Genomic DNA, 57,671 nt, shown 5'->3' on the forward strand with positions numbered 1-57,671 from the left:
CTCTAAATAATTCAAGGTGCAACTAGGCGACCAGTGAGCGAGACGCTAGGAGCATACATTAGTATGTGACTGGCGCGAGTGAACGCAGTCACTTATACCTCAACGAACAGTGTTGTAACTTGAAGTCCGCCCAACACATACTCTAAATAATTCAAGGTGCAACTAGGCGACCAGTGAGCGAGACGCTAGGAGCATACATTAGTATGTGACTGGCGCGAGTGAACGCAGTCACTTATACCTCAACGAACAGTGTTGTAACTTGAAGTCTCTCCCCTACACATACTCTAAATAATTCGAGGTGCAACTAGGCGACCAGCGAGCGAGACGCTAGGAGCATACATCAGTATGTGACTGGCGCGAGTGAACGCAGTCAACAACGTTGCAACTTGAAGTATGACGAGTATGTCAGTCAAATGTAGCTATAAGCCAAGCAGATCCCCTATACTCGCCGGCAACCGCGTTGCTGCCATGAAGATGACTGCGGATTTTTATTGTTCTTACATTTTGAATTTGCACTTTGAAATCTTTACCTGATTGCCCTGTCACATCATCAAGTAGCTCTAATTCACTGTAGATTTTGTTATTACTATCAAGGCTATTGGTCATGGGCAAGCGCTGTTTTGGATCATCATCAGTGGTGTAATCTAAACGTAGTCTCACTGATGTTGATTCCGCAAATTTACAGTTATAAGTGACATTTTCCGTGACTGTGCTGTCATAGTTAATGGTATTTAATGCCCCATGCCGCAGATTAAGTGTACTCGGTAACCCTGTACTGGTTGTGGTTGTACAGAGCTCAGCGATATTCAATTGCGAAGCTGAGATTCTGATGGGTACCGTCGACTCACCAATTGACCAAGTCGTATCAAGTGGAGCACTGTTTTCGCCCGTAAAAGCACGTACATAACTCGCTAAATCCATTGCTGGAATGATAATTTGCCCATCAATAATCCTATTTCGAACATAAAAGGTGATGGTAATTTGTCGTGGGGTATAAAACGATGACGCATTTACCGTATCCCCAGGTTTCGCATTTGAGCAAGCCTGAGAATCTGATAACAATCGCCAAATATCAATAAAACTACTTTCAATAGTCATATACACATTGGTATTAATATCATAGAGTTTTTTACCATTAATATTTGCGCCAGTTTCAGGTGCATAAACAAATAAACGGTGATATGCATTTGTACCAAGTTGCGTATTAGTCTTATCTCCCCATTCGCGCCCAATGCAGTTAACTCTCCCTCTTACACTGACAATAGAGTTATCATTAACCACTGATATTGGATTACCAACTTGGTAGTATTCTCTGCCATCACTGCCATAAATTGGAGTTTGCGCTACAGTACTGCTGTTAGTTAACCTTAAATAATAGCCATCACTTGGATTTATTATCTTTGCCGCATAGTCTGCTTGAGCATAAAAACTATAAGATATCAGGCCACTACAAATATAGAACAATGATAACCTTTGACGGCTCATCATTATTGCTCGCCAAATTAAACTAAAAAAATTAAACATGGTGGGAAATCCTATTAATAATAAGTCACAGAAAAGGTTACTGCGGAGGTAAATTTCCCCACTTCCAATTTCTCTAGAGGTACTGCGCTCACTAACTTAGCTTGCAGATCAATACGATATTTTGTGTCTTCAACACGCGCTGGATAAATTTGTTGGGTCTTACCAATCTCTAATACACTATTACTATCACCCGTTGTTTCAGCGAATTCGATACCTAATCCATCGATACTGGTTGCTAAAATATTTTTTCCTTCATAGGGCAACGAATTGGTTCCTTTTGGATTCAAAGAAATCGCCAGTGTGCGATTAAAATTACACCCAGAGATATATAAGGAAAAATCTTGTGTCGCATCCACCGTATTAAGGGCTTCCGTTTTGAGTACACCAAAGTTTATTTTTAATGGGGAGCTATTGTCTTGGCTACGCAAATCACAAATCGGATCGACCATAGTTGCCGTTACATTAACTTCAATATCGGCTTGGCTAATTAAAGGAATAAGCACCAATAAACTGTAACAATAGTGGCGTATTTGATTATTAAGTTTCATTACTCATACTCCACAGCAAAAGTCACCGTACCAACAAAATCGCCTACCTTCGCATCCGCTGTTGCTGGTTTACGCACAAAAACACCGAAATCAAATTGCTGCATATTATTAACAACAGAAACCACCCCAAGTGATATTGGTTTGTTTAATTCAATGATTTTATCGTCCTTATCAACAAGGCCTAATAAAATGCCACTATCTCCCTTAGTTGCTATATAGTTCTCATCTCCAATATTAACTAACTGATTACTTTGCCAAGTTAATTTAATGCTCTTCTGTAAATCTGTTTCACTACATTTATTAATCGCAATGGAAAAAGGAGTTATTGCACTTTTTTCATTTTCATTTATAAATTGCCAGCGCAAGTTATAAAGGGTAATTTTTTGCTTTAATGAATCAGGTGCAACTTGGCATGCAGTGCTTACTAGTTCCCCATTAAACTCAACATCTAAGCTATTTGATGCCAATGTTATTGGGCTTATTACTAGCAACGGCAGCAATAATATGAAATTAGAAACAACTTTATTATTCATATCCTACCTCAAGCCTAAGTAATCGATATTTATTTGCTGCCCATGGAATACGGATCTTATTATTACCATCAATGAGTTGCAGAAAATGAAGAGGAAAAAAATGACCTCGTTGTATGTCATAAAATTGCACAGTAGCTGGTGTGGTACTTACACCTACAAACTCAGCCCCAGCACCACACTTGGTCAACAAAATATGTTCGACGCCTTGCCAAGACCAATTACAGGGAGAATTAAAGACAATTGCATTCACCTGTATCTGCCCTGAATGTATCGATTCATAATCCATTTGATTAACGGGGGTATTAGCAACTGGTGTCGCTGCAATGGTATATTGACTAGCCAATATGCATAACAACCACCATATCGATTTCTTTTTCATTTCACTGCCCTCTCATGACTTGGATATAAACTATTTTTCACCAGTCACAGAACAAGTATCCCCTTGGCAATTAAATACCAATGTTGGTTTTCCACCATAATCATTGATATAAGTGAGATAAGGTGTCGCCAATGCCGCAGAAGAAAGCTCATGAGTCGATTTAGGGGGCAACATTACCACATCAAATGCACTCTTCTCTGACTGTGATTTACTACCACCAAAACCAATAACCGTTAAATTAAACGGGGTCGTATTATTCAATCGATAGCCTTTAGCTGTTTTAGTTAGAGTGACTTTATGAGCCCATTTAGTTTCTGATTCAGGCAAAATACTGCTTGGGCGATAGAACAATTTCACCCGCGATTGCAAAGCAATTTGTAATGTATTTCCTTCATTAGATTTAGGTGGGACTTCACGTAAATTGAAATAAAACACCGATTCTCTATCTTGAGGTAATTTACTGACTTCTGGGGTCACACTTAAACGCACAAGGCTATTACTATTAGGCTCAATACGTTGTAAAGGAGGCGTTGCTAATATCGCTCCCTTAGTTAATTTATTACCTTGTAGATCTTCAATCCAGCTTTGTGCTAAATAAGCTTCTTCAGGATTATCATTAGAAATAGTCACATTAATAGAAGGTTTAGAACCTGGAAAAATAATTCGTGTTCTATCGAGTGTCACGGCACTATATGCATTCGAACTCATAAATAACATGGTATAAATAACAGCAGTTATTAGACCATTACGTAAACTTAAAATATTTAATTTCATAAAATCTAATCTCATCAATATTAATTAACGCTTAATATACTTTTAAATGACATGGACTCAGCTAAGGCTGAATAGTCGCTATTACATCATCATTAATTGTTGAACATGGCAGCAATAACATGCTACTTGAGGTATCTAAATTTGCGGGAAGATGTAATCCACATTGCGGTTTACCTCCCCAATAAACAGAAAGTGTTTCCTGCGGTGAAATGCCGACTAACCAAGTCACGCCATCTTCACCAACAATGCCTAATTCGCGGTTATCAGCATTGCGTACACTCGCACCAAAAGGCGGATTTTTACCGTTACTCAACGCTAAAATGGCAAATAATTTTTCACCTTTCATAACAGATAAGCTACGGTATCCAATTGCCCCTTTCGTTAAAGTGACATCGGTCGTTGAATCTAAAGTGTCTAAATTATCGGGTAATTGACTCGTATTAATCGACGCAACAGACTTGCGGTAGCTATTGATATTAGGAAGTACCGCCAAACCAAATCGATTGGTTTTAATAACACCATTATCAAGTGGTACATCACCAATCCCAGAAGTATCAATCATCAGACGTGTGTCACCATTTGCACTTCGGTGCATCGCAACACCGTGTGCTGTCGCAGTGAATCCACTATTAATCGAACCACCAATACTGCGATACTGCTGCGGAACGTAGCTGGCATTAACAGAAACATTGGCCTGAGAAAGATCGCGTGAATAGTAGCCACTAACACTCGATTCACTGTCTCGGTTTTGTCCGTGATTGTAACCAACATTGACGCTATAACTGTCATTGTCGCCGTAGCCGCTATAACCAATATTGTGGTTATATTGACTACTCCCTCCTGAACGTGAATACGACTCAGAGAATGTCACGCTATGACCACTATAAAATGGCACGGTTAAATAGAGGTTGATGGAATCATCTTTATAACCCTTATCGCGCTCCGTACGAGTTGCCGACAACGATAATGTGGCATTTTGTTGTGACAAACCTGGGATACTAATATTAGTACTTGCATATAAGCCATATTGTGTTTGTGGTTTGTCCTGCCAATAAGTACTGTATTGATAATTCAATGAAAGATTAAAATCATCAAAATACTTATTAAGATAAATTTGATAGTTTTCTTTTGCTGTCCGTGGCTGATATCCCGTTCGCTCCTGCTCCATAAATTGGCTTAACGTACGATAGTTTCGATCTGCAAAGCGATATCCAGCAAAAGTAATATCAGTACGGATCTCATCAAATGATTTAGCATAATTCAGTCTATATGAACGACCTTGTAATGTTTCATGTGTTAAATGAGCAATAGATTGAGTGATATCTACAGAAAGTGCACCAAAAGCAAATAGATCACGACCAATACCCAATGCAGCAGTTTGGTAATCACCATTTAATTGTGAGCCACCATATAATGACCATTCGTTAGATATGCCATAAGAAATCTCGCCACCAACAACGGGGTCACCTGTAAGATCATGACTGTTATAACGTGTTTTACCCGCCACTAATTTATAAGTAAATCGGCCTGGGCGTGTTAAGTAAGGCAGTGACGCTGTATTGATGCTAAATTTTTTCTCTTCGCCATTTTCTTCACGGACGGTGACATCTAATACTCCACGTACTCCACTATCCAATGTCTGAATACGAAAAGGGCCAGCAGGAACTGTCGTTTCTAAAAGCACACGATCTTTACTGCGAACTGTCACGGTCGCATTAGTATTGGCAATACCAACAATTTCAGGTGCATAGCCCACTAATTTAGGCGGGAGCATACGATCATCACTTTCTAATGAGATCCCACTGTATTGCCATGATTCAAATACATCTGAATAAAAATAATTTTCACCAATCGTTAAAATCGAAGCAAGATTCTTGAGGGAAGTGAACGCATATAGCCGACTAAAATCAAACTGATGTGTTTCTTGTGTGTTGTTGCCACCATTCTGTTTTTGATAAGAAGTGTTAAAGTCGCCACGCAAACGCCAAGCACCAAAATTTAGCCCTGTTGTACCATTAGCAGATAAATAAACACGCTTATCACCGCTATTTTCTTCGGTCGCAGAGGCATTGGCATTGTAATCAAAAAATGCACCATTAATCCCTTCTTCCCACAATGCGGGAGGCACCCAATAAGGATCACGGTATTCCATCCACGCTTGAGGAATAACGACTTTAAGAGATAGTGTCGATAGTTCAATAGTCAGCTGAGTGCCTGTCAATGCAGTAAAATCCAGACATTGATTATCATGAAAAAATGTCACTTTTTCTTTCGCTTCAGACGTCAAGCCAAACAAATCAAGCATATCCGTTGGTATACAAACAGCTTGTAGTAAATTTTGTTCATGATGGTTTTGTTCAAGAACTTCGATCTCTCGTGCCATACCTAAACGTTGGCCATTAACAAAAACGGTTAAAAAATAGTGACCAGGGGGTACATACCCAGCAATGGCAAATTGACTCATATCAACGTTCTCAATATCTTCCGCATCTAATACATCCGTATTAAATTCAGTCGCATACGCTGTACATGTCGTAATACTAAATGCCCATAAAATGGCTTGCCTGAGTTTGCTAAGTTTGAACATCATGCCTGTACCATCCCAAACGCTACAAAAATGCCCTTTCAATGCTGAGCGCATTGCGGCTACTTTTATTTGTTTTTATTGATAATCGATAAAAAAACGAACCAGTCCTTGATAGCTTCCTGCTTGGATGGGTTCACCAGTCAGTTCTAACTGCAAGAAGTAACGTAAAAAAAGTGTTTGCTCTAATTTATCTTGCCGTAACACACTGTCATACAAAGGATAATTTTGACCTGGAGTTAGTACTTGCTTACTATCGTCCAACACCGAAACGCCTAACCCTTGTGATGGACCATGTAAAACAAACGCATTGACATTTGTTGCGCTCTGCCCATCAAACTTTATTGACCATGCCTTACTGTCAATGAGGGAATAAAGACTCCCACAATCACGTAACTCAATGTCAAATGGCTGAGAGTGTTGCTCTCGAAAATTTTTCGACGATAATGCGGTTAATGTTAATGACGAAAAATCCACTGTTTGATAGCGATCTTTCATTACAATTGAACACGGTGTTGAAATAACACTTCCGACAAGTTGAGCGTTCCCTTCATGACGCATACCATTTTCATTTGCGCCATAAGTAATAGAAGCTCCACCATGAAAGACGAAAAAACCGCTAATTAACTGAAGAATAAAGCACTGACAACTGCTCATTATTTTCTCTTTTATGCGATTAAAGAACCGCCAGAAAATACTGGCGGCAATGCAATGTACTGATACTTACTCGTAAGTAATACGGAAGTTTGAAATAGCGCTGAATTTACCTTCAACAATATCTTTAGACGCATCAACAGCTTTAGCTAATGCTTTAAAAGTCAATGTAATGTCACCTTGTGTATTGCCATTTGGTAATACATTTTTAGCCTTACCAAATTCAAAACCATCGATAGCAATACCTAAGTTATTTGTATTACCAACAGAAGTTGTAAGTAGTGTATTTTTATCATCTGCATAATTTTGACCAGTGAATACCAATTGCATTGATTTCACAGCAACAGGTTTATTTTCATCATCTTTATCAAAATTATTAAAATCGCAGCCAACAAACTTAATATCGAAATCGGCTTCAGCGACATTACCGCCTTCTAACGCTTTACGAGAAAGCTGTCCAAAATCGACAGTTTGTTTTAGCGATGATTGCTCAATATTACATGGGGTATTCACTACTGAACCAACAAACTCAACAGAGCCTGTATTATCGGCCATTGAATTAAATGACACTACAGATGCAAAAAATGCAGAAGCAATCGCTAATTTAGAACATTTCATATTATTTCCTTAGGATAAAAGTAATTTGAAATAATACATAACGTATATCTACGCCATGCTAATTTCAGATTTATTGACTAAATAATTCTCAATTAAATCATCCTTAATTTATTAAATTCCATTTAATAGTTAACACATAACCGATGGCTATGGATATAAAACCCAACCATATTATAAAATAGTAAAACTCACTCAAACATCTTTAACTTATAAACTTCATCCGCATGATTTGCTATTACTGAAAAGAAGAAATCCACCCAGTTTTTATCTAAAGTCTTAAGCATAAGATCTAATAACTCAATACTTATACTCGTTTCACCACGTTCATAACGTGATATTTGCTGCTGACTAACATTTAATAACTTCCCTAATTCCAAACCAGTTAATGACTTATTTATCCGAGATTTCCTTAGGAATAAACCAATATCTATCCTTAATGAATTCTTACTCTTCATAATATTAAAACCAATGATTGACAGTTTGAAACCCACATAACTAATCATATTATATTAATAAGGCATGAAGTCCCCTTATCAAATAAAAATAACAAGTGTCTGAATCAAATTTGATTTGAAATATAGGGTGATAAAATCATACTGTAAATACATTTAAAACAATCAAATCACTAGTTATTAATAAGTTAAACCTATCAAAAACGCCTTTTTACTCACCAGAGGAGCAAGAACAACCTATATAATGATAAAACTATCAATAAATTATAAAAATCAACTCAAATAAGCAATATTGAAAATACTATTTAGGCCAGTTAAATATTTACTGGTTTAGATAGTAGCACCGCTATCCATTACTAATTTGTTACAATTCAAATCATTTTGAAAAAATAATTCTAAAAAAAAACTATGAGAAATACTTTTAAAATTAGTAAAAATATAATTTATATACCCGATATAAACTCATATCTTTATATATAGCCAAAAGTAACATTATAACTTTTTTTGACTAGTTGAGTTTTAAAAGTATAAAGAGTAGAAGTTCAAGTCATCAAAAATGATTATCAAGAAGGAAAGAACCGTAAATAGTAAAATTTTTATTTTAGACATTCCTTTTTCAAGGAAAAATACTTTTCATAACAACCATCAGAAATAAACATTTAGAAACACTAACAATTAACTTTGTAACAAAAAAAGTATTGAAGATAAACAAATAACATGAATTTAAATTTCAAAATAGTTAATCACGGTAGTTATAAATTTATAAAAAGCTTCATTTACCTTTAATTACGGAAAAAACATCATATATTATAAAGACAATTTACGCACAATAAGAGTTAAAATAGATTTAAAATCTATATTTTTTGCATATGTAGAATATTTTTCTATAATTACAACTTTTGTAATTATATACTTTCGTTTTAAAAAAATCCCTCTTAAAATTACTCCACTGAGTTGTATTTTGAATATTGTTTGCGCATTTCTTACCTTAATATTAACTAAAGCTATAGAGCAAAGTTTAGATATAGCTATAAGTATAAAAAAACTGCTTAGCCCACAAGGAGTGTCAGAAAAAGAAGTGATTATGCAATAATTAAGTTCCCCTCGTTATTAGGAAAGATAAAACTTGAAGATATAAACATTATAGCGCTAAAAATGATTATTGTTTATTGATTTTTATACACTACGAACCAATCTATTTATTGGCAGTAAATAGTGTCAATTAGCTATAGACATTCTGTCATAGAATGGAAGCACTGACATCAATTTTATAGCCTGTAATTCTATTTTTATGCATATAAGTTTATAAATTATGCAATAGATTGAGTTTGTTAATCACACCCAAAAAGAGTAAAATAGTACTATGAAGAATGGGTATTTAAAGGCAAAAAATGATTTACACAATTAATAGCCAATTAAAATATAATTCTGAGGATGGTAGCATCTATGGTTTAGATAATCTTTCTGAGCCTATTGCAACATTAACACCTGTGCTAAATAGAATTTTAAAAGTTCTAATAGAGAATAAGTCACAAGTTATGCCTAGAGATAGGATACTAGAATTGGTATGGGATAAACATGGGTTAGTGAGTTCATCAAACACCCTAAACCAATACATAAGTATGTTAAGAAAACTGTTCTCTCAGTACCTTAATGTTGATAATGCAATTTTAACGATCCCTAAAAAAGGAATGATGCTGTCATCTGAGCTTTTAATAGAGAAAGAAGAATCAAAAACCTCAGATAAGATATTAGAAGAAAGCACAAAGCATACCGCTAAACCTAGCCACACCATAGATCGTAAAAAAATCAGTGTGTATGCCTTATGTTGTATTTTAATTTTTATTTGTATTTCCATGGGGTTATACATAGTCATACAAAAAAATTCATTTCAATCTATTGGTTTTTATCAGCTCAGTAAAATAAATACATGCCCAGTTTATGCATTCAAGGAGTACAGTGATAAGGCACAAGTAATCAGTACGATTAAAAGGCAAGTCGCTAGATTTAATATTACTTGTAAAAATGGTGATTACTTTTATTACTATGACAACAATGAAAGTACCGATTATATTAAACATGACTTCCTTGCAAAATGTAATGATAACACTTGTGTTACAACGAGGTTTAATTTTTGAGGTTAATATGAAAGCAAAATTATTTTTACTAGTACTATTGCTTGTATGTTTACCAATATTATCCTACTACTTTTTATTTTATCCAAAAACTATTTATTGTAATGCCAAAATAGACTCTGAGTTTGTTAATTCCGCTGACTCATATCAATTAGACTATAGAATAGTCTATAAAAAAAATAAAACAGGCTATTTCCGTATTACAGGCTATGTACATGATGAGAAAAAGAGCGCCATATACAGGGTGATGAATTTCAAAGTATTAGAAAAAAATAATGACTTGCTAACATTAAAGATAACATCCATCAGAAAATCACCACAAGATAACATCTCTGATGAATTATTTAACAAATATTTTAAAGTTGTATCTGATGATACCATCATGTATTTAAATATCAGCTCACTAAAAGATGGGGACTATCTCATTTCAGGTACATTAGGACCATACTTTATCTGTAAGTCAGAGTAGTGACTTAACATATTTGAGCGAATGAAAAGCTCTACTATATTACAATTTTATCTCATAAATTTAGATATTTGCTAGAATAGGAGTAATTATGGACATCACTAAAGCATTAAACGAAAATCCACAAAAAACATCACTAGCAGTTGGAAAAATACTAAAAAACGCAAGAAAATCAAAAAAATATACAGGAATAGAACTCGGTAAAAAAATTAACATCTCACAACAACAAATTTCCAGTTATGAACGAGGTGTTAATAATATTAGCTTAAAGTTGCTATTCACTATACTGATAGAATTAGATTTAAATCTTAATGATTTTATTTTCATGTTGAATAAAGAGCTTAATAGAGATAATGGATACTATCATTATTAAATTAGGCCATAAAACTTAACAAAAATAGTAATGAAAATCATTACTAAACACCTATACTTTCAAAAAATAACGCAATATCAATCGTTATTTATGCTTTACTATTAAATTTTTATATCGATAAGCAATGGCAGCCATAGTCAAAATAGCATATAAAATAGGCTCTGGCGTCATTGTTTTCATCGATAAAATATAGTGAAATATAATCATTAATAATGTTGGATAAAGCAAATAATGGATCCTTTTCCACCACATACCTAATCGTGTTCGAATAAAGTCAAATGAGCTTATCGCCATTAAAAATAAGCTCAGCCAACATACAGCACCTATTACTAAATATAAATGTGAAAAAACTTCAGAGAAAAATAATGACAGATTATTCCAGCCAATCTCTAGTAATAAATAACTGCATAAATGCAATAGAGCCCAAACAAAACACCATAATCCAAGTAATTTACGCGTCTGAAAAAGCGTATTAAATCGCAAAAAATGAGCCAATATTGGGATCAGTGCAACCGTAATCAATAAGCGCAATGCAATGAGCCCTGTAAAATGTTGAATATCTTTCGTAGGTTCAGCTCCTAAAGCCTGACTATTTATTGCATAAACCAACCATAGTAAAGGCAATAACGCCGCAGTATGAGCAATAACTTTAGTGATCAAAACAGCTGCACGATTTTCTGTCAGCATTAAAAATATCTCCGTAGATCCATCCCTTTATAGAGATCAGCGACCTGCTCACCATACCCATTGAACAATAATGTTGGCTGCCGATTTACTTGTCCAAAGCCACCTGAACCAATAAAACGTTCAGTTGCTTGAGACCAACGTGGGTGGTTTACCTGTGGATTTACATTTGCATAAAATCCATATTCACTTGGTGCAGAAAGATTCCATGTTGTTGGCGGAATATCGCTAGTTAAACGAATTTTTACAATTGATTTAATACCTTTGAATCCATATTTCCATGGCACAACCAGACGAATAGGAGCACCATTTTGATTTGGTAATGATTTTCCATACACTCCAGTTGCTAATAATGTCAGTGGATTCATCGCCTCATCAATGCGTAAGCCTTCAACATAAGGGTAATCTAATCCACCGCCAATAAAACGACTTTTTTGACCGGGCATTTCTTCAGGTGCATAACGTGTTTCAAACGCAACATACTTCGCATGACTTGTTGGCTCAGCAAGTGCTAATAACTTCGCTAATGGAAAACCAACCCAAGGGATCACCATCGACCAAGCCTCAACACAACGCATACGGTAAATACGTTCTTCTAAAGTGAATTTATTTTGAATATCATCTAGATTTAACGTCATTGGTCGGTTCACTTCTCCTTCAACAGTCACCGTCCATTCATCTGTTTTCATCGTATGTGCATATTCAGCAGGATCTGATTTATTCAATCCAAACTCATAGAAATTATTATAACCAGTCACTTTATCTTCTGGTGTCAATATCAAGGATGATTGATATTCTTCAGGTTGAATAAATGTTAAGACCTTTCTATCTACCTGCGGAACCGTAGATTTATCATCACTAAACCATGAAAATAAATCCGCTTTAACTGCGGATGATAATGCAATTCCCGACACTCCAACCCCTAACAATTGAAGTAGTTTTCTACGTTTCATAAAAAATACAGATTCAGGGGTAATTTGTGACGAAGAAATTTTATCTCGTTTTTTCATGGTGCTCTCCATTACTCAAAAACATGGGCCGTGGTTTAAAAAGAAAACATGTTCTTTCTATATCATGCCTGTTATACCTGAAGAAAAAGAGAAAACACTGACATTAAGATGACAAATTTGTCATCTTAATCATTATCATAAGGAAAATTCAAAATGAGCGTACTTTGCCCTGCCTGATGCCTAAAAGCGACGCAACCACCATGCAACTCAATAATCGCTTTAACAATTGATAGCCCTAACCCGCTACCTTCAGAAGTTCGTGAATTATCTCCTCGCCAAAAACGTGTAAAAATTTCTTCGCTATCTGGCAGCACTTCGCCATGATTCACAATACTAATAGATAGCGTATTGTGCTTTGCTGAGATATTAGTGATTACCTGAGTATGAGGCTGAGCATATTTAACTGCATTCGAAATGACATTTATTAATACTCGAACCAACAACACGCGATCTGCATTAAGACTTAGTTTTGATGGATGACATAACAAAACAATATTTTTTTCTTCAGCGTAAACAGAAAATAGCTCATAAACTTCATTAACCAGATCAAACAGCGGCAGTACTTCTCGTTTTAGTGCAATATTTCTATTTTCCGCACGAGCGATAAACAAAATACTTTGAATTATCTGTGCTAATTTATCTAACTCTTCAATATTACTGGCAATCACCGATTCATATTCACTAACACTGCGTGAGCGCTGAAGAACAATTTCATTTTGCACCCGAATAGCATTAATGGGTGTTCTAAGCTCATGAGCGAGATCATCAGCAAGCTGAGTTAACTTAACAAAATCTCCCTTCAATCTTGACCGCATAATGTTAAGTGATTCCCCGAGCTCTTTTAACTCCTTCGGAAGCTGTGCGATTTCGATTGAATGATTTAATGACTGAAGATCGGTATTGGCCGTTGTTTGACTAAGGAACTGTATATCACGTAGCCCTTTTTTAATTAACCAAAGACTTAATAGCCCCATTAAAATAATTGAGATCAATGAGATCACTAAACTTTGTGTCAAATACTTAGCTAACACACTATCACGATCCACTGATGCCTTAGCTAATACGATATTCAAACGACCTATCGGTGAATCAATATTAAAATTTACGGCGGAAATAGGGATCCCTGAAGATGTTCGCCAATGAGAAATATTATTTGAATCAAGAGTCTCTAACTGTACTAATTTTAGATGTCCTGAAGCCAACATATCAGCATTTGTCGCAACAATAATCTGATTTTCAGCATTTTTTATTTGGATAATGTCTTGTCTCATATCCATCATGCGCTGGAAATACATAGGTAGTGTTTTGATATCTATACCGCTTGCGATCAACTTTGCCAATTGATCTGTACGATTGATAAGTAAGTTATCATCTCGCTCGATCAATTCATTTTTCAAGGAATGATAAAGTACCCAAGTCACCAATCCTGCATTGACAATCATCAGTAAAATAAAAGAAAGAATGAGCTGAAAGCGGAGTGATTTTTTCTTCATACACTTGGCCTATTACATCGATATCCCATACCACGGATGGTTTCTATTAATTTAACGTCATAATCATCATCAATTTTTTTTCTTAATCGCCTGATAGCAACATCAATGATATTTGTATCGCTTTCAAAATCGATTCCCCATACCTCACTCGCAATCAGCGTTCTTGGTAATATTTCATCAGCATGCAAGACAAAGAAAAGTAGTAATGAATACTCTTGGCGAGTCAAAATAATCTTATTTCCTCCACGCTCAACATCATGGCGAGTAAGATCTATTTTTAAATCAGCTAATTCGATATGAGTCGAAGAATGTTGGTTAACTTTAAGTTGATTTTTAACCCTTGCTAATAATTCAGAAAAAGAAAAAGGTTTAACCAAATAATCATTAGCACCTAATTCAAGCCCTTTAACCCTGTCATCAACCGCATCCCTTGCCGTTAAACAAATTACAGGCACCGATTTAGAAGTACGTAATATTTTTAAAATATCCCAGCCATTCATCCCCGGTAGCATAATATCTAATATTACCAACTGATAATCGTTTTCGAGCGCAAAATAGAGGCCATCTCTGCCGTCTGATGCAATATCAACAACAAAACCCGCTTCTTCTAATCCTTTTTTAACCCAACTTTGGGTTTTAATATGATCTTCAATCAATAGTATCTTCATGCCACCCCCAAGTTACTGTGAACACTAATTTACCTGAAGAGCAAAAACGATACTAACAACTTATCCTAAATTAATTAGATTCCCATTGCGAAACATAAGATATCGCCACTATTTGTAAATAGCAGCAAATAGCTCAGATGACATGTAAACTACCGAATAAATAACTCAATAAGACAAAAGTCATGTGCTGTTTGAGAACCAATAACGTATTGCAATGACTTTCCATCATTTTCAACCAATGCAGTTTCAAATAGCGTTAATTGGCGCTGCTCACCATTAACATAAAGATCAAGTTGATCCGTAGTATTAAAAATAATTACCCGATCGGCATCACTTATCCATGAGGACATAGCTTGGGCATTGATCCACTGTAACCGAGCACAATATCTATCAGGATTATAAATTAGGTTAAAGTCACGAATTGGCTCATCAAGTAACTCCGCATAAACATCACTTTCACCATCAAAAGAAAAAAACTGTTTTTGATGCAGAGTAACAGGTGCTTTTTGATCAACATTTAATATTAGCCCAGCACCACCATCAAGAACACCTATGATCCGTTTTCTATTTGGAAAATACGAAAACGCGCCTGCTGATTTCACATCTGCAATAGAGATACGCCAATCGAAGTCAGAAAGCCCTGTACCATGACTACGAACAATTTCTAAAGTAAAACCTTGGCCATTTTTCCATGGCATTTTTTTATAATTTTCAACAGCTAATACTTGGATCATAGATACATCAACCTTGGTTTAATGGTGGTTATAACTATCTATCTATTTTTTGTTAAATAAGAAAATGAACGATATTCAACACTCTAACATAACTTATTAAAACAAAACGTAGCCTCTTATGGTAGATCAACGTGAGCGAAGCATGTTGAGTGTTTCCTTCTACAGGCTCTAACACAATCTAAATTCTTGCATACTCGTTATACTGCAAGTTGCGAGGGTATTGCTAGCCAAGTCACATAGTTTATCTATGCTCCCCCTATCTTCGCTTGTCGCCCACCTGCACCTCGAACTATTTTGAGTATATCTCAACCTATTATTGTGATCGAATTCATAACAAATTGTACATTTGCACAATTATATTCATTATTAGCGCATGAAAACTAGTCATCCTAACAATGCCTTACCAATAGCTGAATTATATAATTCTATTAAATAAAAAAGGCTCACCAGCATTCATTTTTATTAATTAATTGGGTGGTAATAAGAATGACAGTTAATATCGTATTTCTCGATCATGATACCTTCCCTGAAGGCATTAATATTAAGAAAACAAACAAAGAATATAACTTAAGTTTATATGGGAAAACACAAGATAGTGACGTTATTGAACGGGTAAAAGATGCAGATGTGATTATTACTAATAAAGTAAAAATCACCAAAGAAATTATTGAATCTGCAAAGCGATTAAAGTTTATTTCAGTAGCGGCAACGGGAACCGATATAATTGATATTGATGCCTGCAATGAGCATAACATTTTAGTTTCCAATATCAGAAATTATGCCGTCAATACCGTACCTGAACATACCTTTGCCCTAATCTTAGCCTTGCGTCGTAGCTTACTCGCCTACACGCAATCCGTCCAAAATGGCCGTTGGCAAGAGTCGGGACAATTTTGTTATTTTGACTATAAAATTAATAACTTAGCAGACTCAACTCTAGGTATCATTGGTGATGGCGTTTTAGGGAAAGCAGTGGCTGATATTGCAAAAGCCTTTGGTATGAAAGTGCTATTTTCTAGCTACAAAGGTACTAATAATATGGGGCCTTTATATACGCCATTTGAAGAGGTTATTGCAAACAGTGATATTATTTCGATTCATTGCCCATTATTAAAATCAACAAAAGATTTAATTAGCTTCCCCGAATTCGAAAAAATGAAACCCTCTTGTATTTTAATTAATACGGCTAGAGGTGGGATTGTTAATGAATCTGCATTATATAACGCACTTATCAACAATAAGATATTAGGGGCAGGATTTGATGTTTGTATTTCAGAACCACCGGAAAAAGATAGCGATATAATGAAAATGACTCAATTACCAAATTTCATTCTTACTCCACATATTTCATGGGCAAGTTTTGAAGCTATACAAACATTATCAGATATGATGATGGATAACATCGAAGCCTTTTTATCCGGTCATCCCAAGAATCTAGTTAATTAATTTACTCATTGATTTAAAAGAGGTCATCAATATGTTTTTAGGAAAAGAAATTCGTTTAAAAAGATTATTAAATAAAAAATCGGGTCGCCTTCTTGCTATTACTATGGATCATCCAATTACGCGCGGTGTATTACCTGGAATTGGCGATATTAAATCAGTGATGAAACAAGTTGTGGCAGGAGAGCCTGATGCCATTACCATGCATAAAGGCATTATTGAAAAAGTCTATCCTCCGTATGTTGCTTCTGATGTTTCTATCATCATGAAAGCGACTAGCTACTCAATTCCTTATCATGAAGCCTATGACACGCCAGTTGCGGATGTGGAAGAAGCCATTCGTTTAGGTGCAGATGCGATTTCAGTTGGTTGTATTATGGGTGGTCCAGAACAAGCACAACAACTCACATTCTTAGGCCAAGTATCTAAAGCCGCGGCTTCTGCGGGTCTACCTTTAGTTGCGCATATTTATCCAAAAGGCCCAATGATTGAAGACAGTTTTGATGCTAAAAACTTAGCCTATTGTGTCCGTGCAGGCGCAGAGCTAGGCGTTGATATTATCAAAACGCTATGGTCAGGCTCTCCTGAAACATTTAAATCTGTAGTTGATAGCTGCCCTGCAATGGTCGCTTTAGCAGGGGGTGATATGGGTAATGACCTCATAAGCTTTTTAACCAATACCCGTAAAGCACTCGATATTGGTGTGGGTGGTGTGACATACGGTCGCTTCGTATGGCAACACGAAAACCCAACAGCTGTGATTAAGGCTTTGAATGCACTTATTAATGATGATTGTTCAGTTGAGCAAGCTATCGCTGAATATAAGCAAGCAGGCGGAAAATAATCCACATTCATCACGACAGTGCATAGGGAGGAAAAAATGAAAGCAGCGGTATTGTATGCACCCAATGAACTCAAAGTGGCTGAAATTAAGTATCCACAAGTTGGTAAGGGTGATGTCGTCATTAAAGTTAAAGCAGCCGCGATTTGTGGAACCGATGGACGAATTATTTCAGGTAAGAAAACCAAAGGTGTACGTTATCCCTCTGTGATAGGCCATGAATTTTCAGGAGAAATCGTTGAGATCGGCGAAAATGTAACTGACCTTAAAGTAGGAGATGCAATTGCGGTTGACCCTGTTGTACCGTGCCGTTCTTGTATTTACTGCCGCATAGGTAAAGAAAATGTCTGTTTAAATCGCCAAGCTATCGGCTATGAATTTGATGGTGCTTTTGCAGAATATGTACGAATACCTGAAGCCGCTTTGTCATCCGGCAATGTCTTTAAAATCCCTCAAGGGATGTCTTTTGAAGCCGCAGCATTAGCAGAACCATTAGCTTGCTGCATCAATGGGCAGAAAAATGTGGGTATTGAGCTTGGAGATACGGTGGTAATTATTGGTGCAGGACCAATCGGATTAATGCATGTACTACTCGCTCGTTTCTCTGGTGCAACAAATATTATTGTCAGTGAACTCAATGAGCAACGCCAACAAGCTGCATTAAATTGTGGTGCCACACGCGTCGTTAATAGCCAGCAAGAAAACTTGCTAGAGGTTGTGAAAGGCTTAACAGAAGGCGTTGGTGCAGATGTTGTCATTATTGCGATAGGGATCCCTGCATTAGTCAATCCAGCCTTAGAGCTCGCTAGAAAAGGTGGGCGCGTTAACCTGTTTGCCGGTTTCTCAAAAGATGATATGGCACAAGTGGATGTCAATATTATCCACTATAACGAGCTCATTTTGACTGGTGCTAGTGCTTTAAGTCGCGAGGGATATCAGCAAGCATTAACACTGATTTCTTCTGGATTAATTGATATTGAGAAATTGGTGACACATCGATTCGCACTAGATGACATTAATGAAGCAATGGTAACCGCCCAAAAAGGTGACGCGATTAAAATTATTATACATAACAATTAAAAACAGGCGTTGGAGGCAACATGATGGACAGTGTCTATTTGGGAATTGATGCGGGCAGCAGTAGTGTAAAAGTATGCGCTTTTAATTTTCATGGCGAATTACTGGCAAAGGCTTCTCGCGACACCAATATTATTTCCAAATCTCCCAAAAACCATGAAATTGACTTAAATGACTTTTGGAAAAAGACCGCAGATGCAGTCAAAGAAATCACGACTCAAGTGAAGAATATTGTTTCTGTGAGCTTCTCTGTTGCTTGTCCAACGCTGGTTTTATTAGATAAAAATCATAAACCTGTCGCAAATGGTATTACGTATCTTGATGGGCGTTCTGAAAGTTTTATACAGCAAACACTCGGGGAAAATTTAACGCATGTTCGGGCACTTTCTTGTAATAGTCCAAGTCCATCTGCATGCTGGGTAGGTACATTGGGTTGGCTGCAACAACAACACCCCGAACTCATGCAGAAAGTGCATAAAGTTGTCCTACTCAATAGTTTTTTATCCTTAAAGTTAGGCAGTAAGAAAGCGGCCATTGACCCGACTCAAGCTGCCTATTCAGGGGCTGTAGTACTGGCCAAGGCACCTAAGTGGTCAAAGGAATTATTAAAATATTGGAAGTTTAACCACGATATTTTACCACCTATTTATCAGTGTACTTCTGTTGTAGGGAAAGTGAGCTATGAAGCTGCTCAAGAAACGGGACTACAAGAAAATACACCGATTATTTTAGGCTCAGCAGATACAGCAGCAGCTGCATTTGCAGTTGGGTTACTTGATCCTGAAACCGCATTTGAATCAACAGGAACATCTGGGGTGATCACGTTTTGCCTAGAAGAGCCAAACTTTGATCCCCGCTTTATGAATCGCTACCACATTGTGCCAAATCAGTGGTTAGCGCATGGGGCAATGTCGACAACAGGAGGAACTTTTAACTGGTTAAATCAAGCTATTTGGCCTGAGGTAAATGACCATGAGCAATTAGAAATATTTTCGAAATCATCAGTGCCTGGCGCAAATGGATTAATTTATTTGCCTTATTTAGCTGGAGAACGTAGCCCTATTTGGGATGTGAATGCATCAGGTGCTTGGATTGGCCTACGTTTGAATCATACTCGTGATGATATGGTTAGAGCCGCTTTTGAAGGTACTGCGTATGGTTTAAAACAAATTTTGAATATTGCTAATGAAAAATGGGGAGTCGTATTGGATGAGCTACTGAGTGTCGGAGGAGGATCACGCAATACGTTATGGACTCAAATTAAAGCGGATATTCTTCAAGTTGAATACAATATTGCTCAAACAGCAGATGCAGCAGCTTTTGGTGCTGCAATGGTTGGTGCAACTGGCGCCGGTTTTTTCTGTGGTATTAATGATCCAGACTTACCGATTATAAAAACTGAAGATATTACCTTCGCACCAAATCAAGATAAGAAAATACAAGATACTTATCACAAACAATTTACGATTTATAATGAACTGTATCCGTTATTAAAAGAAACAATGCATAGATTGTCGAATAAATAGATTCATTACATAGATTTTAAACTAAAAAAATTCTTAATGTTAATTTATTAATTAACAGGAATTGTCTCATTCTAAAAAAAGCAGGTAATAAAACGTGTATTAAATAATAAGCTGCTCTGGAGCGAAAATAATGATAAATTCAAATCCGATTAAACCAAAGACGAATTATCGTTGGGTTGTATTAGCCCTGATTTTTATCGTCTATGCTGTAAATTATGCAGATAGAAGTAATATTGGTGCTGTTTTACCTTTTATTACAGATGAGTTTAAATTAACTAACCTCGAAGCCGGCTCTCTAGCCAGTATGTTTTTTCTCGGTTATGCGTTATGCCAAATACCCGCAGGTTTTTGGATGGCGAAACGCGGGATAAGGGGTATGGTATCGTTATCTATACTCGGTTTCTCAGCCATGACTTGGTTTATTGGTCTAGCACAATCAGCCTTTGCTATTAAATGGTTACGCCTAGGTTTAGGTATGACAGAAGCACCAACGCCCGTCGGGCTAACATCGACGATTAACAACTGGTTTCCAGCAAAAGAAAAGGCGACAGCAACAGGGGTTTATATCGCCTCAACAATGTTTGCACCAATTATTGTTCCCCCTTTAGTCGTTTGGATTGCATTAACTTATGGTTGGCGTTGGGTCTTTATTCTATTTGCTATTCCAGGTATTTTCCTTGCAATTATTTGGTATTTATTTGTTAGAACAAAACCAGAAGAAAGTCGTTTTGTTTCACAGAGTGAATTAGATTATATTCGTGCAGATAATTCAGAAATTGCAGAAAAGAAAGTAGAAGGCAATATCGTTCTTAACCCTAAATTTAATACGTTGGATAAATTCATTCGTGTTAAATCAGTTACACCATTAAATTCCGCATCTCAAGTATTTAAATCGAAAAATATTTGGTGTAATACTATTTCTTATTTCATGATGGTCAGTATTCTCTATGGAATTTTAACGTGGATCCCTTCTTATCTGGTAAATGAAAAAGGGTTTTCATTTATGAAAATGGGATTTGTTGCTTCCATGCCATTTATCGGCGGGTTTATTGGCTCCATATTTGGCGGTTGGATATCCGATAAAGTTTTTGGTCGTCGCCGTAAACCAACCATGCTATTCACCGCCGTTGCTACCATCGCCATGATGTTAGTCATGCTGAATGTTCCTGAAAGTACCACCGCCGTTGCAGTCGCTCTGTTCTCTGTTGGTCTATTCCTCAATATTGGTTGGCCTGCATTTACCGCCTATCCAATGGGAGTGGCTGATAATAACAACTACCCAATTGCGATATCTGTAGTCAATAGCGGTGGGAACTTGGGCGGTTTTGTTTCCCCTATGATGGCTGGGCTGTTATTAGACATGACAGGTAAATTTGACGCAGTCTTCTCCTACTTTGGTATTTGTGCGGTGATTGGCTTAATTATGATCCTATTACTTGATGAACCTAAATAATCAAAAGCCGTATCAGGTGAGTAGTTAACACTCACCTGAATTTTAAAATTATTGAACATAAAATTTCAAAAGGATTATTTGTATGAAAATAGTCATTGCACCTGACTCATTTAAAGAGAGTTTATCTGCATTGAAAGTCGCAACGATTATTGAAGACGGGTTCAAAGAGGTATTTCCTCAAGCTACTTATATTAAATGCCCTATCGCTGATGGTGGAGAAGGAACGGTAGTAACGATGATTGAGGCAACGGATGGGGAAATACGATTTATTGATGTGATAGGCCCATTAGGGACTAGTGTTCAAGCGTTTTATGGATTATCCCAAAATAAACAACAGGCGTTTATTGAAATGGCTGCGGCAAGTGGTCTAGAACTGGTACCTGTTGAATTAAGAAATCCTTTATTAACGACCTCTTATGGCACTGGTGAGTTAATAAAAGCTTGCCTAGATACAGGGGTAAAGCAAATTATCATTGGTATAGGTGGAAGTGCAACTAATGATGGTGGCGCTGGGATGTTGCAGGCCCTAGGAGCCAAATTGTTGGATTCACATGGGCAACAAATTAAACTTGGGGGTTTAGCACTAGCTGATTTAGCTCACATAGATGTGAGTATGATGGATCCTAGGATAAAAGAGTGCCAATTCAGTATTGCTTGTGATGTTTCTAACCCATTAATTGGTAAAAATGGAGCATCCGTTATATTCGGCCCTCAAAAAGGTGCGACAGATGAGCATATCCAAATATTGGACAAAAATTTAGAACATTTTGCCGACATCATTAAGCGCGATTTACATGTTGAAGTTCACTACATTGCAGGTGCAGGCGCAGCAGGTGGAATGGGCGCTGCATTGCTGGCTTTCTTTCAAGCAGAATTAAAGCCAGGATTTGATATTATCGCAAAAACACTAGACCTTGAGTCGAAAATCAAAGGGGCGAATTTAGTTATCACTGGGGAAGGAAGATTAGATAGCCAAAGTTTAAATGGTAAGGTCCCTTTTGGTGTCGCTCAATTAGCGAAAAAACATCACATCCCCGTGATTGCTATTGTCGGAAGCCTTGGCGATGATCTCAGTCATTTACAACAATATGGTATTGATGCCGCATTTAGCATTTTACATAAAGTCAGTACGCTACCAGAAGCGCTAAATAGCGCTGAAAGTAATTTATTTAATTGCACTAAAAATATTGCGAACACATTGAATATTAAAATAAGCGATATAACCTGAAGTGACACACTTAAAATTTAACTTTATCTACTATATTTTAAACTGAGTTTATTTCTCTTGATTTTTTTAATAGTTATTGAATACTGGAGTTATTAAATTAAAAAATAAATATTATTAAAACTTATGATTTAAAAATTGATTTCTATTTTACAGCACCAGTAAAGAGGTTGAAATATGTATGATTATTGTCTTACCTCCCAATTAGCTCAAGAAATCGTTGATAGAACAATGAATATTATTGATTGCAATATTAATGTTATGGATGAGAACGGATGTATAATAGGAAGTGGAGATAGTAATAGATTAGGTGAATTTCATGAAGGAGCTTTGCTCGCAATCAAACAAAAACGAACAGTTGTTATTGATGAAGCGATGGCAAATCATTTACATGGTGTTAGGCCAGGTGTTAATTTGCCGCTTTATTTGAACAGTAAAATTGTTGGTGTGATTGGTTTAACCGGAGAACCTACACAGATTAAACAATTTGGTGAGCTTGTTTCTATGACCGCGGTTATGATGCTAGAACAGGCAGAGATTTATAATCATTTAAATTTAAATGACCGTTTTAAAGAAGAGATTATTCTCGCTTATATCGACAATGGCACTATACCCGATAACATAACTGAATGGTCTAAAAAACTTAATATTAATTTTTCTATCCCAAGAGTTGCTTTCATTATTGAGGTTGATAGTGGTCAATTAGGGGTAAATAGTGCATTTAGTGAATTACAGGAAATTAAAAAATTAATTGAATATAATAATTCAGATAATTTAGTCGCCATTCAATCACTGACTGAGATTATCTGCTTAAGCCCAGCATTAAATAAATTTAATCGTTGGGATATTGAAGAGAAAAAAAAGAAAATTTTCAGTCTAGAATCTGATATCCAAAGGTTGTTTAAATTACAAGTAAAAATCGCATTGGGTAATTTTTTCTTTGAATCACCAGAAGAAGCAATAAAAAAATCTTATGAAACAGCCAAAATAACCCTTCAGGTAGGGAAAGCTAAAAAACCAAAATTAAGGGTTTATTGCTACCAAGATATCATGTTACCTGTCTTATTATATGGCCTAAATTTCAAATGGTCATCAGAAGAACTATTAAAACCGCTAAATATATTACTACATGAAGATGCAAATGGTGTCTTAATTAAAACATTAACAATATGGTTTAAAAACAATTTAATCATGAGTGAGACTGCTAAAGAATTATTCATTCATCGCAATACATTAGATTACCGACTAAAAAGAATATCAGATATCACAAAGTTAGATTTATTGACCATTGAAAGTAAAGTTTTATTGTATGTTGCGCTACAGCTGAAAAATTAATTCAATAATGGCTTAGGACGAAAATATCGTTTTCACCTAAGCTATAATGCCATCACCAAACGGATATCCTTCATAAATTTTCAACAATAATGGCGTTTTTTTCGGATAGAATGGGTAGTGTGTATATTCACCCGAATGGGATAAATTTTTTCAAAAAACGTATTTAACAAATTATAGTGAAATGCCGAACGGAGATATTACTCAAATCTCAGCAAAAGATATACCTGATCATGATATTTTATTAGGAGGCTTCCCTTGTCAAACATTCTCACAAGCTGTGATTAAAGCAAGGTTTTAATGATACTCGAGGAACAATGTTTTTTTAGATACAGCGGATACTTGCAGAAAAAAAGCCTAAAGCATTCCTCTTAGAAAATGTAAAACAACTTCAAGGGCACGACAAAGGCCGAACACTACAAACCATCATTAACATATTACAAGGGAAGCATAATCAAGGTATACCTAACGATATTCCAATGAGTGAAGAAGCGCGCCATGCTCTTTCAGTAAAACTTAATTATTGGGTTGATTTTAAAATACTTCGCGCCGAAGATATTGGTATTCCTCAAAACAGAGAACGTATTTTTATCGTTAGGTATTGTCCACTTCCCCTAAAATAAGACAGCTATAATTAGATTTTCTGCCCTAACCATTGCAGAGGTCATGATGAAAAAAGCCCGTTTTACTGAAACTCAAATCGTTAATATTTTAAAACTCGCTGACTCTGGTATGAAAGTCGAAGATATTTGCCGTCAAAATGGGATCAGCAACGCGACTTACTATAACTGGAAATCAAAGTACGGTGGTATGGAAGCTAATGATGTTAAACGATTAAAAGAGCTTGAAGACGAAAATACCAAGCTAAAAAAAATGTTTGCAGAAGTTAGCCTTGAAAATCATGCAATGAAGGAGCTTTTCGCAAAAAAGGTTGGTAATGGCTGAGAAAAAGTCCTGTGCTCAATCATTAAAAGAGGCAGGTTTATCAGTCAGTAAAGCTTGTAAATTAACATCATTACTCCGAGCCTCGTTTTATCGTCAGCCGTTAGATTGGCATAAAAAAGATAGTGTGGTGATCGATGCCATACAAACTGTTATAGCAAAATCACCTCAGTCAGGTTTCTGGAAATGCTATTTTCGGCTAAGATTTCAAGGTTATCCCTTTAATCATAAAAGAGTTTATCGCGTTTATTGCCGCTTGGGGCTAAACCTGAAACGGCGAGTAAAAAAAATACTTCCGAAACGAGAAAAAAGACCATTAGTGATTGAAAAAATCCCGAATGTTCAATGGGCGCTGGATTTTGTACATGATAGTTTATATTGTGGTAAGCGCTTCAGAACACTCAATATTATTGATGAAGGAACGCGTGAATGTTTGGCGATTGAGGTTGATACATCGTTACCCGCGGAGCGCGTTATCAGAGTGCTTGAGCGTTTAAAAACTGAAAGAGGATTGCCGAAACAAATTCGAGTCGATAATGGTCCTGAATTAATCTCAGTTAATCTATTGAATTATTGTGAGAATAACCAAGTTTTACTGTGCCATATTCAACCGGGTAAACCGCAACAAAATGGCTTTATCGAACGTTTTAATGGCTCGTTTCGCCGTGAGTTTTTAAATGCGTATTTATTTAAATCATTAAGCCAAGTTCGAGAAATGGTGTGGTTTTGGCAACAAGATTATAACCTTAACCGAACCCATGAAAGTTTAAATCACCTCCCACCGGAGGTATATCGTAAACAGTTAGAAAATTCTAGTTTGGTGTGTCTCAATTAATGGGAAGTAGACAGTGGACACCATAAAGTATAAAAAGTCATTCAGATATAGAACATATTAACTAGATGTAAAAGAGACACCTTTGAAACAATCTATATTGACATTGAGCAAATTAGCCCTTTTTGTTTTAAGGAGTTCCTGGTATCCTGGCACTATAATTTTATCGCACATTACTTGAGTACCGTTTCAATGGCTATACCAATAGTTGACCTTTTCGCTGGGCCTGGTGGATTAGGTGAAGGTTTTTCGTCCCTTAAAAATTTTCAAATTGTGGTTTCTGCTGAAATGGAGAGCTCCGCTCACGCAACTCTTCGTTTACGGGCATTCTATCGCAATTTAGTAAAGTTAGGAGATAATGCATTAGAACCTTATTTTTCATTATGCAATGGAGTTAATGAAGTACCCAAGAATGAAATACCTCATCCTGACTGGGATGATAAAACAGCTAAAGCATGGGTTATGGCTTGTAATGAGGCCTTACAGTTAACGCTAGGAGACCCTAAGTGTAATGATCGTCTAGACTTAGCCATAAAATCTAGCGGTATAAGTTCAAACACCCCATGGGTATTAATCGGTGGCCCCCCATGTCAAGCTTATTCCCTTGTTGGAAGAGCTAGGAATAAAGGAAATACAACCTATAAACCTGAAGAAGATCACCGTCATTTTCTTTATAAAGAATACCTTCGTACCATTAATGAATATAAACCTCATGTTTTTGTAATGGAAAATGTTAAAGGTATACTTTCATCGAAGATTGCTGGCAAAAAAGTATTTCACAATATCCTAAAAGATTTATCATCTTGCGGTTATAACATCTACTCATTAGCTACTGATACAGTATTTTGCCAGAGTGATAACCCATCAAAAATCGATGCTCGTAACTTTATAGTTCACTCCGAATCATTTGGTATACCACAAGCTCGACATCGTGTAATTCTATTGGGTATTAGACATGACATTTGTATCAATAAAGGTGATAACTGGAAGCCTGATACGCTAAAAAAAACCAAGTTTGTCAGTGTAAAAGACGTTATTTCTGATCTTCCTCGTCTAAGAAGCAAAATATCTAAAGGAAAAGACTCATCTGATAACTGGAGAAATTTATTAATTAAACATGCAAATGAATTATCAAACGAAATAACACAAAAAAATAAATCATTAAGTGATATAAAAGCTGAATTAAATGTTACTAAGTGCTTTAATAATGTACCTAGTGAATATAATGGCTCATATCTTGAATATCAGAAACCAACTATACCTTCTTCTAGCTCACTAACAGAGTGGTATAGAAGCAAGGCTTCTAAAAATCTTAAGTTTTTTTTGAATCATGAAGCTAGAGGCCACATGGAAAGCGATTTAAGGCGCTATCTTTTTGCTTCAACATTTGCAAAAGTAAAAGGACTATCCCCCAAAGGACATGGGGATTTTGATTTAACAGGCTTAGCTCCCGCTCACAAAAATTGGGAGAGTGGTAAGTTTTCGGATAGATTTAGAGTGCAATTAGCAGGCTCACCTGCAACAACAATAACCAGCCATATATCTAAAGATGGGCATTATTTTATTCATTATGATCCTACACAGTGTCGTAGTCTTACAGTTAGAGAAGCTGCGAGGTTACAAACGTTTCCCGATGACTATTTTTTTCAAGGCAATAGGACGCAACAATATCATCAAGTAGGTAATGCCGTTCCTCCTTTTTTGGCACGGAAAATTGCAGAAATTGTCCTTAATATTTTAAAGTAGCAGGTAAAAAACTGCTACTTATTTTCATTTTAACATATTATTGTGTAACGTCATCTTCGTCTGGTTCAGGGATATCAAGCTCTACTGAGTAATAACTTCCTGATAATTTAGAGTCTCCAGGGAATACAATTCCGATGCCAATTAAATCATCAACAGCATCTAACGAAGTACGAGTTGCAGTATTTGGTTTAGAGTTTGCATCAATGGGGTATATTAATAACAAAGGTAAATTAGGTCTTAGTTTTTTTAATTCACTCCATTTATCACTTACCTTAATCGAAACTTCTCCGCTATAATCTATCAAAATATCTCTTTTTGACATTAATGCCTTTATATCAGCAATATTTTTGTCAGTAGGATCAAGCTGAGAACGGTTATTAGTATTAATTATACCTAATTTACCCAGTTCCTTTTTTGATAACTCACCTGATTCAGGTGATATAACACCTACATTCCAAAAATCAAGGATTGATTTATTCCTTTCAATATAGTCAAGAATCATTTTATTATTTAAATTCATATGATTATTACATATGCTATATTGCTCCAAGAAATTTTTTATGACTTCAATGGATATGCCACTAAAGAGTTGATTATTTTTAACTTTTAAGTGTTTCACCTTCTTATCTATCAGTTCGTTAATTAATGTAGATGCAGCATCCCAGTTACCATTAACAATTTCTTTATTTTTATGTTCATATCGTATTGTTTGTACATGACGACCTTCAAAGCTGATATAACTACGAGATGCACTTCCCATTTTCGATACCGCCGTAATCGCCATTCCAGGAATGGATCTAACTCTTACAGCAAACTCTAATGGTGTAATATTTTCATTTTTATATTTTAGAATGTCATCTCTAATTTCTTCCTCTATATATGATAATGCTCTAAACTGTGAAGTAAGCTTTGTAGTAGTCCATAATCTAGGTAAATCTTCATATCCATTTCTATAACCAAACCATCGCCCCATTTGTAGTAAGGTATCATACTGTTTTGTTGTTCTCAGAAAGAATGATACTATTAATCCTTCAAGTGTTAACCCCCTTGCTAATACTGTCCCTCCAATGACAATATAAGTCTTAGGCCCTGATTCATAATCAAGCCTACTATCACTTTCACCATTTTCAATGGCTATTTCTAAATTATTTAATACCTCTTCTAAACAAATCAATAAATCAGTTAATTTCAATCCATCATTAACCGTTAGTGGTCTCTTCTTAGTTTCCTCTATAAATAATTTTTCCATTTTCAAAAATATTGCACTAGTAGGAATAATTAGATCATCTTTATTATCTAAAACCCATTGTCTAACAACATTCGACATATTAGCATGTTGTGCAGTATATTGAGATGTATGTATTAACATAGTCATGTGATGATTTACATGCTTTCTATATCGTCTAATAGTACATGAAATAAGAAACCAAAGTATTGCATGTTCTAGCTCACGAATTAACTCTGGATGAAATGACTCTCTATCATCTCTACTAGCAGGTGTTAATAATTTAATTTTCTCATCTGGAATATTTCTAATAATATTTAATCCTGCTTCTTCATCAGTTTCCTTATTCGCATCTTCAGGATCAAATCCAAATACTTCACGAGCACCAAAATAGCCTCTTGAACGAGGTAGTGCTGTAATAAAATCCTCAGGGTACAAATCTAATAAATCATCAACATCTTTATCATTATTCATGATATGGGGATCAATAAAAACATTAGCAAAAGGAGTCGCTGTATATCCAACATATGAAACTGATGGCAACGCATGAATAATTTTACGAATTTCAGAATTAATGCTTGTCATATCAGTACTATTATCATCAGAAGTATTAACTGAGGCTTGATCGCATTCATCATCTATAATTAAGACTTTTAGTTTTTCTAAAGCTTCAGGAGAAGTACCCAATTTATCATCCATCTTCCCAATAATTGTTTGTCGAAATGCTTCCAAACGGGATTTCTCTTTCTTCATAACTACTAGTTGTATATTTTCACCTGTTGGCACTGTAAATGCCCTATTTGGAGGAATATTAAAATCACCATCATCCTCTGAAGTAGTATAACGAAGCCAAAGATGTCTATTTCTTTCTACAATATCGCTGTCGATACGCCCTTGTGTCTGAGCTCTTAGCTTATTTGTAGTTCCAGCCAATATCACTATTAAGTTATATCCAGCATCAACAGCTTTTGCTATTACCGCAGTCATATTTGCCGTTTTACCTGACTGAACATATCCGACAACCAAACCTTTTTTCTGAAAGTTTTTAACTTTAGGATTTGCAAGCAACGAAACGACTTCTGAAGAAGTATCATCAATCGATGTAACTGTATCTTTATCCCAACGCTTGATATTAGATAAATAACTCTTTAGTGCAGGCCAATGTATATCATCAGCCTTAGGTCCCTCATACCATTCTTCGTTTTGTTTTATTATTGAGTTATCGTGAGTTATATGTTTTTTTTCATTAGCTGCTCTTACTGCATCTAAAGCAATAGCAAATATTTCTAACTTCTCATCAGTGAACTCTACACCCAGTATTTCTAATTCACTCTTCACTGCATTCGCGGCTGACTCAATAGAATCAGTTGCTTGAATCCTACTATTTATCTGATTTATAAATACATTAATACTATCATCTCTATTTTTATTCAAAATTCTTTCCTTAAAATAATAAGTTTTAATAATACATATCATCTTACTACTTTTTGAACTACGACTCACTACTTATGGCATTTAAGTAAAATTAGATAACCATTTGGTTTTAAGCCTTATATTCTCTCATAATAAATTATCCACTTTCACATAACTAAACGGCGAAATTTCCTTCTCCCTATTCGCATCCAGATAATCAGCCCACCATTGCACCATCAGCCGTCTTTCCTCAATATGCTCTGCCTTATGAATATAAGCAGCTCTTACTGAATTACGTTCTTGGTGGCTCATTTGCCTTTCTACTGCATCCTTCGACCACATCCCTGACTCAATCAACGAACTACATGCCATCGTTCTAAAACCATGCCCACAGACTTCTGTCTTCGTATCATAGCCCATCACTCGTAATGCGTTGTTAACCGTGTTTTCACTCATTGGTTTTCTTGGATTATGATCACCGATAAAGATCAGTTCGTGGTTACCACTGAATTGATAGATCTGTTTCAATATCTCAATGGCTTGTCGGCTTAAAGGTACTAAATGGGTAGTGCGCATTTTTGATCCACGATGTGAGAGTTTAACCCCTTCTATCGCTTCGCGTTCAGCAGGGATCGTCCACATGGCATTTTCAAAATCGATTTCATCCCAACGGGCGAAACGTAGTTCACTGGAACGAATAAAGACTAATAAGGTGAGTTTGACTGCAAGTTTAGTTAAAGGCCTTCCCTTATAATCATCGATGCGTTGTAAGAACTCGGGTAGACGTTTGAGCTCTAATGCGGCTCTATGAACTCGTTTACCTGTGGCAACTGCGCCAGCCATATCTTGCGCGGGGTTATAGTCGATTAAACCGCTTTGTACGGCATAACGCATTATGGCTGTCACACGTTGTTGTAAACGTGCTGCAACCTCAAGACGTCCAGACATCTCTACGGCTTTAATCGATTCAAGGAGATCACGAGTGTTTAGTTCGGCAATATTGCGTTTACCAATAGCAGCAAAGATATTGTTCTCAAGGCTTTTAAGGACTCGATGGCTATGCCCTTCCGACCACTTCTTATTCGTTGCGTGCCAATCGCGAGCTACCTTCTCAAAGGTGTTAAATTCCTTTTGCTGTTCTTCCTTTAATTCTTTCTTGAGCTCTCGAGGATCGATGCCTAAAGCAACTTGCTTTCTGGCTGCATCCCTTCTTTCTCTTGCATCTGCTAAAGAAATTTCAGGATATACCCCAAAAGCCATCAAATATTGTTTACCGCCAAAGCGAAAACGGAAGCGTCAATATTTAGAGCCATTGAGGTGAATATAAAGAAACAAGCCATCACTGTCTGTCAGTGTATAAGCTTTATCTTCAGGTTTAGCTGCACGAACTTTTGTATCGGTTAATGCCATATTCTTTATCCTCTTCACCCCAGAGTGAGTATATAAACGAGATATCTCAGATTACAGTCGATGATTTCGAGTTACATAAACAACTAAGTATCTACGCCAAAGGCTGCGCCTGCATTGCTTTAGCATTGGTAATTCGAGATATAATGAGTATACAAACATTATCGAAGCGAAGATATACTCAGTTATATACTCACTCGGAGGTTGATGTGGGTTGAGTTAAGTTGACATACATTGACTGAAAACGCGGGGGAAGCCTTGCAAATACTGGATTTTAGATACAAAAAAAGACGTCAGTTGACGTCTCTTGATGTTCTTATGGTGCCGAAGGCCGGACTCGAACCGGCACACCCGAAGGCGGTTGATTTTGAATCAACTGCGTCTACCAATTCCGCCACTCCGGCACGAAGTGATGTATTCCTTGGAAAACGTGGCTATTATACTTGCCTTGTCTCGACTAGCAACATTTATCTTGATTATTCAGTTTGTTCGCTTAAAAAAAAAGCATGTGCTTATATCGATTATGATTTTGTCTATATATTCGCCATACTTCAAGTTGCAGCGTTGTTGGCTACGTTCACTCATACCAGTCACAAAGTTTTCTATGCGCCTAGCGATTCATTCACTTGTCGCCTAGCTGCACCTCGAATTATTTAGAGTATATGTCCCTCAAATACTTTAATCTTCCAGTTATTGAAGAATTAATACTTTTTGTTTATTTATCAGCCTGCTCGTATGTTACTTTAGTCAAATATTTGATTTAATTGTTCACCTCATCAAGGCTGCTGGCGACTTACAATAATTTTTGCTAGCGTATGTTCATTACGAAACAATTGAAGGGCTTAATACATGGGTTTTCTAGGGTGGATAGCGATAGGACTGGTTATTGGGATCTTAATTGGCGCTTTGATGAAGGTTTTCTCGAAGAAAAAATAACGTAGATCCGTTGGATCATATGCAAAATTACACATCGGCTGGCTTCTAAACATGAAGAAATCATTTCTAAAAATTCTGTCAGTATCTGCGTTGTCTCTCGCATTAGCGGCCTGCTCAACAACGACTGAGAAACAACCTAAGTTTTTACAAGGCAACAACAGTGATGCCGAATCTAGTGACTGGAAAGTGTTCGAAGGTGATCGAAGAACTTACGAGCGCGTTGCTAAGATTGTCGATTTGTATGCAAACCGTATTTTTAATGAAAGTGATGCCCGCGGTATGGCTATTATTGTTATTGATAATAACCAAGCATTGTCACGCTACTATGGTGAAACTGCGCCGGGAAATGGAAAAAAACCGGGGCCACATTCACTGGTTCGAATCGCTTCTATATCAAAATTAATGACCAGCGAAATTTTGATAAAGTTAGAGCAAGACAAAAAATTGTTGATTACCGATCCGTTGCAGCAATATAGCTATCATGGCGTAACTGTGCCGGATAACAATAGTGGACAACCTATCCGCTTATATCATTTAGCGAGTCATACAAGTGGCCTTCCAAGAGAACAGCCAGGTGGAAAATGGGGTCGGCCTGTGTTTATTTGGCCTACACAAGATAACCGCTGGACTTGGCTAAAAAATGGTAAGCTTGATGCTACACCGGGCACAGAAGCGTCATACTCCAACCTTGCTTACGATCTTCTTGCTGATGCTATGATTAAAGCATCGGGGTTGTCTTATCCACAGTTATTTCATCGCTATGTCACTTCACCGGCTAAAATGACTGAAACAACCTACACGCCGAATGCATCACAATGCTCCCGTCTAATGGTAGGGGCTAAACCAAGTCCGTGTCATAACACGCTAGCAGCAGCTGGAAGTGGCGGTGTGTATTCAACGCCCGCTGATATGCAAAAGTGGATGCAGCAATTTTTATCAACGGATAAAAACCTCAGAAAAGCCACCGCTGCACGCGAGCAAGGTATTTATTTCCCAAGAGAAAAATTGATTGATGTAAAAGGAATGGATGTTGCTGGCAATGCTGATGGATTAGGACTTGGCTGGGTTTATATGAAACCACAAAACGGTCGTCCGGGCATTTATCAAAAAACCGGCGGAGGCGGTGGCTTCAATAGCTATATGGCAATGATCCCCCAGCAAAATATTGGTGTTTTTGTGGTAATGACGCGTAAAGATAGCAGTAAATTTAGTAAACTGACTATTGGAGTGAACGACATGGTTGCAGCATTATCCGCTAACCATGCATATGGAAGACATTGAAGGAGTACCACCAACGCAGTTAATGCACTGGTGAGCTACACCCCAACCCTAACACGCGGTTTTGTTCGCGCACTCACATTCTTCTCTACAGCTGCCTGATAAATTCAGGCAGTTTTCTAGAAGTTAACTGCTTTTTATGCAATCTTTTTGTATTCCACCTCGTTACTCTTCTTATCTCCTCTACTGATGAAAAGGAAATAAGATGAAAACACGCCTATTTTTCACCTTGCACATCTCACGACCATGTTCGACAAGAAAAGGCTCCGAATCCTCTGAATTAGTTCAGCAGTTACGAAAAATATATAACCATTCCCAAGCCTTTCCTTTGCCTAAAAAGCCTGAATATATCGAAATTGACCTTTCAAAACTTATTGGTGAAAAACCCGAAAATCCAAAGCTTGAGAAAACCGCTGCATATAAAAAACTGGTTGCTGATACACAACGTGAGATAGATGAAAAATATGTCCAAGGCATGTGGAAAAATGCTTATGACCTTAAAAATTCATACAGTGCAAATGGCGGTACTTTTTCTTACGCACAAAATATTGCAAATAAAAGTGGCAACAACGTGATAGGAATTAAAGGTGAAAGTAGTTCCCCCACCCCTACAAAAGTACTATTTAAGTCACAAGGAAAATTGCGATCAATCCTCAGTAATTTAGGTAATTTTATTCTCAGTAAATTCAGTTAAAAACAAAAAAGGTTGTAAAATCATTTGATTCTACAACCTTTGTGATCGTTGATAACGACGGCTTATTTACGTTTCACCAATAGAACAATACTGACACCAAGGAATAGTATACTTGGCAGTAACGCTGCGATAATTGGAGGTACGGAATAGACCAAACTCCAATTACCAAAGCCTTGGTTTAAAATATAGAATAAGAAACCGCCGACAATCCCTGACACGACACGTACCCCCATTGGTACGGTACGTAAAGGACCAAAAATAAACGATACCGCCATTAGCATCATGACCGCAGCAGAGAGTGGTGCTAAGATCTTCTTCCACATACTCAGTTGGTAAACCGCAGCAACTTGCCCACTCTCTTTCAAATAAGAGATATATTGATAAAGACCACGAATAGAAAGCGAATCAGCATTGAGAGAAACTATACCCAATTTTTCAGGGGTAAGGTTGGTTTTCCAATCGTAAGTTAAACGTTGGGAGCCCGTAATTTTTTTCTCACTGCTCAAAATAGATTCATCAACTTGAGATAATACCCATAGTTTGTTGTCTTTATCATAAGCGCCACTTGAAGCAAACATCACGGATTTAAGTTTATGTTGTTCATCAAAACGGTAAATCGAGATTTCTTGAATCGATGTGGTATCGGCAATGCGTTGAATATGAATAAAATCACGTCCGTCTTTCGCCCACATACCTTCATTGGTGACAACTAATGAATTACCCACAATTTTCTCTGCACGATAATTTCTTGCCCATTGATCACCCGCAGGAGCAACCCACTCCCCGATAAACATCGCAACAATCACCAGAGGGATCGCGGTTTTCATCACCGAAAGTGCAATTTGTAAACGTGTGAAGCCAGAAGCTTGCATCACGACCAATTCACTGCGCGACGCTAATGCACCTAGTCCTAGCAAAGCACCTAACAAAGCGGCCATTGGGAAGAAGATATCAATATCTTTGGGGATACTTAACAATGTAAACACCCCTGCACCTAACGCAGTATAGTCGCCATCGCCTACCTTACGCAGCTGCTCAACAAACTTAATGATCCCTGAAAGGGATACCAGTAGGAACAAGGTCATTAAAATAGAGTTGAGGATCGTGCGTCCAATATACCTGTCTAAAACACCAAACATTAGGCAGCCCCTCTATTAAATCTGACGCGTAAACGGCGCATTGGTACGGTATTCCATAAGTTAAGAATTACCGCAAGAGCAAGGTAACCTAAGTTAACCGCCCATAAGGCGTATTTAGGGTCGACATCACCTTTTTCTGCACTATTGCGTAGCGTACTTTGTAACAGAAAGAATATAAGATACAACAACATCGCAGGGAGCATACTGAGCACTCTCCCCTGACGCGGGTTGACTTCACTAAGAGGTACAACCATCAGTGCCATGACCACCACAGAGAATACGATGGTTAAACGCCAATGAAATTCTGCATTCGAGTCAGGATCATTAGCTTTCCAAAGCTCGAACATCGTTTTTTGTTCAACTTTGTCATTACTGGTATCACTGGTTTTATGATCAATAACCGCTTGGTAGTTTTCGAAATCGGTAATACGGAAGTCACGTAATAATGCCGTTCCTTCGTAGCGAGTCCCTTCATCCAATACCACCACTTGTCGACCATCAGCATCTTCTTTCATGTAGCCGCTGTCGGCCACCACGACTGATGGGCGCTGTTCATTAGCAGTGCGTAATTGAGCGAGAAAGACATTTTTAAAATCATTGCCTTTAACTTCACCAATATACAGCACGATGTTACGGTCTTTGGTGGTTTTAAATTGCCCTTCCACCATCGCAGCTAAGCCTGGGTTAGCTTTTGCATCAGCAAGTACTTGTTCCTGATATTGAGAGGACCAAGGCAGCATCCATGTAATATTGCCGATTGCAACCAACGCGGTCAGGGTGGCAAGCACCAAAGCGGCTTTAACCAACACGCTTTTTCCTAATCCGCAAGCGTGCATAACCGTAATTTCACTTTCGGTATATAGCTTACTGTATGTCATTAACAGCCCAAGAAATAGGCTCAAAGGGAGGATCAACTGCGCCATTTCAGGCACACCTAATCCCAGCAAAGGTAACACTAAGTTTGAAGGAATATTCCCCTGTACCGCAGCCCCGAGGATATCGATGGACTTTTGGCTGAAAAAAATCAACATTAGCACAAAAAGAATAGCTAGCTGACTTTTCAGGGTCTCCCGTACCAAATATCTAATAATGATCACGCTTATACGCCTGTGAAAACTTGTCTTTTGGGTGGAAAATGGCTAAGTTCGTTCAATATCTACCATTTGTTAACATATACTCTGGCTCATTGTATGGCTAGAATGATATAAAAGCATTCTCTATACTCTTCATACTTCAAGTTGCAGGGCTGTTTGTTAAGGTATGGTGACTACGCTTAGCTAGCCGAGTCATAGCGTTTATCTATGCTCTTCGTCTATCTTCACTTGTCGCCTACCTGCAACTGGTATTATTTTGAGTATATACTGATTACCCAATCAGAAGATGCTTAATATTGTTGAAAAACCAGATATCCGCTCAGTTTAACATAAAGAGTTCATACTCTATGAGGTAGATTAATGCGGTACGCTAATAATTTTAGCGGGAGCATGGGCCTTTGTCTTTAAGATTCAGGAGAACGCATGGAGTTTAGTGTAAAAAGTGGTAGCCCGGAAAAACAACGCAGCGCATGTATCGTTGTCGGAGTCTTTGAACCACGCCGTCTGTCCCCTATAGCTGAACAGCTGGACAAAATAAGCGACGGATATATCAGCGCCCTGCTGCGCCGCGGGGAACTTGAAGGTAAAGTAGGCCAGTCCCTACTACTCCATCATGTACCAAATGTCCTGTCTGAACGTATTCTACTCATTGGCTGTGGTAAAGAGCGTGAGCTGGATGAACGTCAGTTTAAGCAAATCATTCAGAAAACAATTAGTACACTGAATGAAACAGGTTCTATGGAAGCAGTTTGCTTCTTGACTGAACTACATGTCAAAGGCCGTAATAACTATTGGAAAGTACGCCAAGCTGTTGAAACAGCAAAAGAGTCTCTCTACGTCTTTGATCAACTAAAAAGTAATAAAACCGAGCACCGCCGTCCACTGCGTAAATTGGTCTTCAATGTACCAACACGCCGTGAATTGCCAAGTGGTGAACGCGCAATTGCGCATGGTCTAGCGATTGCATCGGGTGTGAAGGCAGCGAAAGATCTCGGTAATATGCCACCCAATATCTGTAATGCAGCTTACTTAGCGTCTCAAGCGCGCCAACTGGCTGATATTTCAGATAATAGGTTAACAACTCGCGTTATCGGCGAAGAGCAAATGAAAGAGTTAGGCATGAATGCCTACCTTGCTGTTGGGCAAGGCTCTCAAAATGAGTCTCTGATGTCTATTATGGAGTACAAAGGTAGCGCTGATCCTGAAGCAAAACCTATTGTATTACTCGGTAAAGGGCTGACATTTGACTCAGGTGGTATTTCTATCAAGCCAGCCGATGGCATGGATGAGATGAAATATGACATGTGTGGTGCTGCAACCGTTTATGGTGTAATGCGCTTTATTACCGAACTACAGCTACCGATTAACGTGGTTGGTGTTCTAGCCGGCTGTGAAAACATGCCCGGTGGTCGTGCTTATCGTCCGGGTGATATCCTTACCACGATGTCAGGCCAAACGGTTGAAGTATTAAATACAGATGCAGAAGGCCGCTTAGTATTGTGTGATGCGCTAACTTATGTTGAACGCTTTGATCCAGAATTAGTTATTGATATTGCAACGCTAACAGGGGCTTGTGTCATCGCATTAGGTAGCCACTATACTGGTTTGATGTCTAATCACAACCCGCTAGCTCACGAACTATTGAATGCGTCGGAGCAATCTGGTGACCGAGCATGGCGCTTACCATTAGCTGACGAATATTTTGATCAAATTACACCTAATTTTGCAGATTTAGCGAATACAGGCGGGCGTCCTGCTGGTGCAATCACCGCAGGCTGTTTCCTATCGCGCTTCGCAACTAAGTATAATTGGGCACACTTGGACATCGCAGGTACAGCATGGCGTTCAGGTAAAGCAAAAGGAGCGACGGGTCGCCCAGTCTCCTTGCTGTCACAATTTTTACTGAACCGCGTCGGTTTGAATGGTGACGATTAATCTAAGTTGATTATTGTTCCTGAAAAATAAGCGAGCTCCCGAATCATGGCTATCCGTGATTCGGGATGTTATTTTTTCAGGGGCCGTCAATTAAGCTCAACATAATCGATATAACCACCAACCAATTTTGAACCAGCAGCAAAACCAGTTATAATTCAGAAAGATTTCTGTAAATACAACATTTACGAAAGGATATTGAGTCGCTAGGCGCATACATAAGTATGTGATGACTAGTGTGAATGAACGTAGTTAACAACGCTACGGCGCGAAGTATGACGGAATACATCCCCTAAATAATTCGTGTTGTAACTAGGCGACAAGTGAATGAGTCGCTAGGTGCATATACAAGTATGTGATGAGTAGTGTATGAACACAGTCAACAACGCTACGGCGCGAAGTATGACGGGGATCCAATGAAAAACGCCACATTTTACCAATTAACAACCCCCTCTGAACAGCCTGAACTTGAAGCTCATGAATGGTTGGCTTGCGAACTTGCAGCGCAGATGTGGCGTAATGGTAAGCGTATATTGCTTGCGTGTGAAACCGCTGAGCAAGCAGAAAAACTCGATGAGGCACTTTGGCAAAGAGATCCCCATCAGTTCGTTCCTCATAACCTTGCGGGTGAAGGCCCTCGTTATGGTGCGCCAATTGAGATTTGCTGGCCGGGGAAACGAGGCAATGCACAACGCGATGTATTAATTAATCTGCAAAACCAATTCGCAGATTTTGCCACCGCATTCCATGAAGTGATAGACTTTGTGCCTATCGATGAAACTTTAAAACAGTTGGCGCGTGAACGGTATAAAATTTACCGCAGCGTCGGCTTCAATTTGACTATGGCGACGCCGCCAACTAACTGAATACGATATTAAAGATGGACAAAAAACCAGAGAATGCAATTACCGAGCCTTCGCTCGATAAAACTTATAATCCTGCTGAGATTGAGCAGTCACGCTACGCTCATTGGGAAAAAAGCGGTTATTTCAGACCAAATGGTGATACTAGCAAAGACAGCTTCTGTGTCGTGATCCCACCACCAAACGTCACAGGTAGCCTGCACATGGGTCACGCCTTCCAACAAACCATCATGGATACCATGATCCGTTACCAACGTATGCAAGGTAAAAATACCTTATGGCAAACGGGGACTGACCATGCAGGTATCGCGACTCAAATGGTTGTAGAGCGTAAAATTGCCGCTGAAGAGAACAAAACCCGTTACGATTACGGACGTGAAGCATTCATCGATAAGATCTGGCAGTGGAAAGCAGAGTCTGGTGGCAATATTTCTCAACAAATGCGCCGTTTAGGTGACTCCGTTGATTGGGATCGTGAACGTTTCACCATGGATGAAGGCCTATCCAAAGCAGTTAAAGAAGCGTTCGTGCGCCTATATAAAGATAATCTTATTTATCGTGGCAAACGCCTTGTTAACTGGGATCCAAAACTGCATACCGCAATTTCTGATCTGGAAGTTGAAAACCGTGAAGTTAAAGGTTCGATGTGGCATCTGCGTTATCCATTAGCAGATGGCGTGAAAACAGCAGAGGGTAAGGACTACCTCGTTGTCGCCACAACGCGCCCTGAAACCATGCTTGGCGACACGGGTGTCGCAGTTAACCCTGAAGATCCACGTTACAAAGACTTAATTGGCAAAGAAATCATTCTGCCGATCGTCAACCGCCGCATTCCAATTGTTGGTGATGAACACGCCGATATGGAAAAAGGGACTGGTTGTGTGAAAATCACCCCAGCTCATGACTTTAACGACTATGAAGTAGGTAAACGTCACCAGTTACCAATGGTCAATATGTTGGATCTGGATGGTAATGTTCGCCAAGAAGCGGAAGTTTTTGATACCCACGGTAATCCATCAACCGTTTGCAGCAGCGAAATTCCTGAAGCCTACCGTGGTATGGAACGTTTTGCAGCACGTAAAGCACTCGTGGCTGATTTCGAACAATTAGGTTTGTTGGTCGAAGTGAAGCCTCACGATTTGACCGTACCTTACGGTGACCGTGGCGGCGTAGTTATTGAGCCAATGCTGACTGACCAATGGTATGTTCGTACTAAGCCTCTGGCTGAAAATGCCATCAAAGCGGTTGAAGACGGTCGCATTCAATTTGTCCCTCGTCAATATGAAAATATGTACTACTCTTGGATGCGTGATATTCAAGACTGGTGTATTTCTCGCCAATTGTGGTGGGGTCATCGTATCCCTGCATGGTATGACGACAAAGGTAATGTGTACGTAGGCCGCGATGAAGAAGAGGTACGCCGCGAAAATAACCTTGGTGCTGATATTGCACTACGTCAAGATGATGACGTATTAGATACTTGGTTCTCTTCTGGTTTATGGACTTTCTCAACATTAGGTTGGCCTGAAAATACCGAAGCACTAAAAACATTCCACCCAACCGATGTATTGGTCAGTGGCTTCGATATTATTTTCTTCTGGATCGCCCGCATGATCATGCTAACCATGCATTTCATCAAAGATGAAAATGGTGTTCCACAAGTGCCGTTTAAGACGGTATATATGACAGGTCTGATCCGTGATGAAGAAGGCCAGAAAATGTCGAAATCCAAAGGGAACGTTATCGACCCATTGGATATGATCGACGGTATTTCACTGGAAGACTTATTAGAAAAACGCACTGGTAACATGATGCAGCCGCAATTGGCTGAAAAAATTGCCAAACGTACCCGTAAAGAGTACCCAGATGGTATTGAAGCACATGGTACCGATGCATTGCGTTTCACCTTGGCTGCATTGGCCTCAACTGGTCGTGATATCAATTGGGATATGAAACGTCTGTCTGGCTACCGTAACTTCTGTAATAAGTTATGGAACGCAAGTCGCTTTGTGTTGATGAACACAGAGAACCAAGACTGCGGTCAAAATGGTGGTGAAATGAGCTTCTCTTTGGCTGACCGTTGGATCATGGCGCAATTTAACCAAACCATCAAAGCCTACCGTGAAGCACTTGATACTTATCGCTATGATATTGCTGCGGGTATCTTGTATGACTTCACATGGAACGAATTCTGTGACTGGTACTTGGAACTCTCCAAACCAGCCGTTCATAAAGGTAATGAAGCACAAGTTCGTGCAGCTCGCTTTACCTTGATTGAAGTTCTTGAAGGCTTACTGCGTTTAGCGCACCCTATCATTCCATTTATCACCGAAACCATCTGGCAACGAGTGAAAGTGGTGAAAGGGATTGATGCAGATACTATCATGTTGCAGCCATTCCCTGAGTTTGACGCGGCGAAAGTTGATGAGCTGGCGTCAAGTGACTTAGAGTGGATCAAAGAAGCTATCATTGCAGTTCGTAATATTCGCGCTGAAATGAATATTTCTCCAGGTAAACCACTTGATGTCATGCTGCGTGGCGCTTCTGAAGATGCAAAACGCCGCGTTGCAGAAAACGAAAACTTCATCAAATCAATGGCGCGTTTAGCAAGTATTCGTGTACTTACTGAAGGTGAAGAAGCACCGGTCTCCGTCACTAAATTGGTTAGTGGCACTGAGCTACTGATCCCAATGGCAGGCCTGATTGATAAAGATGCTGAACTGGCTCGTTTAGATAAAGAGCTAGATAAAGTGAGTAAAGAGATCGAAGGCATTGAAAGCAAGCTAGCTAATGAAGGCTTTGTAAGCCGTGCGCCTGCTGCGGTTGTTGAGAAAGAGCGTGAACGTTTAGCTGCTAACATCGAAGCTAAAGGTAAACTAGAAGCTCAGAAAGTCACTATCGCATCACTGTAATTGATTGCTTTGAAATAATGACAAGCCCTTATTGACTCCATCAATAAGGGCTTTCTTTTAAAGTGATTAAAATTCGATTATCATTAATTTACTGCATTCGCAGTTCTCAGATTGAAGTTCCCTTCTGGTTCTCTCGCACTGAGTTGTAAAAATAAAAATAATGAGAGTCTGTCATGACAACAAACACAAACCACACCATTCGTTTAATCGAACAAAAAGATAATGCAGGAATTGCCGCGGTGATCCGCGAAGTTTCCGCAGAACATGGGTTAACCGCGGATAAAGGTTTTGCCGTCGCTGATCCTATTTTAGACACCCTCTATGAAGTCTACAGTAAGCCACGTAGCGCTTATTGGGTAGTTGAAATGGATGGGCAAATTGTTGGTGGAGGCGGGGTCTCGCAAGTGGCTGGTGGTGATAATGAAACCGCGGAACTGCAAAAAATGTACCTATCCTCAGCACTCAGAGGTAAAGGCGTCGCTAAACAAATAGTACTGATGTCATTAGAATTTGCCAAATCACAAGGCTATAGCCGCTGCTATCTAGAAACAACCGCAGAATTACAAGCGGCTATTAAATTGTATGAGAAGCTAGGCTTTGAGTTTATTGATGAACCATTGGGCAATACAGGCCACAGTGACTGTGAAATTCGGATGTTAAAAGCACTATAGCTATCAATTCGCAGAGGATAGCACATAGCTACCCTCTGGTTATCAGCTCTGATTAGTGAATGCGTTCGCCTTCGTCTTCATCATCACCGTCTTCGTCATCATACTCTGCGTCAGGATCCTCAAAATAAGTTCCCCACCCATCGTAATTAATACCAATTTTTTCTGCCAGTTTCATTAGCTGATCAACTTGCGCATCGATCAATTCTGCATTTAATGCACTTTCGCTGATCACATCGCAACACATCAGTGTTACGCCATTTTCAACTTCGAGTTCTTCAGCATCAGTGACTTCATAACCTAATTTAAAGGCTTCTACTGCGGCTTTTTCGAGTAGTTCAAAATTATCAGCAGAGAAATGGTGTTCAATTGCATATAATGCATCTGGATCACTACCGTCTTCTAGTAACTCTTCAATAATTAAACGAGTTTCTTCGTATTGAGCTTCTTGTTCAGCTTTATCCACCATGTCCACACCCCTTTTATCATTATTACTAGTCTCAAACTCATTCTCCCATAGGGTAGCCAGTGAAACCATACCTATATGAATAATTTCTTTTCTATAAGGGGTTGATTTTGAATTTTTATGAATATAAATTGAATATTAATTCAATAAAAAAAGGCTATATTCTATGAACCCCTTCTATAAAAAGCACTTTCTGAGGTTACTTGATTTTACTCCCAGTGAAATTCATTCACTATTAAAACTATCAGCATGGCTGAAAGCACAGAAAAAAGCAGGTCTCGAACAACCTCTGCTAGCAGGCAAAAATATCGCGTTAATTTTTGAAAAAGATTCCACCCGTACCCGCTGTGCTTTTGAAGTAGGCGCATTTGATCAAGGTGCTCGTGTTACCTATCTTGGCCCATCAGGTAGCCAAATCGGTCATAAAGAAACCATGAAAGATACCGCTCGTGTTCTCGGCCGAATGTATGATGGTATTCAGTATCGGGGATTCAGCCAATCTAATGTTGAAATGCTGGCAGCTCATTCGGGAGTGCCTGTATGGAATGGATTAACTAATGAATTCCATCCCACACAGTTATTGGCCGATCTGCTGACAATTCAAGAACACCAACCAAACAAGCCATTGTCTGAAGTTAAATTTGCCTATCTGGGTGATGCACGTAATAACATGGGGAATTCCATGTTAGAAGCAGCCGCGTTAACAGGGATGGATATTCGCTTAGTCGCACCAAAAAGTTGCTGGCCAGAGCAAGAGTTAGTTGAAATTTGCCAACAAGCAGCACGCAAAACAGGCGGTAAAATAACCTTAACCGAAGATGTCGCTGAAGGGGTAAAAGATGCTGATTTTCTTTACACCGATGTGTGGGTTTCAATGGGAGAGCCAAAAGCGGTTTGGGCTGAGCGGATCAAGTTGCTCAAACCTTATCAAGTCAATATGGACGTGATTAAACTAACTGGCAACCCTGATGTAAAATTCCTACATTGCTTACCTGCATTCCATAATGAAGATACGACACTAGGCGCACAACTTGCTGAGGAGTTTGATATGTGGGGTGGATTAGAGGTTACTGAAGAGGTTTTTGAGTCTCCGTACAGCATTGTATTTGATGAAGCAGAAAACCGATTACACACAATCAAAGCAGTTATGGTCGCAACATTAGCGCCTGAGCTGCCAAAAGATGTCATTTGATCCTGCCATATTTGCAAACATCACAATTAGAGTGATGTTTGCAAACATAATTAATAATTAAAGATATCATTAATCAATAACTACTTCATTAAGCATGTAGATAATATTCACTCTAAAAACAGATAGATATTTTAAATATAAAACAACTTTAATGGCTATAAATAATAATTAATGATAACTTTATATAACTACAATATGCCTTTTCAAGGTTACAACAACAAATTTTTTAAAGTTAAAACTCTCATAAAAAATGAGAATAAGGAATAGAACGATATTTTCACATTCCATCTAACATAGAATATAATTGACATGACTCTACTTCATCACTTAGCTAACACAATCACACCAGTTCATCCCAAAAAAAATAAAAATAATAAATATATCAGTTAGTTACAAAGTTATTATGGTAACCCTATTTAGATAATCATCATCAATAAAAGCCAAACGCTAGAACTGTAATATTATTTATTTAATATCAATAGTATTTTATAATTAATTTAATTTATTTAACGTCTAACCACATTAATCAAACAATTAGAATAATTATGATGCACTAAACAACAAAATTGTTATTGAGGCTTCATTTAAATAAAGCTAGAATTATTGCTACTATCATCATTGATTAAACACGCTTTCTTTGCGTTTTTATTTAAAATAAATTACACCTTATATTATTTTATAGATGATAACCCTATAACTTCATCATTTATTTATATGAAATAACACCAGTTATATTGCAAGAATGAGCCTAACGATATGGATAAAATAAAACACGCTTTGCAATCTCAACAACAACGTCAATCTCAGCAGGAATACTATCGCCAGAGACGGCAAAATCATTTGACGCAGCTATATCAAGAAGTTTCACAATGGTTAACGACATCTAAAACAGTAGAAACATTGACTAACCATGTCAGCGGCCCTGATCGCCTTCTTCATCTTCATTATCCTAATGAACATACGCTAGTTTTACGTTTTTCACCTCAATGGGATAAAAAATCAGAAAAAATTAAAATTGCTTTATTTATTTTTGATATCACTACGCCAAAATTTCGCACACAACTACAATTATTGTGGGAAGCCAAGCAGCAACAATGGCGAATAACAAGACTAAAGCGCTGTGTTTTTCGTTTCCGTAGCTTCTTTTATAAACGTTTTTTTCAAAAAAATGAGCTTGAGCAGTACCTTCTCGATTTTTTTAATCGCACAGGAACCATTCATTAATGATAGCTACTAACTGTACGTTGTCACCACGGTGCTCTCTCTTTCATTGATGTTAGACGTGGCTTACACACTTTGAGCCACCTAAAAAATATGCAAAGTCAGAGGCAATTAGTGCTTGTTATACACAACTTATAATATGAATTTACCTTGAAATAACAGCCTATTTGGCCTACTTAATCCAATTTGAAGATCAAATCAAAGTAAGCCAATCATACTGATAAAAATAATTAACAAAGCAATAATAAAAACTAAGGTCTTTCGCCCTTCGCTAACCGCTTATTGATTTGTTCAATAACATCAGGTAAATCCGCTAAGGTATCCACGACGTAATGGGCATCCGCAGTAAATAATTTATCGGCTGCATGTTGCCGTAGCCGATCCACTGCATCAGCGGACATGTTCTGATATTCATCCCATGTTTTGCCGAACTCATTACCTGATAATGCTAGCCCAACGCTCCACATACCTGCGTTACGGCCTTCTTCAATTCCCGGTACCGCATCGTCGACTTTCACACAATGGAAAACAGCATCAACGCCCAATTCAATCACGTTTTTTAACGCCATCCAAGGCCCTGGGCGGCCACCAGCCGCAAGCTCATCACTAGCAATCCAATAATCAGGCTTGTAGCCTAACTGCTCTGCTGCGGGTACTAATTTTTCCATCACGGCCCGTGGGTAACCAGAGCATGAACCAATTTTGATCCCTGAAGAGCGGAGTGTTTTGATGGTATCAATAACACCGTCGATAGGAGCTGCAAAATCAATGACTTTGGCGATTTGCAATGGCATAAAGGCTTCATAAATAGCATCAATGTCATCATGAGACATTGAACGTCCAAATTTCTGCTGCCAGCGCTCATCAATTGCCGCTAGCTTGCCTAACGCTTCAATATGTTGCCATTTACCCAGCCCCATAGGTATACGTGCTTCTGCAAGGGTAATATCAATATCAAACACACGATGAAATGCTTCAATAAAAATTTGGGTTGGTGCAAAAGAGCCGAAATCTACCGTTGTACCCGCCCAATCAAGGATCACTGCATTAATACGACTCATCATTATTCCTCATTTTTCCAATACATAGCCTTCTCGATCGCCAACAATAGAGCAGCAATATCTTGTTGATAAACTTCACCAATATTACCGATACGGAAACAATCACTTTGTGAAACTTTCCCCGGATAGATAACAAATCCTTGGGCTTTTAGCCGCTCATAAAATGATTTAAAGCGGTAATGTGGGTTTTTAGGTGAATAAAATGCAGTAATAATTGGCGATTGCATTGCCTCATCAAGTAAAGTTTCAAAGCCTAGCTCTCGCATACCAGCAACCAATCTGATTTGATTTTGTGAATAACGATGATGGCGAGCAGTTATTCCCCCTTCATGTTCCAACTCTTGTAAAGCTTGTGCAAATGCCAATACAGTATGTGTCGGGGAAGTAAAACGCCATTTACCATGATATTGCTCCATACATTGCCACTGAGCATACAGATCCAAAGACAATGAACGAGAGCGATTTTCGCATTGCTCCAATTCATTCACCCTAGCAATAACAAAAGCAAAGCCTGGCACACCTTGAATGCATTTATTGGCAGAACTGATCATAAAATCAATATTAAGTTGAGCGATATCCATTGGAATACCACCAAAACTACTCATTGCATCGACTAGATAACGCTTATTATAGCGTTTAGCCAATTCCCCCACTGAGGCGATAGGATTCAAGATCCCTGTCGTTGTTTCGCAATGCACCATCGCAATATGCGTAATATTTTGATCTCGCTGTAATAACTGCTCGATATGATGAAGATCGGGTAGCGCCACTTCACCACAATCATATAAATGATGGGATAACCCCATACGCTGAGCCATTTCGGCCATACGTCTACCATATGCGCCATTGCTAATGATCAGTAGCTTGTGCTGCGAACTAATCGCACTCCCTAATAGCGCCTCAACAGCAAAACTACCGCTACCTTGAATTAAAACTGACGTGTATCCAGCCGCTGCGGTCGCTAAAGAGACTAATTTCTGACGAACTTGCTGTACTACACCAAGGTTATAGTCATCATCCCATGTACAACTATCAAACAGCATGGCTTGTTTTACCGTTTTTGATGTGGTCAAAGGACCGGGGGTTAATAACAAATAATTACGATCAGACATTCAATTCACCTATTGGTCTATACCAGATAGGCATTATAATGCGTATAGTTAACTTAAAAGGTCAAAGGAAAAGTCACTCTGCAACAAAAAATTCATATAACTCTGTATAATGTGCTGGATAACTAACGTGGTGAAAATTTATGAAATCGACGACTGAAGAGCTCCCGCAATACCGGTTGATCACCGCGCAATTGCAAGCAAAAATCGAAAATGGCAGCTTAAAGAGTGGTGACAAACTGCCTTCAGAGCGTGAGTTGTGCTCGATATACCACACCACTCGTATCACCATTCGTGAAAGTTTGATGCAGCTAGAGTCCAGTGGTTTGATTTACCGTTCCGAGCGGCGCGGCTGGTTTGTCACACCTGAACGCTTATGGCTCAACCCAACCCAAAACACTAACTTCCATAAATTGTGCCTTGAGCAAGGTCGTCAGCCTAAAACAGAATTATTGAATGGTCGTGTTGTCACCGTACCAAACCAAGTTGCCAAGCCATTGCTGCTAGAGCCTTTTGAAAAAATCTATTTACTCACTCGATTACGTTTTGCAGATGATCGCGCTATTTGTTATTGCGAAAACCATTGTTTACCTGCTCGCGTCCCCGAATTACTCAGTCATGATCTGAATGGCAGCCTCACTGAAGTGTATGAAACGCACTACAACCTAATTTACACCAGTATGCACCTATCATTTTACCCAACCGCGATGCCTGAGCCGGCCGCTAATGCATTAGGCGTCACAGTCGGCCGTCCCGCGCTCTTATTACAACGCTTAAACTATGACCAATATGGGCGCATACTGGATTATGATGTGGAATATTGGCGTCATGATAGCCTGCGTATTGAGGTTGATACCTTGTAGCACGGTTCATAAAAATAGATTTTTCGAAAAAAAATAGATTTTCATCTTTCTGTCATAATCTCTCGTTAGCGTAAAGCCAACTGGTATATACCAGAAAATTTTCGCTAACAGGAGATCACCATGAAACTTTCTCGCCTTTCTTGCTTATTAATGGCTACACTATGTTCCGCGCCCGCGCTAACGGCACCCGTTGTCACAGTTTATTCCGCCGATGGCCTGCACGATGGCAACAACAGCTGGTATCAAAACCAATTTAATGAATTTACCCAACAAACTGGTATCAAAGTACAATATGTAGAAAGTGGATCGGGGGCTATTGTCGAGCGTCTCGCCAAAGAACGTACAAACCCGCAAGCTGATGTGTTGGTCACTATACCGCCTTTTATTCAACGCGCAGCCACTAGCAAGCTACTCGCTGAATTTACTCCTGATGCCGCAACAACGATCCCCAATTCAACCAAATATTACACTCCTATCGTCAATAATTATCTGACATTCATCTATAACGATAAATTGTTAAAAGCTCCTCCTAAAAATTGGGATTCATTACTCGATAGCCGCTTTAAAAATAAACTTCAGTACTCGACCCCAGGTCAAGCTGGAGATGGAACCGCTGTCATGCTACAGGTGTTTCATAACTTTGGCAGCAAACAAGCGGGGCTAGATTATTTAGGTAAGTTGCAAGCGAACAATGTTGGCCCTTCCGCATCAACAGGTAAGTTGACTGCACTGGTTAACAAGGGAGAGCTATACGTTGCTAATGGCGATTTACAAATGAACCTATCGCAAATGGAGCGTAATCCGAATGTCAAAATCTTTTGGCCTGAAGATAAGCAGGGGCAACGTTCTACTTTGATCCTGCCTTATGTGGTTGGTTTAGTTGAAGGTGGTCCTGAAACCGAAAACGGTAAAAAACTCATTAATTTTTTATTAAGTCAACAATCACAAAGCCGAGTCAGTGAGCTTTCATGGGGGATCCCAGTACGCACCGATATTACCCCAACTGATGAAAAATATCGTACCGCAATCAAAACCATGGAAGGCGTGAAAAGTTGGCAACCTAATTGGGATGAAGTTGCCGTTGCACTTTCGGACGATATTGCACGTTGGCACAAAGCCACTGAAAGTGAGTAATACAGATATGTTGATGAAAAAAATGACTAATTCAACGATACAAACGGCAGCACATTCAGGGATCACCCTTGATTCATTAAGAGTGTCCTATCATGACAACGTGGTACTTAAACCGTTATCACTGACCATCGAGCCCGGTGAAATTTTAGTGCTTATCGGACCATCTGGCTCAGGGAAAACGACTGTTTTACGCGCTATTGCCGGCTTTGCACAACCAGACAGCGGACGTATTTTACTGGGTGATACGGATATCACCCATCTTCCGCCTTATCAAAGAGGGCTTGGTATGGTGGTACAAAACTATGCCTTATTCCCTCATATGAAGGTTGAAGATAATGTTGCCTTTGGGCTACGAGCGCAAAAACAGCCTAAATCGTTGGTCAATGAACGTGTGATTGAAGCACTGAAAATTGTAGGTATGACTGACTATGCGACACGGTATCCACATCAACTTTCTGGTGGGCAACAACAGCGTGTCGCTATCGCTCGCGCCATTGCAGTACGGCCTCGGGTATTACTGCTTGATGAACCCTTATCTGCTCTCGATGCGCAAATTCGCCATAATATGGTCGAAGAGATCGCACGTTTACATCGTGAATTACCTGAATTAACTATCCTTTATGTTACTCATGATCAGACCGAAGCTCTCGCGTTGGGGGATAAAATTGGCATAATGAAAGAGGGATATATGGTCGCGCATGGTGAAAAAAACACCCTTTATCACCAGCCTCCTAATCGTTTTGCGGCAGAGTTTTTAGGCCGAGCCAATATCCTACCCGCCACCGCACTTGGGGATATCCCCCCTTCTGGGCAAATCACGGTCAGTTGTTTGGGCTCACTGATTGAAGCACAAACCTCAGCTGTACGCTCTAGTGGCCATAAACTGGTTTGCGTGCGTCCGCAACATATTAGCTTGTCACCACGCCCAGAAACGACCAATCACTTAAATGCCACTTTACGTTCTATTAATTGGAAAGGCGATCTTACCCATTTGATCTGTGACATAGCCAATGAAACGATAAGTGTTGCTGTCACTCACTTGCATCCAAGCCCACAAATTGGCGATCCACTAACTTTATGGTTTTCACCCGCAAATACGATTTTAATTGAGGCGTGACATGTCACAAGCAATAGAAACAGATCGTCGTCCTATCAAGATATCCCCCTATTTATGGGTACTATTGCCATTATTAGTACTCGCTACGCTGTTCTTTTACCCATTGTTGTTGATTGCAGAACAAGCGTTACAAAATGAGTCTGGGCAATGGGGTTTAACCACGTTTTGGGAAGTGGTTGAATCACGTCGCTTTATCAATGGCTTAAGCAATACACTGTACATTGCCGTTTTTGCAACACTGGGTTGTTTGATCATTGGTAGTATTCTCTCTGTGATATTGGTTTTTATCCCTTTTACGGGCAGCCGATTTATCACACAAGTAATTGATACGTTTATTGCACTACCCACCTTTTTGATCACCCTCGCCTTTACCTTTATCTATGGCTCCGCTGGGTTACTAAATGGCACACTCATTGCGTTATTTGATTTTGAACTCCCCCCCGTTGATTTTCTTTACTCCGTTAATGGCGTCATTTTGGCTGAAATTACCGTTTTCACTCCGTTAATTATGCGACCACTGATGGCGGCTCTGCGTCAAATCGATAAAAGCCAACTCGAAGCCGCTAGCGTACTTGGTGCACATCCTGCTCGTGTGATCCGCCAAATCATTTTTCCCGCTGCATTACCTGCTTTGCTTGCTGGGGGAAGCCTATGTTTACTGCTCACCACCAATGAATTCGGCATTGTGCTATTTATTGGCGCCAAAGGGGTCAATACATTGCCGATGATGGTCTATAGCAAGGCCATTCTTGAATCGAATTACCCCGTTGCCTGCATGATAGCGTTAATTAATATTTTACTGTCACTCGGTTTATTCTCTTTATATCGAATGGCTGCGGGTCGCATCAATACGAGGAAATCATCATGCTAATATGGTCATCAAAAGGCCGTGTCATTGCCGCGACAATCGCTATCTGCTTATTTAGCGTGATTTTTTTGCTGCCACTCGTCATCATCCTGATGTCCAGTTTTAGCCAGCAATGGAATGGAATATTACCTTCAGGGTTTACTTTTATTCACTTCGTTAATGCCTTTCGAGGCCCTGCGTGGGATGCCATTTTATCTAGTCTGGTAATTGGCTTTAGCGCCAGCCTATTTGCTTTAATCTGTGGATTATGTGCCGCTTTAGCGCTACGCCGTCATTCTCCCAAAATACAAAAATACTTAAGTATTGCCTTCTATTTACCCAGTGCGATCCCTTCCGTCTCGATCGGGCTAGGCATATTGGTTGCTTTCAGCCAAGGCTATTTGCAGATGAACGGTACATTTTGGATTATTTTCTCTGCACATTTCGTGCTGATAAGCGCATTTACCTTTAGTAATGTATCAACAGGTCTAGCGCGTATCTCTCCTGATATCGAAAATGTTGCTTTTAGCTTAGGTGCATCGCCTTGGTATCGCTTATGCCATGTCACATTGCCATTATTAATGCCATGGATGATATCTGCATTAGCATTGAGCCTATCATTATCTTTAGGGGAGCTAGGCGCAACCATGATGCTTTATCCTCCAGGATGGGCAACACTGCCAGTTTCTATTTTTAGCTTAACCGACCGAGGAAATATTGCTGATGGCTCAGCACTAACGGTTGTTTTAGTCGGAATGACATTGCTGCTGATGATCCAATTGGAACGTATCGCCAAACGACTAAGCAGCCGATAAATATCTCACTGATTTCTCTCTTTTTACGCAGAATTGTATGAGAGTCGATAGCGCGAAATAACAAAAAAATTTTATTTTTTCTGCATGCAAACGCTTGCGTCGTGAAAAGACACGCGTATAATGCGCCACAATTTGTCAGGAGAAAACATGAACGCTGTCGCTCTATTTGTTACAGAGAACACCTCCACTACACTGCCATCTGGCGGTCTGGAGAGCCTGTTTTTCCCCTCCGTATTTGATAGAAAGCCCCTCATTGAGGGGCTTTTTTTTGGCCTTTTACCTAAAACATCTTGCTGACACAGGAGAACAACGATGCCGAACCCTTTATACCATCGCGACATAATTTCAATTAATGATTTAGATCGCACCGACCTTGAGCTAGTACTCAAAGTGGCTGCTTCTCTAAAACAGCAACAACAGCCTGAATTTCTGAAACATAAAGTTATCGCAAGTTGTTTCTTTGAAGCATCAACCCGTACACGCCTCTCCTTTGAGACTGCAATTCATCGCTTAGGTGCCTCGGTCGTCGGCTTTTCGGATAGCACTAATACATCCTTAGGTAAAAAAGGCGAAACCCTCGCAGATACTATTTCGGTTATCAGCCAATATGTAGATGCAATTGTGATGCGCCACCCACAAGAAGGTGCCGCACGTCTTGCCAGTCAATTTGCAGGTCATATCCCTGTCATCAATGCGGGCGATGGCTCCAACCAACACCCAACGCAAACGTTGTTGGATCTGTTTACCATTCAAGAAACACAAGGCCGTTTAGAAAATCTGCAAGTTGCGATGGTCGGTGACCTAAAATATGGCAGAACTGTCCACTCGCTAACGCAGGCACTGTCTAAGTTTGAAGGAAATCACTTTTACTTTATCGCACCAGATGCGTTATCCATGCCAGTGCATATTCTGCATCTACTGGAAGAGAAAGGCTCTACCTATAGCCTACATAATAATATTGATGAAGTAATGCCTGAGCTCGATATTCTCTATATGACACGGGTACAAAAAGAGCGTTTAGACCCTTCTGAATATGCCAATGTGAAGGCACAATTTGTGTTGCGAGCGGCTGATTTACACGTTGCAAAGCCAAACCTGAAGGTACTACACCCACTACCACGTATCGATGAAATCACCGTCGATGTTGATAGCACACCTTACGCCTACTATTTTCAACAAGCAGGTAATGGTATTTATGCACGACAAGCCTTGCTATCACTGGTGTTAAATAAAGAACTGGCAATCTGAGGAGAAATCAATCATGACACACGATCATAAACTACAAGTAGAAGCTATCAGCTGCGGTACTGTCATCGACCACATTCCTGCTCAAATTGGTTTCAAATTACTGAGCTTATTTAAGCTCACACTTACCGATGAGCGCATCACTATTGGGTTAAATTTACCGTCGAATAACTTGGGTAAAAAAGACTTAATCAAAATCGAAAATACGTTTTTAACCCCAGAACAAGCAAACCAACTGGCAATGTACGCCCCAGAAGCGACAGTGAATCGTATTGAAGATTACCAAGTGGTTGAGAAACTTGAATTAAGATTACCCGAACATATCGATAATGTACTCGTCTGCCCAAACAGTAATTGCATTAGCCACAATGAGCCTGTTTCAAGTGGCTTTAAAGTGAAAAAAGTTGGCAAAGAAGTCGCACTAACCTGTAAATTCTGTGAGAAAGAGTTTGATAGAGACGCCGTGATCAATAATCAATAAACAATATCAGCGTAGACTGCGGTTTTGTATGAGCTTTGTATGTCAGCGACAAAGCTTTTATACTGTCCCTTATATAATGCTAATTTTACCTGATTAAACGGAGTAGTTATGTCATACGAAATCAGTACAGAAAATGCACCAGCGGCTATCGGTCCTTACGTTCAAGGCGTTGATTTAGGTAGTATGGTGATCACCTCTGGTCAGATCCCTGTAAACCCAAAAACGGGTGAAGTTCCTGAAGATATCGCGGCACAAACTCGCCAGTCACTGGCAAATGTAGCGGCAATCTTAGAAAAAGCAGGTTTAACGGCGGCGAATATCGTGAAAACCACAGTATTCGTGAAAGACTTAAATGACTTCGCGACAGTAAATGCAACTTATGAAGAATTCTTCAAGCAGCATAATGCCCCATTCCCAGCGCGTTCTTGCGTTGAGGTAGCTCGCTTACCAAAAGATGTAAAAATCGAAATCGAAGCGATCGCGGTTCGTAAATAGTACTTATATTATAAAGAGGGAAATATATCGCTTTTCCCTCTTTATATAATCAATTCTTAATTAATACGCCCCGCAATAAGCTAAATTCACACTTCACGTGTTTTACAATGATGAGCAACCTTAATTTCTTACTTACAACATATTTATTAAAGCATATTGTTATTTTGTTAGCATTCCTGCATAGTTGAGCCGGCTCCCTACCATTCATTGATCTAAAATATAAATTTAAGTTAAGGAGGTTATCATGCATAACAAAAAACTAAATATATTCACCACCTATTCTATTCATTTATAATTTAGAGAAGATGTACTTCTCTAAATAGGAGAAGTTAATGGTAACGCTCGTTAAGCTAGATAAAAACAACTGGGAAGATTGCGCCGATTTACAAGTTTCAGAAACACAATCCCAATTTATTGCATCCAACTTATATTCAATTGCTGAAGTTCAATTTTTACCTAATTTCACGGTTAAAGGGATCCAGCATGAAGAGGTACTCATTGGATTAGTCATGTATGGCATTGATCCTGATGATGGAAACTATTGGATTTATCGTTTCATGATAGATAAAAATTATCAACGCTTAGGCTATGGGCGGCAGGCAATGGCCTTAATAATTGATGAGATCAAATTATCAAATCAAGATAAAATTCCAACCATAATGATTGGGTATCATACTAATAATCTTGAAGCACACCTCTTCTATCAAAGTGTTGGTTTCGAATTTCAAGGTTTAGCAGATTGGGGAGAATATTTAGCAAAATTTGACCTGTTAAAATAATACGCTGTTATTCCTGATAAGGTATGAGGCTGTTGCCAAGTAGAATACACACGGCAACAGCTATTATCTCTTTTAAAATAAACGAAAAATTAATTAATTTTCTATTCAGCATGATTATCATCATCAAATACCCTCCTCGATACCCAACATCTCTTCATTGCTCTCAATAACTTTTTTTATTTTCGTTCCTCTGCTTTTGATATTCATACAATTTATTTTTTTCCTTGTTTTGGATCAAAATAAGAGTAGCTAAAAAAAAGCAATAACCTATATATTGTGCTTTAATTACACCAAGACACTACATATAGTATTTATTCACAGTTTTATCCACAATATCCTAATCAGTGCCACGATCCCCTATTTCGTGCCATTTAAGCTTGTGGATAACTCAATAAGGAGCATTACAGTGAAAACGGTTGTAATTAAACGTGACGGTTGTCAGGTGAATTTTGACCTCCAGAGAATTCAGGAAGCCATAAAACGTGCGGCGGCGGCGGTGAATATTCAGGATGATGACTACTCTCTTCAAGTTGCAACAACTGTCACAGAGTTACTTGGCAACCGTGAAAAAGTCGATATCGCCCTGATCCAAGATGCTGTTGAAAACCAACTCATGTCTGGCCCCTATAAGAACCTAGCTCGTGCATATATCGAATACCGCCATGACCGAGATAATGAACGCGAAAAACGTAGCCAACTGACCCATGATATTCGCGGTCTGATTGAACAAAGCAATGTTTCATTACTCAATGAAAATGCAAACAAAGACAGCAAAGTGATCCCTACCCAACGTGATTTGCTCGCAGGCATTGTCGCAAAGCATTACGCTAAACAACATATTTTGCCACGTGATGTGGTTATTGCTCACGAACGCGGTGAAATTCATTATCACGATCTCGATTATGCGCCATTTTTCCCCATGTTTAACTGTATGCTGATTGATCTTGAAGGCATGTTAACTAATGGGTTTAAAATGGGTAATGCCGAAATAGAACCCCCTAAATCAATTTCCACTGCCACCGCAGTGACAGCCCAAATTATCGCTCAAGTAGCTAGCCATATTTATGGTGGCACCACCATCAACCGCATTGATGAAATCCTTGCTCCTTATGTCCACATCAGCTATGAAAAACATCTAAAAACAGCGATCAATTGGGGCATTGAAGATGCGAAAGGCTATGCTGATAGCCAAACCGAAAAAGAATGTTACGATGCCTTCCAATCCCTTGAATACGAAGT

51 protein-coding genes, 1 tRNA gene and 2 pseudogenes (1 of these 54 running past the window's edge) are annotated in these 57,671 nt (G+C 38.6%); 32 read left to right on the top strand and 22 right to left on the bottom strand.

The window, feature by feature from the left end:
* Positions 1-405 precede the first annotated feature (405 nt).
* The 9 genes from SC428_RS08190 to SC428_RS08230 form a co-directional block, all read right to left on the bottom strand.
* Complete coding sequence (locus tag SC428_RS08190) at positions 406-1,488, bottom strand: adhesin (protein ID WP_070925425.1); 1,083 nt, start codon at positions 1,486-1,488, stop codon at positions 406-408.
* Positions 1,489-1,538: 50 nt separating this feature from the next.
* Entirely contained in the window at positions 1,539-2,072 is a 534-nt protein-coding gene (locus SC428_RS08195; RefSeq protein ID WP_283125947.1) for a fimbrial protein, read from the bottom strand.
* On the bottom strand, positions 2,072-2,605 hold the full coding sequence (locus SC428_RS08200) for a fimbrial protein (protein WP_070925342.1): 534 nt from the start codon (positions 2,603-2,605) through the stop codon (positions 2,072-2,074). Before SC428_RS08200 ends, SC428_RS08195 begins: the two co-directional genes overlap by 1 nt.
* On the bottom strand, positions 2,598-2,984 hold the full coding sequence (locus tag SC428_RS08205) for a hypothetical protein (RefSeq protein ID WP_070925341.1): 387 nt from the start codon (positions 2,982-2,984) through the stop codon (positions 2,598-2,600). Before SC428_RS08205 ends, SC428_RS08200 begins: the two co-directional genes overlap by 8 nt.
* A gap of 30 nt (positions 2,985-3,014) precedes the next feature.
* Positions 3,015-3,701: a molecular chaperone gene (locus tag SC428_RS08210; RefSeq protein ID WP_410003666.1), complete on the bottom strand. Its 687-nt coding sequence runs from the start codon at positions 3,699-3,701 to the stop codon at positions 3,015-3,017.
* A 118-nt stretch (positions 3,702-3,819) separates the two neighbouring features.
* The gene (locus tag SC428_RS08215; protein WP_318707235.1) at positions 3,820-6,348 is read right to left on the bottom strand and encodes a fimbria/pilus outer membrane usher protein; all 2,529 of its coding nucleotides are present in this window, start codon (positions 6,346-6,348) and stop codon (positions 3,820-3,822) included.
* A 72-nt stretch (positions 6,349-6,420) separates the two neighbouring features.
* A complete protein-coding gene (locus SC428_RS08220; RefSeq protein ID WP_070925339.1) occupies positions 6,421-6,999 on the bottom strand; it encodes a fimbrial protein in 579 nt (192 codons plus the stop codon).
* Between the two features lie 66 nt (positions 7,000-7,065).
* A complete protein-coding gene (locus SC428_RS08225; RefSeq protein ID WP_070925338.1) occupies positions 7,066-7,614 on the bottom strand; it encodes a fimbrial protein in 549 nt (182 codons plus the stop codon).
* A 188-nt stretch (positions 7,615-7,802) separates the two neighbouring features.
* On the bottom strand, positions 7,803-8,069 hold the full coding sequence (locus SC428_RS08230) for a helix-turn-helix domain-containing protein (protein WP_070925423.1): 267 nt from the start codon (positions 8,067-8,069) through the stop codon (positions 7,803-7,805).
* 1,388 nt (positions 8,070-9,457) lie between these two features.
* Between SC428_RS08230 and SC428_RS08235 the strand changes: the two genes are divergently transcribed.
* From SC428_RS08235 to SC428_RS08245, 3 genes are all read left to right on the top strand, one after another.
* On the top strand, positions 9,458-10,204 hold the full coding sequence (locus SC428_RS08235) for a winged helix-turn-helix domain-containing protein (RefSeq protein WP_140183063.1): 747 nt from the start codon (positions 9,458-9,460) through the stop codon (positions 10,202-10,204).
* A 7-nt stretch (positions 10,205-10,211) separates the two neighbouring features.
* Positions 10,212-10,670: a FidL-like protein gene (locus SC428_RS08240; protein ID WP_175442448.1), complete on the top strand. Its 459-nt coding sequence runs from the start codon at positions 10,212-10,214 to the stop codon at positions 10,668-10,670.
* 88 nt (positions 10,671-10,758) lie between these two features.
* Entirely contained in the window at positions 10,759-11,040 is a 282-nt protein-coding gene (locus SC428_RS08245) for a helix-turn-helix domain-containing protein (protein ID WP_070925335.1), read from the top strand.
* A gap of 84 nt (positions 11,041-11,124) precedes the next feature.
* Here the strand turns inward: SC428_RS08245 and SC428_RS08250 are convergent, their stop codons facing one another.
* The 5 genes from SC428_RS08250 to SC428_RS08270 all read right to left on the bottom strand — a co-directional run bounded on the left by SC428_RS08250 (position 11,125) and on the right by SC428_RS08270 (position 15,629).
* Positions 11,125-11,727: a sulfite oxidase heme-binding subunit YedZ gene (locus SC428_RS08250; protein ID WP_140185902.1), complete on the bottom strand. Its 603-nt coding sequence runs from the start codon at positions 11,725-11,727 to the stop codon at positions 11,125-11,127.
* Positions 11,727-12,734, bottom strand: coding sequence for a protein-methionine-sulfoxide reductase catalytic subunit MsrP (gene msrP, locus SC428_RS08255; RefSeq protein ID WP_318706988.1), 1,008 nt, complete (start codon positions 12,732-12,734; stop codon positions 11,727-11,729). The genes SC428_RS08250 and msrP overlap by 1 nt, the downstream gene beginning before the upstream one ends.
* A gap of 125 nt (positions 12,735-12,859) precedes the next feature.
* On the bottom strand, positions 12,860-14,227 hold the full coding sequence (locus SC428_RS08260) for a heavy metal sensor histidine kinase (protein ID WP_140185904.1): 1,368 nt from the start codon (positions 14,225-14,227) through the stop codon (positions 12,860-12,862).
* Positions 14,224-14,895 carry a heavy metal response regulator transcription factor gene (locus SC428_RS08265; protein ID WP_070925333.1) on the bottom strand — a complete coding sequence of 224 codons (672 nt, stop codon included), beginning with the start codon at positions 14,893-14,895 and terminating at the stop codon, positions 14,224-14,226. The genes SC428_RS08260 and SC428_RS08265 overlap by 4 nt, the downstream gene beginning before the upstream one ends.
* 149 nt (positions 14,896-15,044) lie before the next feature.
* Entirely contained in the window at positions 15,045-15,629 is a 585-nt protein-coding gene (locus tag SC428_RS08270; RefSeq protein ID WP_318706991.1) for a HutD family protein, read from the bottom strand.
* 486 nt (positions 15,630-16,115) lie between these two features.
* Between SC428_RS08270 and SC428_RS08275 the strand changes: the two genes are divergently transcribed.
* The 11 genes and pseudogenes from SC428_RS08275 to SC428_RS08325 all read left to right on the top strand — a co-directional run bounded on the left by SC428_RS08275 (position 16,116) and on the right by SC428_RS08325 (position 28,046).
* Positions 16,116-17,075, top strand: a complete 960-nt coding sequence (locus tag SC428_RS08275; protein ID WP_318706993.1) for a D-2-hydroxyacid dehydrogenase — start codon at positions 16,116-16,118, stop codon at positions 17,073-17,075.
* A gap of 31 nt (positions 17,076-17,106) precedes the next feature.
* Positions 17,107-17,916, top strand: coding sequence for a fructose-bisphosphate aldolase (locus SC428_RS08280; RefSeq protein WP_318706995.1), 810 nt, complete (start codon positions 17,107-17,109; stop codon positions 17,914-17,916).
* Between the two features lie 36 nt (positions 17,917-17,952).
* A complete protein-coding gene (locus SC428_RS08285; protein WP_070925330.1) occupies positions 17,953-18,993 on the top strand; it encodes a zinc-dependent dehydrogenase in 1,041 nt (346 codons plus the stop codon).
* Positions 18,994-19,013: 20 nt separating this feature from the next.
* The gene (locus SC428_RS08290; protein WP_318706997.1) at positions 19,014-20,516 is read left to right on the top strand and encodes a xylulokinase; all 1,503 of its coding nucleotides are present in this window, start codon (positions 19,014-19,016) and stop codon (positions 20,514-20,516) included.
* Between the two features lie 130 nt (positions 20,517-20,646).
* Positions 20,647-21,969, top strand: coding sequence for an MFS transporter (locus SC428_RS08295; protein ID WP_140183071.1), 1,323 nt, complete (start codon positions 20,647-20,649; stop codon positions 21,967-21,969).
* 82 nt (positions 21,970-22,051) lie between these two features.
* Positions 22,052-23,197, top strand: a complete 1,146-nt coding sequence (locus SC428_RS08300) for a glycerate kinase (protein ID WP_070925327.1) — start codon at positions 22,052-22,054, stop codon at positions 23,195-23,197.
* A 174-nt stretch (positions 23,198-23,371) separates the two neighbouring features.
* Positions 23,372-24,529 carry a sugar diacid recognition domain-containing protein gene (locus tag SC428_RS08305; RefSeq protein WP_283125954.1) on the top strand — a complete coding sequence of 386 codons (1,158 nt, stop codon included), beginning with the start codon at positions 23,372-23,374 and terminating at the stop codon, positions 24,527-24,529.
* Positions 24,530-24,707: 178 nt separating this feature from the next.
* A pseudogene (locus SC428_RS08310) lies at positions 24,708-24,827 on the top strand (DNA cytosine methyltransferase); the annotation flags it as partial.
* Between the two features lie 37 nt (positions 24,828-24,864).
* Complete coding sequence (locus tag SC428_RS08315) at positions 24,865-25,149, top strand: DNA cytosine methyltransferase (RefSeq protein WP_318707238.1); 285 nt, start codon at positions 24,865-24,867, stop codon at positions 25,147-25,149.
* Positions 25,150-25,195: 46 nt separating this feature from the next.
* Positions 25,196-26,303, top strand: a protein-coding gene (locus SC428_RS08320; protein ID WP_318707003.1) for an IS3 family transposase whose coding sequence is annotated in 2 segments (ribosomal slippage) — positions 25,196-25,458 and positions 25,457-26,303 — 1,110 coding nt in all. Because the reading frame shifts where the segments join, the coding sequence is not laid out codon by codon here.
* Between the two features lie 189 nt (positions 26,304-26,492).
* A complete protein-coding gene (locus tag SC428_RS08325) occupies positions 26,493-28,046 on the top strand; it encodes a DNA (cytosine-5-)-methyltransferase (protein ID WP_318707005.1) in 1,554 nt (517 codons plus the stop codon).
* Between the two features lie 37 nt (positions 28,047-28,083).
* Here the strand turns inward: SC428_RS08325 and SC428_RS08330 are convergent, their stop codons facing one another.
* The 3 genes and pseudogenes from SC428_RS08330 to SC428_RS08340 form a co-directional block, all read right to left on the bottom strand.
* On the bottom strand, positions 28,084-30,705 hold the full coding sequence (locus SC428_RS08330) for a Z1 domain-containing protein (RefSeq protein WP_318707007.1): 2,622 nt from the start codon (positions 30,703-30,705) through the stop codon (positions 28,084-28,086).
* Between the two features lie 126 nt (positions 30,706-30,831).
* Positions 30,832-32,094 (bottom strand): annotated as a pseudogene (locus SC428_RS08335) (tyrosine-type recombinase/integrase).
* Positions 32,095-32,410: 316 nt separating this feature from the next.
* A tRNA-Leu gene (locus SC428_RS08340) sits at positions 32,411-32,495 on the bottom strand.
* 583 nt (positions 32,496-33,078) lie between these two features.
* Here SC428_RS08340 and ampH point away from each other — a divergent pair.
* Together ampH and SC428_RS08350 are read left to right on the top strand one after the other, a co-directional pair.
* Positions 33,079-34,308, top strand: coding sequence for a D-alanyl-D-alanine-carboxypeptidase/endopeptidase AmpH (gene ampH / locus SC428_RS08345; RefSeq protein ID WP_070927670.1), 1,230 nt, complete (start codon positions 33,079-33,081; stop codon positions 34,306-34,308).
* 202 nt (positions 34,309-34,510) lie between these two features.
* Positions 34,511-34,999: a hypothetical protein gene (locus SC428_RS08350; protein ID WP_318707009.1), complete on the top strand. Its 489-nt coding sequence runs from the start codon at positions 34,511-34,513 to the stop codon at positions 34,997-34,999.
* 62 nt (positions 35,000-35,061) lie between these two features.
* Here SC428_RS08350 and lptG read toward each other — a convergent pair whose 3' ends face one another.
* Together lptG and lptF are read right to left on the bottom strand one after the other, a co-directional pair.
* Positions 35,062-36,138, bottom strand: a complete 1,077-nt coding sequence (gene lptG, locus SC428_RS08355; RefSeq protein WP_070927666.1) for an LPS export ABC transporter permease LptG — start codon at positions 36,136-36,138, stop codon at positions 35,062-35,064.
* Positions 36,138-37,235 (bottom strand): LPS export ABC transporter permease LptF, encoded by a 1,098-nt coding sequence (lptF, locus tag SC428_RS08360; protein ID WP_070927664.1) that lies wholly within the window; start codon positions 37,233-37,235, stop codon positions 36,138-36,140. The genes lptG and lptF overlap by 1 nt, the downstream gene beginning before the upstream one ends.
* A gap of 420 nt (positions 37,236-37,655) precedes the next feature.
* Here lptF and pepA point away from each other — a divergent pair, with 420 nt between their 5' ends.
* From pepA to SC428_RS08380, 4 genes are all read left to right on the top strand, one after another.
* Entirely contained in the window at positions 37,656-39,167 is a 1,512-nt protein-coding gene (gene pepA / locus SC428_RS08365) for a leucyl aminopeptidase (protein WP_070927662.1), read from the top strand.
* Positions 39,168-39,580: 413 nt separating this feature from the next.
* Positions 39,581-40,030 (top strand): DNA polymerase III subunit chi, encoded by a 450-nt coding sequence (locus tag SC428_RS08370; RefSeq protein ID WP_070927660.1) that lies wholly within the window; start codon positions 39,581-39,583, stop codon positions 40,028-40,030.
* Between the two features lie 14 nt (positions 40,031-40,044).
* Positions 40,045-42,939, top strand: coding sequence for a valine--tRNA ligase (locus SC428_RS08375; RefSeq protein ID WP_318707019.1), 2,895 nt, complete (start codon positions 40,045-40,047; stop codon positions 42,937-42,939).
* A gap of 173 nt (positions 42,940-43,112) precedes the next feature.
* Positions 43,113-43,610: a GNAT family N-acetyltransferase gene (locus SC428_RS08380; RefSeq protein WP_318707021.1), complete on the top strand. Its 498-nt coding sequence runs from the start codon at positions 43,113-43,115 to the stop codon at positions 43,608-43,610.
* Positions 43,611-43,662: 52 nt separating this feature from the next.
* Here the strand turns inward: SC428_RS08380 and rraB are convergent, their stop codons facing one another.
* Positions 43,663-44,076: a ribonuclease E inhibitor RraB gene (gene rraB / locus SC428_RS08385; RefSeq protein ID WP_318707023.1), complete on the bottom strand. Its 414-nt coding sequence runs from the start codon at positions 44,074-44,076 to the stop codon at positions 43,663-43,665.
* A 163-nt stretch (positions 44,077-44,239) separates the two neighbouring features.
* Between rraB and argF the strand changes: the two genes are divergently transcribed.
* Together argF and SC428_RS08395 are read left to right on the top strand one after the other, a co-directional pair.
* Positions 44,240-45,265 carry an ornithine carbamoyltransferase gene (gene argF / locus SC428_RS08390; RefSeq protein WP_070927656.1) on the top strand — a complete coding sequence of 342 codons (1,026 nt, stop codon included), beginning with the start codon at positions 44,240-44,242 and terminating at the stop codon, positions 45,263-45,265.
* Positions 45,266-46,021: 756 nt separating this feature from the next.
* Positions 46,022-46,489, top strand: coding sequence for a hypothetical protein (locus SC428_RS08395; RefSeq protein ID WP_070925542.1), 468 nt, complete (start codon positions 46,022-46,024; stop codon positions 46,487-46,489).
* Between the two features lie 248 nt (positions 46,490-46,737).
* Here the strand turns inward: SC428_RS08395 and phnX are convergent, their stop codons facing one another.
* On the bottom strand, positions 46,738-47,547 hold the full coding sequence (gene phnX / locus SC428_RS08400) for a phosphonoacetaldehyde hydrolase (protein ID WP_318707027.1): 810 nt from the start codon (positions 47,545-47,547) through the stop codon (positions 46,738-46,740).
* A 2-nt stretch (positions 47,548-47,549) separates the two neighbouring features.
* Entirely contained in the window at positions 47,550-48,659 is a 1,110-nt protein-coding gene (phnW, locus tag SC428_RS08405; RefSeq protein WP_318707029.1) for a 2-aminoethylphosphonate--pyruvate transaminase, read from the bottom strand.
* A 140-nt stretch (positions 48,660-48,799) separates the two neighbouring features.
* Between phnW and phnR the strand changes: the two genes are divergently transcribed.
* The 10 genes from phnR to nrdD all read left to right on the top strand — a co-directional run.
* Positions 48,800-49,519 (top strand): phosphonate utilization transcriptional regulator PhnR, encoded by a 720-nt coding sequence (phnR, locus tag SC428_RS08410; protein WP_318707032.1) that lies wholly within the window; start codon positions 48,800-48,802, stop codon positions 49,517-49,519.
* A 120-nt stretch (positions 49,520-49,639) separates the two neighbouring features.
* Complete coding sequence (locus SC428_RS08415; protein WP_283125969.1) at positions 49,640-50,653, top strand: 2-aminoethylphosphonate ABC transporter substrate-binding protein; 1,014 nt, start codon at positions 49,640-49,642, stop codon at positions 50,651-50,653.
* Between the two features lie 7 nt (positions 50,654-50,660).
* Positions 50,661-51,770 (top strand): 2-aminoethylphosphonate ABC transport system ATP-binding subunit PhnT, encoded by a 1,110-nt coding sequence (gene phnT, locus SC428_RS08420; RefSeq protein WP_412544608.1) that lies wholly within the window; start codon positions 50,661-50,663, stop codon positions 51,768-51,770.
* A gap of 1 nt (position 51,771) precedes the next feature.
* On the top strand, positions 51,772-52,641 hold the full coding sequence (gene phnU, locus SC428_RS08425; protein ID WP_318707036.1) for a 2-aminoethylphosphonate ABC transporter permease subunit: 870 nt from the start codon (positions 51,772-51,774) through the stop codon (positions 52,639-52,641).
* Positions 52,635-53,432, top strand: coding sequence for a 2-aminoethylphosphonate ABC transport system, membrane component PhnV (gene phnV, locus SC428_RS08430; RefSeq protein WP_140185952.1), 798 nt, complete (start codon positions 52,635-52,637; stop codon positions 53,430-53,432). The genes phnU and phnV overlap by 7 nt, the downstream gene beginning before the upstream one ends.
* 312 nt (positions 53,433-53,744) lie before the next feature.
* Positions 53,745-54,680, top strand: coding sequence for an aspartate carbamoyltransferase (gene pyrB / locus SC428_RS08435; RefSeq protein WP_070925549.1), 936 nt, complete (start codon positions 53,745-53,747; stop codon positions 54,678-54,680).
* Between the two features lie 13 nt (positions 54,681-54,693).
* The gene (gene pyrI, locus SC428_RS08440) at positions 54,694-55,158 is read left to right on the top strand and encodes an aspartate carbamoyltransferase regulatory subunit (protein ID WP_070925550.1); all 465 of its coding nucleotides are present in this window, start codon (positions 54,694-54,696) and stop codon (positions 55,156-55,158) included.
* Positions 55,159-55,266: 108 nt separating this feature from the next.
* Positions 55,267-55,653: a 2-iminobutanoate/2-iminopropanoate deaminase gene (gene ridA / locus SC428_RS08445; RefSeq protein WP_070925551.1), complete on the top strand. Its 387-nt coding sequence runs from the start codon at positions 55,267-55,269 to the stop codon at positions 55,651-55,653.
* A gap of 332 nt (positions 55,654-55,985) precedes the next feature.
* Complete coding sequence (locus SC428_RS08450; RefSeq protein ID WP_140185954.1) at positions 55,986-56,432, top strand: GNAT family N-acetyltransferase; 447 nt, start codon at positions 55,986-55,988, stop codon at positions 56,430-56,432.
* 406 nt (positions 56,433-56,838) lie between these two features.
* On the top strand, positions 56,839-57,671 hold the start of the coding sequence (nrdD, locus tag SC428_RS08455; RefSeq protein ID WP_318707042.1) for an anaerobic ribonucleoside-triphosphate reductase. Its footprint extends 1,306 nt past the window's final position; 833 of the gene's 2,139 nt are visible here — the first part of the coding sequence; it begins with the start codon at positions 56,839-56,841; its stop codon lies off the right edge, out of view.

It is taken from the genome of Providencia sp. 2023EL-00965 (assembly GCF_033550225.1).
Lineage (GTDB): Bacteria > Pseudomonadota > Gammaproteobacteria > Enterobacterales > Enterobacteriaceae > Providencia > Providencia manganoxydans.

Bases quoted from the DNA above. Each gene is read 5' to 3' on its own strand.
- SC428_RS08190 (WP_070925425.1), bottom strand. From the start codon at position 1,488: ATGATGAGCCGTCAAAGGTTATCATTGTTCTATATTTGTAGTGGCCTG.
- SC428_RS08195 (WP_283125947.1), bottom strand. From the start codon at position 2,072: ATGAAACTTAATAATCAAATACGCCACTATTGTTACAGTTTATTGGTG.
- SC428_RS08200 (WP_070925342.1), bottom strand. From the start codon at position 2,605: ATGAATAATAAAGTTGTTTCTAATTTCATATTATTGCTGCCGTTGCTA.
- SC428_RS08205 (WP_070925341.1), bottom strand. From the start codon at position 2,984: ATGAAAAAGAAATCGATATGGTGGTTGTTATGCATATTGGCTAGTCAA.
- SC428_RS08210 (WP_410003666.1), bottom strand. From the start codon at position 3,701: ATGTTATTTATGAGTTCGAATGCATATAGTGCCGTGACACTCGATAGA.
- SC428_RS08215 (WP_318707235.1), bottom strand. From the start codon at position 6,348: ATGATGTTCAAACTTAGCAAACTCAGGCAAGCCATTTTATGGGCATTT.
- SC428_RS08220 (WP_070925339.1), bottom strand. From the start codon at position 6,999: ATGAGCAGTTGTCAGTGCTTTATTCTTCAGTTAATTAGCGGTTTTTTC.
- SC428_RS08225 (WP_070925338.1), bottom strand. From the start codon at position 7,614: ATGAAATGTTCTAAATTAGCGATTGCTTCTGCATTTTTTGCATCTGTA.
- SC428_RS08230 (WP_070925423.1), bottom strand. From the start codon at position 8,069: ATGAAGAGTAAGAATTCATTAAGGATAGATATTGGTTTATTCCTAAGG.
- SC428_RS08235 (WP_140183063.1), top strand. From the start codon at position 9,458: ATGATTTACACAATTAATAGCCAATTAAAATATAATTCTGAGGATGGT.
- SC428_RS08240 (WP_175442448.1), top strand. From the start codon at position 10,212: ATGAAAGCAAAATTATTTTTACTAGTACTATTGCTTGTATGTTTACCA.
- SC428_RS08245 (WP_070925335.1), top strand. From the start codon at position 10,759: ATGGACATCACTAAAGCATTAAACGAAAATCCACAAAAAACATCACTA.
- SC428_RS08250 (WP_140185902.1), bottom strand. From the start codon at position 11,727: ATGCTGACAGAAAATCGTGCAGCTGTTTTGATCACTAAAGTTATTGCT.
- msrP (WP_318706988.1), bottom strand. From the start codon at position 12,734: ATGAAAAAACGAGATAAAATTTCTTCGTCACAAATTACCCCTGAATCT.
- SC428_RS08260 (WP_140185904.1), bottom strand. From the start codon at position 14,227: ATGAAGAAAAAATCACTCCGCTTTCAGCTCATTCTTTCTTTTATTTTA.
- SC428_RS08265 (WP_070925333.1), bottom strand. From the start codon at position 14,895: ATGAAGATACTATTGATTGAAGATCATATTAAAACCCAAAGTTGGGTT.
- SC428_RS08270 (WP_318706991.1), bottom strand. From the start codon at position 15,629: ATGATCCAAGTATTAGCTGTTGAAAATTATAAAAAAATGCCATGGAAA.
- SC428_RS08275 (WP_318706993.1), top strand. From the start codon at position 16,116: ATGACAGTTAATATCGTATTTCTCGATCATGATACCTTCCCTGAAGGC.
- SC428_RS08280 (WP_318706995.1), top strand. From the start codon at position 17,107: ATGTTTTTAGGAAAAGAAATTCGTTTAAAAAGATTATTAAATAAAAAA.
- SC428_RS08285 (WP_070925330.1), top strand. From the start codon at position 17,953: ATGAAAGCAGCGGTATTGTATGCACCCAATGAACTCAAAGTGGCTGAA.
- SC428_RS08290 (WP_318706997.1), top strand. From the start codon at position 19,014: ATGATGGACAGTGTCTATTTGGGAATTGATGCGGGCAGCAGTAGTGTA.
- SC428_RS08295 (WP_140183071.1), top strand. From the start codon at position 20,647: ATGATAAATTCAAATCCGATTAAACCAAAGACGAATTATCGTTGGGTT.
- SC428_RS08300 (WP_070925327.1), top strand. From the start codon at position 22,052: ATGAAAATAGTCATTGCACCTGACTCATTTAAAGAGAGTTTATCTGCA.
- SC428_RS08305 (WP_283125954.1), top strand. From the start codon at position 23,372: ATGTATGATTATTGTCTTACCTCCCAATTAGCTCAAGAAATCGTTGAT.
- SC428_RS08325 (WP_318707005.1), top strand. From the start codon at position 26,493: ATGGCTATACCAATAGTTGACCTTTTCGCTGGGCCTGGTGGATTAGGT.
- ampH (WP_070927670.1), top strand. From the start codon at position 33,079: ATGAAGAAATCATTTCTAAAAATTCTGTCAGTATCTGCGTTGTCTCTC.
- SC428_RS08350 (WP_318707009.1), top strand. From the start codon at position 34,511: ATGAAAACACGCCTATTTTTCACCTTGCACATCTCACGACCATGTTCG.
- lptG (WP_070927666.1), bottom strand. From the start codon at position 36,138: ATGTTTGGTGTTTTAGACAGGTATATTGGACGCACGATCCTCAACTCT.
- pepA (WP_070927662.1), top strand. From the start codon at position 37,656: ATGGAGTTTAGTGTAAAAAGTGGTAGCCCGGAAAAACAACGCAGCGCA.
- SC428_RS08370 (WP_070927660.1), top strand. From the start codon at position 39,581: ATGAAAAACGCCACATTTTACCAATTAACAACCCCCTCTGAACAGCCT.
- SC428_RS08375 (WP_318707019.1), top strand. From the start codon at position 40,045: ATGGACAAAAAACCAGAGAATGCAATTACCGAGCCTTCGCTCGATAAA.
- SC428_RS08380 (WP_318707021.1), top strand. From the start codon at position 43,113: ATGACAACAAACACAAACCACACCATTCGTTTAATCGAACAAAAAGAT.
- rraB (WP_318707023.1), bottom strand. From the start codon at position 44,076: ATGGTGGATAAAGCTGAACAAGAAGCTCAATACGAAGAAACTCGTTTA.
- argF (WP_070927656.1), top strand. From the start codon at position 44,240: ATGAACCCCTTCTATAAAAAGCACTTTCTGAGGTTACTTGATTTTACT.
- SC428_RS08395 (WP_070925542.1), top strand. From the start codon at position 46,022: ATGGATAAAATAAAACACGCTTTGCAATCTCAACAACAACGTCAATCT.
- phnX (WP_318707027.1), bottom strand. From the start codon at position 47,547: ATGAGTCGTATTAATGCAGTGATCCTTGATTGGGCGGGTACAACGGTA.
- phnW (WP_318707029.1), bottom strand. From the start codon at position 48,659: ATGTCTGATCGTAATTATTTGTTATTAACCCCCGGTCCTTTGACCACA.
- phnR (WP_318707032.1), top strand. From the start codon at position 48,800: ATGAAATCGACGACTGAAGAGCTCCCGCAATACCGGTTGATCACCGCG.
- SC428_RS08415 (WP_283125969.1), top strand. From the start codon at position 49,640: ATGAAACTTTCTCGCCTTTCTTGCTTATTAATGGCTACACTATGTTCC.
- phnT (WP_412544608.1), top strand. From the start codon at position 50,661: ATGTTGATGAAAAAAATGACTAATTCAACGATACAAACGGCAGCACAT.
- phnU (WP_318707036.1), top strand. From the start codon at position 51,772: ATGTCACAAGCAATAGAAACAGATCGTCGTCCTATCAAGATATCCCCC.
- phnV (WP_140185952.1), top strand. From the start codon at position 52,635: ATGCTAATATGGTCATCAAAAGGCCGTGTCATTGCCGCGACAATCGCT.
- pyrB (WP_070925549.1), top strand. From the start codon at position 53,745: ATGCCGAACCCTTTATACCATCGCGACATAATTTCAATTAATGATTTA.
- pyrI (WP_070925550.1), top strand. From the start codon at position 54,694: ATGACACACGATCATAAACTACAAGTAGAAGCTATCAGCTGCGGTACT.
- ridA (WP_070925551.1), top strand. From the start codon at position 55,267: ATGTCATACGAAATCAGTACAGAAAATGCACCAGCGGCTATCGGTCCT.
- SC428_RS08450 (WP_140185954.1), top strand. From the start codon at position 55,986: ATGGTAACGCTCGTTAAGCTAGATAAAAACAACTGGGAAGATTGCGCC.